This is a genomic window from Streptomyces sp. NPDC055955 (assembly GCF_042270245.1).
In the GTDB taxonomy this organism is placed as follows: Bacteria; Actinomycetota; Actinomycetes; order Streptomycetales; family Streptomycetaceae; genus Streptomyces.
This window is the reverse complement of record NZ_JBHJYS010000007.1, coordinates 178,244-235,426: the sequence shown is the minus strand read 5'-3', so window position 1 is coordinate 235,426 and position 57,183 is coordinate 178,244. Positions and strand designations below refer to the sequence as shown.

The window sequence follows — 57,183 nt, the reverse complement described above, 5'->3', positions numbered from 1 at the left end:
TCGTCCGTGGTCGCGGCGAGCAGTCCCGGGTCGAAGGGGTGCGCGCCGGGCACCGTGCACTCCGGGTCGGGGCAGGCGCAGCTGACGCCGTCACGGCGCCCCGCCCCTACGAGCCCCACGCCCGGGAGCACGGGCCACTGCCATGCGGTCGCGAAGGTCAGGGCCGCGCTGAACTGATCAGACTTCCCGTTGTTCCGCCTGGACAGGAGCCTGCGTCGCCTTCCGAGGATCTCGCGCATGAGCGCTCGTTCCTTTCCGTAGACCGAAGAGAACGCTGTGGGCCATCACACCATGTGCCGATCACTTCACTGAGCGTACGTACAGGGAGCGCCGCACCCCAGCCTTGAGCAGGGGGAACCCCTATTGTCCGAGCGCCGGCCGCGTACTTGAAAAGCCTGGCGTGGGGTGGCGGCGCCTGGCGTTTGCCGTCGCGCGTGTTACTCGCCGTCTCCGCCACGGGAGGATGGGGCACGGTCGTCGGTGGCTAAGACGCCCGGGTCCGTCGCCAGGTTCCGGGTCGATCCCAACTACCCCTGGCCTTCTCCGAGTACGTACCCAACACGACCGCTGTGACGCTCTGTCGAACAATGCCAGTCGACCGCAATATGCCTTTACCCGCGGCACTTTTTGGCCAAGTTCGATCAGAGATCACTCGTGCCGCACGGGCCTCCTGGACACCAGGAATCCCAGCAGGACAATGCTGGACATCCCCTCATCAGTGCGTGTAGATGTGGAGGCACTGCTGGCGGCGCAGAATCACATGGGGGTTTGCGATGCTATTGAGCAATACGCACCGGTCGAAAGGCCGGAGACCATGACAACCCCGCACCTTCCGAAAGTGGCTGGAATCGATTCAACGGTTCCCCCACCAGCACACACTGCCGCGCCCGCGTCACCCTCGCCCGCGCCCCCTTCCTCCCCCGAAGCCCCCGGAGCCCCCGGAGCGCTGATCCAGGACCGGCTCGCCGGCTGGGTCTCCGACCTCACCACGCTGCACGAACTCACCGAGCGCCTGGCCAGGACGGCCGTCATGGACGACGCCCTGCACGAGGTGCTCCGCGCCGGTGCCGCACTCGTCGGCGCGCGCCGCGGACTCGTCGTCCTGGAGCCCGCCGACGGCCTGGGCCCCGACACCACCGTGGGGCTCGGCCTCGCCCGCGCCGACCTCGGCCACATCGAGACGGTGCCGCGCGGCGCGACCTCGTACGGAAGGATCCTCGACCGCACGGACGGAACGGGCGAGCCCGAGGTGCACGCGGATCTGCTGTCCGAGGCCGGGCTCGACCCGCGTCACCGCGAGGTCGCCGCCCGGCTCGGCTACGCGGCGAGCTTCGCGCTGCCCCTCGCGACGGAGGCGGCGGGCCGGCTCGGCGCCGCGGTGTGGCTCTACGACGAGCCCGCCGAGCCCGTCGAACGCCAGCGCCATCTGGTCGGCCTGTACACGCGCTACGCCACCGAACACCTCGCGCGCCTGCTCGAACTGGAGCGGGCGCGCACCAAGTCCCGCACCATCACGGAGGAGTTGCTGCCGCCGCGGCTCCCGCGGGTCGCGGGCGTCCAGCTCGCCGCCCGGCACCGCACGGGCCCGCGAGGCGGCGGTGACTGGTACGACGCGCTGCCGCTGCCCGAGGGCGCGCTCGGCCTCGCCGTCGGCTCCGTCACCGGCTCCGGGGCGAGTGCCGTCGCCGCGATGGGCCGGCTCAGGGCCAGCCTGCGCGCGTACGCGGTGATGGAGGGCGAGGACCCCGTCGCCGTCCTGTCCGACCTGGAGCTGCTGCTCCGGCTGACCGAGCCCGCGCGCAGCGCCACCGCCCTCTTCGCGTACTGCGAGCCCGCCCTGCGCAAGATCGTCCTGGCCGGGGCCGGGCACAGCCCGCCGCTGGTGATCGGCGAGAGACGCACCGAGTTCGTGGAGACGTCGCTGTCCGCGCCGCTCGGCATGCTGGCCTGCTGGGAGGCGCCGAGCGTCGAGTTCAGCCCCGAGCCCGGCGAGACCGTGCTGCTGTACACGGACGGCCTGCTGCACCGCACCGGCGATCCGATGGACCGCGCCTTCGCCCGTCTGCACGCGGCGGCCGCCGGCGTCCCGCGCACCATCCGCGACGACCCCGGCGCGATCGCCGACCACGTCCTGCACACCGTCCTGCCGGACGGACTCGACGCCGCCGACAGCGACGAGGACGTCGTGCTGCTCGCCGCGCGCTTCGAGTAATTCCGGTGACCGGGGCGGTACGCCCCGTAGCCCCCGATGTAACAGGTCTTCCGGCCCTGGGCCCCCTTCCGCACGACCGTACGATGGAGGGGGTCCACCGTTGTACCCAGGCCGCACACTTGGCCGTTCCCAGGGCCGTATCTAGGAGGAAGACGTGTCGGAGGAGCTCACCCCGGAGAACCCGGAGATCTCTCAGACCGAGAGCGACGAGCCGATCAAGCAGCGCAAGAACGGCCTGTACCCGGGCGTGTCCGACGAGCTCGCCGCGAGCATGAAGTCCGGCTGGGCCGACACCGAGCTGCACGGCCTCGAGCCGATCGCGCAGGCGTCCGAGACGGCCGCCCGCCGTGCCGCCCTCTCCGCACGCTTCCCCGGTGAGCGCATCGTCGTCCCCGCGGGCAACCTCAAGACCCGCTCGAACGACACCGAGTACGCCTTCCGCGCCTCGACCGAGTACGCGTACCTGACCGGCAACCAGACGGAGGACGGCGTCCTCGTCCTCGAGCCGACGGCCACCGGGCACAACGCGACGATCTACCTGCTGCCGCGCTCCGACCGCGAGAACGGCGAGTTCTGGCTCGACGGCCAGGGCGAGCTGTGGGTCGGCCGCCGCCACTCCCTCGCCGAGGCCGAGCAGGTGTACGGCATCCCCGCCTCCGACGTGCGCGAGCTCGCCGGCGCGCTGGCCGAGGCCACCGGCCCGGTCCGCGTGGTGCGCGGCCACGACGCCGGTATCGAGGCCGCCCTCGTCGACAAGGTCACCCGCGAGCACGACGAAGAGCTGCGCGTCTTCCTCTCCGAGGCCCGCCTCGTGAAGGACGCCTTCGAGGTCGGCGAGCTGCAGAAGGCCGTCGACTCGACGGTCCGCGGCTTCGAGGACGTCGTGAAGGTCCTCGACAAGGCCGAGGCCACCAGCGAGCGCTACATCGAGGGCACGTTCTTCCTGCGCGCCCGCGTCGAGGGCAACGACATCGGCTACGGCTCGATCTGCGCCTCGGGCCCGCACGCCTGCACCCTGCACTGGGTCCGCAACGACGGACCGGTCCGCTCCGGCGACCTGCTCCTCCTGGACGCGGGCGTGGAGACGCACAGTCTCTACACCGCCGACATCACGCGCACGCTGCCGGTCAACGGCCGCTACACCGAGCTCCAGAAGAAGATCTACGACGCCGTGTACGAGGCCCAGGAGGCCGGTATCGCGGCCGTGAAGCCGGGTGCCAAGTACCGCGACTTCCACGACGCCGCGCAGCGCGTGCTCGCCGAGAAGCTCGTCGAGTGGGGCCTCGTCGAGGGCCCGGTCGAGCGTGTCCTGGAACTCGGCCTGCAGCGCCGCTGGACGCTGCACGGCACCGGTCACATGCTCGGCCTCGACGTCCACGACTGCGCGGTCGCGCGCACGGAGACGTACGTGGACGGCACGCTGGAGCCCGGCATGTGCCTGACCGTCGAGCCCGGTCTGTACTTCCAGGCCGACGACCTGACCGTGCCGGCCGAGTACCGCGGCATCGGTGTCCGGATCGAGGACGACATCCTCGTGACCGAGGACGGCAACCGGAACCTCTCCGCCGGTCTGCCGCGCCGTTCGGACGAGGTCGAGGCGTGGATGGCCCAGCTCAAGGGCTGAACCACGCGCGCGTAGAGACACGTAGAGACACGACCACGCGCGCGTGACGACGCGTGTGCGAAGTGGCCGGGCACGGCAGGACGGTGCCCGGCCGCTGTCGTGTCCGGGGGATGGTCAGGCGGAGACGAGGGGCACGTTCTCGCGCCACTTGAGCACCTTGTCGAAGCTGACCACCGCGCCGCCTCTGCCCGGTCTGTTGACGAAGTGGACATGGTCCGCGAGCTCCCGGATGAGACAGAGTCCGCGGCCGTGCTCGGCGTGCTCGGGAGCGGGCTTGAGCAGGGTGGTGCCGCGGCCTCGCAGCGCCGGGAAGCCGGGACCGGAGTCGGCGACCTCGATGCGGCAGGTCTCGCCCTCGAGATAGGCCGTGACCCGGTAGGCGCCCGCAGGATCGTCGGGGTCCGGATCGCCACCGTGCTCGACGGCGTTGGCACACGCCTCCGTGAGCGCGACGGACAGGTCGTACGAGATGTCGGGGTCCACGCCCGCTGTCTCCATGGTGTCGATCAGCAGGCGCCGGGCGAGCGGGACGCTCGCGGCCTCGCGGCGCAGGTGCAGAGACCACCAGATGCTCATGCTCCAGCCTCCAGGCCACGGCTCGACATACCGATACGTATTGCCGCAACGGTCCCTGTGCAATCGCGCACTTCGCGTGATACCGCCCATACGGCGGACGCGCGGACCGGTGACGGCGGTGTACGGAGTCGGCCGCAAGGGGGCGGGGCGGAAGATTCCGGACCTTGCGGACCTGCCGTATGAGGCGGGTAAGCCCAGTGCGATGATGAGCCCGCCATGTCTGCCCCCCACCAGCGCGAGGCGCGCACCGGAACGGATGTCCGGCTGCTGAGGGCCGCGGTGTTCACCGCGGTCTGCGTCGCGTTGTCCGCGGCCGGACATGTGCTCGCCTCGTGTGCCACCGTCCCCCTGTGGACGCTGGGCGTCGGGTTCCTCGCGGTGTTCGCCGTCGCGGCGCCGCTCGCCGGGCGCGAGCGCTCGCTGCCGGGCATCGCCGCCGCTCTCGCGGTCGGCCAGACCGGTCTGCACACCCTCTTCGGAGTGGGCCAGCACGGCACCATGACGATGGCGCAGACCGCTCAGGAACCCTCGGTCGTGGAGCGCGCGGCCCGGCTCATGTGCGGCACGGGCATGGCGGCGATCAGCCCCGCGCAGGCGCAGAAGATCCTCTCGGACGCCGGCGTCGAACCCGGTTCCGGAATGGCCATGCACCACCACGGCGCCACCGGAGCGGCCGCGTCCATGCCGCTGCTGCCGTCCCTGCCGATGCTGCTCGGGCACCTGCTCGCCGCGGTCGTCGCGGGCTGGCTGCTGCGTCACGGGGACCTCGCTCTCGGCCGGCTCGTCCGCCTCTCGGCGAACTCGGCGCATGGAGTCGCCCAGGGGGCGCTCGTCCGTTCCCTGCGCGCCGCTCTCGCTCTCGTACGCGCCCTCAGGGCGGGCCTGCCCGGGGCGTCCGAAGCGGCGCCCCACGTGGTGCCCGTCGAGCTCCTCGTGCCACGGCTCCCGCGCACGACGGCACTTCAGCACTCGGTGATCAGGCGCGGCCCGCCCACGGGAGACGCGTTCCGTCTCGCTGCCTGACACGACACACGTACTCCACGCGGGGCCCTGGTACGGGTTCCCGCACAGCGCGGAGAGGTGTCGTGCGGCACGCGCGCGTGCCCCTTCTCCGGTGCGCGCACTCCCGTTCGCCTGATCCCGCTGAATCCGAGTGGAGTGGTTTCTGCCATGAAGAAGATTTCTCGCGTCTCCGTAGTCGGTGCCGCCGCCGCGTCCGCCGTCCTGGTGCTCTCCGCCCCCGCCTTCGCACACGTGAGCGTGCAGCCCGAGGGTGTCGCCGCCAAGGGCGGATACGCCGTCGTGAACTTCAAGGTGCCGAACGAGCGCGACGACGCCGCGACCACCAAGGTCGAGGTCAACTTCCCGACCGACCACCCGCTGGCCTCGGTCATGCCCGAGCCCATCCCCGGCTGGACCGCCAAGGTCACCAAGTCCAAGCTCGACAAGCCGCTGGAGATGCACGGCGAGAAGATCGACCAGGCCGTCTCCCAGGTCACCTGGACCGCCGACGGCTCAGGCAAGGACAAGGGCATCCAGCCCGGCTTCTTCCAGAAGTTCCCGCTCTCCATCGGGCAGCTGCCCGAGGACACGGACGAGCTCGTCTTCAAGGCGATCCAGACGTACGACAACAAGGAAGTCGTGCGCTGGATCGAGCCGCAGGCCAAGGGCCAGGAGGAGCCGGAGAACCCGGCGCCCACCCTGGAGCTCTCGGCCGCGACCGAGGACCACCACGGCGGTGCCGCGGCCGACGACGGCGCCAAGTCGGGTGACGACAAGGCGGCCGCGGCCGCGGCCTCGTCCGACAGCGCCTCCGACGGCTCTTCCGGCAGCGACACCACCGCACGCGCCCTCGGCATCGCCGGCATCGTCGTCGGCGCCGCCGGCGTGGCCTTCGGCGTGCTCGCGGGACGCCGTCGTACCAACAGCTGAACAAGCCGCGGGTGTGCACCGGGGCCGGCGCAGGCGGCGGCCCTCCGCGGCCGCCGGCCGACCCCGGTGCACGCCGGCCCGCCTCACATCTGGGACATTTTTCTATGCGCTCTCCCCGTAAGACCCCGCACACAGCTCCTCGCCAGGCCCTCCGCAAGAAGACGCTGCTCGCCGCCGGGCTCATCGCCGCGGCGTCGCTCACCCTCTCCGCCTGCGGCAGTGGCGACGACGGCAACAAGCCCGTCGCCGAGGTCTCCGCCGAGACCGGCTCGAACAAGGCCGCGACCGTCCTCGACTCGCCCTTCAAGAAGCCGGACCTCGTCCTCACGGACACCCACGGCAAGAAGTTCGACCTGCGCGAGCAGACCAAGGGCAAGCCCACGCTGATCTACTTCGGCTACACCCACTGCCCCGACGTGTGCCCCCTGACGATGAGCAACATCGCCGTCGCCAAGAAGGCCCTGCCCAAGGCCGAGCAGGACAAGCTCCGGGTCGTCTTCGTCACCACCGACCCGGACCGCGACACCGCGCCCGTCCTCGGCAAGTGGCTCAAGGCGCAGGACCCCGACTTCATCGGCCTGACCGGCGACTTCGCCACCATCCAGGGCAGCGCCCGCACCCTCGGCATCTCCATCGAACCGACGCAGAAGGACAAGAACGGCAAGCTCGTGTCGATGCACGGCACGCAGGTCATCGCGTTCTCGCCGAAGACCGACGCCGGGTACGTCCTGTACGGCGAGGACGCCACCGTCGACGACTACACCAAGGACCTCCCCAAGATCATCAAGGGGGAGCAGCCGTGAGGTGTACACCGCTCGCCCTCGGCGCCACCGCGCTGGCGGCCGGACTCGCCCTCACGGCCTGCGGCTCCGGCGACTCGTCGGCCTCGGCGTCCTCCGGCAAGCCCGCGGTGAAGGTCGGCGGAGCGTTCATACCGGCGCCCGCGGGCGGCGACATGGCGGCCGGCTTCTTCGTCGTCCACAACAGCGGCGGCGCCGACACGCTCACCTCGGTGACCAGCGCCATCGCCCAGCAGGTCACCCTCCACAGCACCAAGGGCGGGGTGATGAAGGAACAGAAGTCCTTCCCCGTCCCGGCCGACGGCGAGCTCGACTTCGAACGCGGTGGCAACCACCTCATGTTCGAAAACCTGAAGCAGACGCCCAAGGAGGGCGACAAAGTGTCGGTGGAGCTGCACTTCGCCAAGTCCGGCACCGTCACGGTGACCTTCCCGGTGAAGGCCGCCACCTACAACCCGACGGCGAAGTCGGCGCACTCGTCGATGTCGTCGATGTCGTCGATGTCAACGCACGAGCCGCACACGTCGCACACGTCGCACTGAGGGGCTGACCGTTCGTGAAGACCATCGCTCCCCGCTTCCGGCACCTGTTGCTGCTGCTCCTCGCCGTCACCGGCGCCCTCCTCGCCGGCGCCGCGCCCGTCTCCGCGCACGCCGCGCTGACCGGGAGCGACCCGAAGCAGGGTGCGGTGGTCGAGCGGGCCCCCAGCCGGGTGTCCCTGACCTTCTCCGAGGAAGTCGCGATGTCCGACGGCTCCGTACGGGTCCTCGACCCGGCCGGCAAGCGCGTCGACACCGGCAGGACGACCGACCTCGGCGGCACGACCTACGGCGTCCCCCTCCACTCCGGGCTGCCCGACGGCACGTTCACCGTCGCCTACCAGGTCGTGTCGGCCGACAGCCACCCCGTCTCGGGAGCGTTCACCTTCTCCATCGGCGCCCCCTCCAAGACCACCGCGGCCCTGCCCGACCAGACCGCCGGCGGCGGCGTGGTCGGCGGGCTCTACGGCGTCGCGCGGTACCTCTCCTACGCGGGCTTCGTCCTCACCGTCGGCGGCGCGGCCTTCGTCCTCGCCTGCTGGCCGCGCGGAGCGGGTGTCCGCCCCGTGCAGCGGGTCGTGGTGGGCGGCTGGATCACCCTCACCGGCGCGACCCTCGCGATGCTCCTGATGCGCGGCTCCTACACGGGGTCCGGCGCGGTCGGTGACATCTTCGACCTCACCCTCCTCGGGCAGGTCCTGCAGACCAAGTCGGGCGCGGCCCTCGTGTCACGGCTCCTGCTGCTGGCCGCCGCGGCCCTCTTCATCGCCGTGCTCTTCGGCGCGTACGAGAAGCGGACCGACCCCAAGGAGAAGAAGGACCTCACCTTCGGGCTCGCGATCGGCGGCGCGGTCGTCGCCGCCGGTCTCGCCGCGACCTGGGCGATGGCCGAGCACGCCTCCACCGGCATCCAGGCCGGACTCGCCATGCCCGTCGACGTACTGCACCTGCTCTCGGTCGCGGCCTGGCTCGGCGGGCTCGCCACCCTGCTCGTCGCCCTGTACCGGGCGCCCTCGATCGAGGCCACGGCCGTCCGGCGGTTCTCCCGGGTGGCGTTCTGCGCGGTCTCCACGCTGGCCGCGACCGGGCTCTACCAGTCCTGGCGTCAGGTCGGTTCCTGGTCGGCGCTCACCGGCACCCGTTACGGGCAACTGCTGCTGCTCAAGATCGGGCTCGTCGCCGTCATGGTCGGCGTCGCCTGGATCTCGCGGAAGTGGACGGGACGCCTGTCGGAGGAGCTCGCCCCGGAGGCCGCCGCAACCACCGTGATCGAGGAACACACACGGTCGGAGGAGCCGGTGACGGTACCTACGGGTGGCGCGTCGAAGGGATCGTCGTCGGGGGACGCCGGGGGCGACGCGGGTTCCGGCTCCGCTGCCGATACGGGTTCCGTTGGCGCTGCGGGTTCCGGCTCCGCTGCCGATACGGGTTCCGGCTCCGGTGTCGACGACAAGCGGTCCGCCCAGCTCGCCCGGCAGCGCGCCGCGCTCGCCACCGCCCGTGACAAGCGCATACGGGACGCCGACCCGGGCCGCTCCGGACTGCGCCGCTCCGTACTCACCGAGGCCGGTGTAGCCGTCGTCCTGCTCGTCGTCACGACCGTGCTCACCTCCACGGAGCCGGGCCGCACCGAGGAGGAGGCCAAGGCCGTCACCGCGGCGGCCTCCCAGCGGTCGGGGCCGCTCTCCCTGAAGCTGCCGTTCGACACGGGCGGCCAGGACGGCAAGGGCACGGTCCTTCTGGACATGGATCCCGGACGCACCGGCAGCAATGGCATGCACGTCTACGTGGAGCGCCCCAACGGCAAGGCGTTCGACATCCCCGAGGTGAAGATCTCCTTCACTCTCGCCGCGAAGAAGATCGGCCCTCTGCCGGTCGTTCCCGACCACATCGCCACCGGACACTGGAGCGCGAGCGGCGTACAGATCCCCGTGGCGGGCGACTGGAAGATCGCGGTCACCGTACGCACGTCCGACATCGACCAAGTGACCGTCACCAAGAACGTGAAGATCGGCTGAACCACACCATGGCTGACTCCGAGAACCGGATCGACTCCGGCATCTCCCGACGGCGACTCCTCGGTACCGCGGGCGCGACGGGCCTCGCCCTGGGCGCCGTGGGCGGCGCCGCCGGGTACGCGACCGCGTCGTCGAACTCCCCCGAAGCCGCCGCGTCGCTGACCTCCCTCGGGGCGGACCGCGTGATGTTTCACGGGAAACATCAGCCCGGCATCACGACCCCGATGCAGTCCCGCGGGCACTTGATCGCCTTCGATCTCGCGCCGGGCGCCGGACGCAAGGAAGCGGCGGCCCTGATGCGCCGCTGGTCGGACACCGCCCGGCGGCTGATGGCCGGCGAGACGCTCGGCGACTCCGACACCGACGTCGCCCGCGATGCCGGCCCTTCCTCGCTGACGCTCACCTTCGGCTTCGGCCACAGCTTCTTCGCCCGTACGGGGCTGGAGAAGCAGCGCCCGACGGCTCTCGACCCGCTGCCCGACTTCTTCTCCGACCACCTCGACAAGGCCCGCAGCAACGGCGACCTGTGGGTACAGATCGGCGCGAACGACGCGCTGGTCGCGTTCCACGCCCTGCGCGCGGTCCAGCGGGACGCGGGGGAAGCGGCTCGGGTGCGCTGGCAGATGAACGGCTTCAACCGCTCACCCGGCGCCACCTCCCACCCCATGACCGCCCGCAACCTCATGGGCCAGATCGACGGAACGAACAACCCCAAGCCGGCCGACGCCGACTTCGACAAGCGGATCTTCGTGCCCGCTTCGGGCGACCCCGCCTGGATGGCCGGCGGCTCGTACGCCGTCGTACGACGCATCCGCATGCTGCTCGACGACTGGGAGAAGCTGTCGGGGAAGGCTCAGGACGACGTCATCGGGCGCAAGAAGTCCGATGGCGCTCCCCTGACCGGCGGCACCGAGACCACGGAGCCGGACCTGGAGAAGACCGGCGCCGACGGCAAGCTCGTCATCCCCGTCAACGCCCACGCGCGCATCACCCGGCCCGACCAGAACGGCGGCGCCGCGATGGTCCGCCGCCCGTTCTCGTACCACGACGGCATGGGCCACGACGGGGTGCCGGACGCCGGACTGCTCTTCATCTGCTGGCAGGCGGACCCCCTGCGCGGCTTCGTCCCGGTGCAGCGCAAGCTCGACCGGGGAGACGCCCTGTCGGACTTCATCCGTCACGAGTCGAGCGGGCTGTTCGCGGTGCCCGGCGGCGCAGGCGAGGGCGAGTACGTGGGGCAGGCGTTGCTGGAGGCCCATTAGGGTGACCAATATGTCAGCCAGCTACGCGTATCTCGGTCCCCAGGGCACCTTCACCGAGGTTGCTCTGCGCACGCTCCCGGAGACCGCCACCCGGGAACTCGTCCCGGTGGTGTCCGTGCCCGCTGCACTGGACGCCGTACGCAACGGCGAGGCCGAGGCCGCGTTCGTGCCGATCGAGAACTCGGTCGAGGGCGGCATCACGACGACGCTCGACGAACTGGTGGCCGGAGAGCCGCTGATGATCTACCGCGAGGTGCTGCTCTCCATCGCCTTCGCGCTGCTGGTCAGGCCCGGTACGCAGGTGTCGGACATCAAGACGGTGACGGCCCACCCGGCGGCCCAGCCGCAGGTCCGCAACTGGATGAAGGCGAATCTCGCCGACGACGTGACGTGGGAGTCCGCGGCGTCGAACGCGGACGGCGCGCGCCTGGTGCAGGAGGGCCGCTACGACGCGGCGTTCGCGGGCGAGTTCGCCGCCGAGCACTACGGCCTGGTGCCGCTGGTCACCGAGATCCACGACGCGGAGAACGCGCAGACGCGGTTCGTCCTCGTCGGCAAGCCGGCCCGCCCCGCGGCGCCCACCGGTGCGGACAAGACCTCCGTGGTCATCTGGCAGCGCGACGACCACCCGGGCGCGCTGCTCGAACTGCTCCAGGAGTTCGCGGTGCGCGGCGTCAACCTGATGCTGCTGCAGTCCCGGCCGACCGGTGAGGGCATCGGGAACTACTGCTTCGCCATCGACGCGGAGGGCCACATCTCGGACCGTCGCGTGGGCGAGGCGCTGATGGGGCTCAAGCGGGTCTGCCCGCAGGTGCGCTTCCTGGGCTCGTATCCGAGGGCCGGGGTCACCGTGGCGGACGTCCGGACCCCGCGGACAGGAACGTCCGACAGCGACTTCATGGCGGCGTCGGACTGGCTCGCGCGGTGCCAGGACGGCCGTTTCTGACCCCTCGGGTTTCCAGGCCACGGCGTCCTCGGCCCTACGGGTTCTGAGGGCTTTACGGCGTCTTCGGGCAACGGGATTTCGACGTTCTGAGAACCAGTCCTACCTGCAGATTTTCGCCATCCACAGAAGTTATCCACAGGTGCGCTTCTCGACCTGGGGACAAGTCGACACCATCTCGCTACATGGTCGACAAATCGCCCTACAGCCCTCAACTCCGTCCACAGGTGCGCAGGTCACCCCTCGTCCACTCTTTTCCTTTGATCAACTCTATAGAGCGAACCATTTCCACTCGAAAGTGCGTGTGAGACGGGTTTGAATCGGGAATCCTTAGCCGCGCATGCGGCTTTCGGAACGATCTCTTCCGGTGTCCACAGATCTTTCGCACACCCTGTGGATAACTTTCGGAGAGCCACATTCCTGTGGACAACCCCGTTCTCAAGTTCCGCTGCACACAAGGGGATTTGGTCAAGCGACCGTGCCGCGTCTGCCCCGTTTCGGGGAATGGGACCCTTTTCCTTGACTGACGTCCGCGGCGTCCGACCAGTCCCGAGAAGATCCATTTCGGCCACGCGCTTCACCGCGCCCGGCTCGCATTGCCGAATTCATATTCCGGCATATCGGTCATAAGGTAACGCACGGGATATCGGTTCGTGCGGTGGAACCGCGCACCGGTAGCCTTGAGGGGTGATTGACCTTCGCCTGCTCCGTGAGGACCCCGACCGTGTTCGCGCCTCCCAGCGCGCCCGTGGAGAGGACGTCGCACTCGTCGACGCCCTGCTCTCCGCCGACGAGCGGCGCAGGTCGTCCGGGCTCCGCTTCGACGAGCTCCGTTCCGAGCAGAAGTCGCTCGGCAAGCTGATCCCCAAGGCCTCCCCGGAAGAGAGGCAGGAGCTCCTCAAGAAGACCGGCGAGCTCTCCGCCGCCGTCAAGAACGCCGAGGCCGAGCAGCGCGAGGCCGAGGAGGAGACCCAGCGCCTCGCCCTCCTGCTGGGCAACATCGTGCACACGGACGTCCCGGTCGGCGGCGAGGAGGACTTCGTCGTCCTCGAGACCCACGGCACGATCCGTGACTTCGGCGCCGAGGGCTTCGAGCCCAAGGACCACCTGGAACTCGGCGAGGCGCTCGGCGCCATCGACGTCGAGCGCGGCGCCAAGGTGTCGGGCTCGCGCTTCTACTACCTGACGGGCGTCGGCGCGCTCCTCGAGCTCGCTCTGGTGAACGCGGCGATCGCGCAGGCCACCGAGGCCGGCTTCATCCCGATGCTGACGCCCGCCCTGGTGCGCCCGCGCGCCATGGAGGGCACGGGCTTCCTCGGCCAGGCCGCGGAGAACGTGTACCACCTGGAGAAGGACGACTACTACCTGGTCGGCACCTCCGAGGTCGCGCTCGCCGGGTACCACATGGACGAGATCCTCGACGCGGACAAGCTGCCGCTGCGTTACGCCGGATTCTCGCCGTGCTTCCGCCGCGAGGCCGGTACGTACGGCAAGGACACCCGGGGCATCTTCCGCGTGCACCAGTTCGACAAGGTCGAGATGTTCTCGTACGTCGCTCCCGAGGACGCCGAGGCCGAGCACAAGCGGCTTCTGGAGTGGGAGAAGCAGTGGCTGACCGGCCTCGAGCTGCCTTTCCAGGTCATCGATGTGGCGACGGGCGACCTCGGTTCCTCGGCGTCGCGCAAGTTCGACTGCGAGGCGTGGATCCCGACGCAGGGCAAGTACCGCGAGCTGACCTCGGCGTCGAACTGTGACGGCTTCCAGGCCCGCCGCCTGTCCATCCGGATGCGCGACGGCAAGAAGGTGCAGCCGCTGTCGACGCTGAACGGCACGCTGTGCGCGGTGCCGCGCACCATCGTGGCCATCCTGGAGAATCACCAGCAGGCCGACGGCTCCGTGAGGGTGCCCGAGGTACTGCGTCCGTACTTGGGGGGCCGAAAGATCCTGGAGCCGATCAACAAGTGAGCCACCCTGCTCCGCTCGTTCACCCGTTCCCGTACAAACTCGTCGCGACCGATCTCGACGGGACGCTCCTGCGGCCCGACGACACGGTTTCCGAGCGGACGCGTGAGGCGCTCACCGCGGTCACCGCGGCGGGCGCCGCCCACATCATCGTGACCGGGCGGGCCGTGCCCTGGACCCGCCACATCCTCGACGACCTCGGCTACGAGGGCCTCGCTGTGTGCGGGCAGGGCGCGCAGGTCTATCACGCGGGCGAGCACCGGCTGCTGACGTCGGTGACGCTCGACCGGCAGCTGGCCGGTCTCGCACTCTCCAAGATCGAGGCGGAGACCGGGCCGCTGGCCCTGGCCGCGAGCCGTGACGGCCTCGAGGGCGAGGTCATCGTGGGGCCCGGCTACCAGGTGCAGGACGGCCCCCTGCCGGTCATCCCGTTCACGGATGTCACCGAGCTCTGGAAAGCACCGCTGAACAAGGTGTACGTGCAGCACCCCGGCATGACCGACGACGAGCTGGCCGCCGTGGCGCTGGCCGTGGCCGGTGATCTGGTGGGCGTCACCATGGCGGGCGAGGGCATAGTCGAGCTGCTGCCGCTCGGTCTGTCCAAGGCGACCGGTCTCTCGCTCGCCGCGCGCCGGCTGGGCGCCAAGGCGGCCGACACGATCGCTTTCGGGGACATGCCCAACGACATCCCGATGTTCGGCTGGGCGGCGCACGGCGTGGCGATGGCCAACGCCCACCCGGAGCTCAAGGCCGTCGCGGACGAGGTCACGACGTCGAACGCGGACGACGGCATCGCGGTGGTCCTGGAACGCCTGCTGGGCTGACGGCCTGCCGTCGCCGCGGCCGTCGGCGGCTGCCGTTCCCCTGAGGGGCGCGGCATCGAAAAGTCTGGGTGGGCGGCCCGCGCACCCCGGAAGGTGCGCGCTCGAAGCGGCCGCCCCGGGCAGCCTCCCCGTGAGCCGGCTCCACGGAGTGAGTAACTACTCCGGAGCCTGCCGTGGGCTGCCCTGCCGGGAGCTCGACGGAATCTTGACCGACATCGTCTCGCTCCTCTCCCAGCAGGCGGGCGCCGTGCGCGGCGCGGTTGCAGAACCACTCTGCCTTTACCGGGAGTTGGGCGCCACCGAATAAAACCGGGACCGGCACGCGGCTAGCGTCTGCGCCACTTGCGGCGTCGGGCGCGGCTGAAGAACCAGCCCGCGGGGGGCTTGTCGGAACGCCACGGCTGGGGCTCGGGGGACTCGTTCCGCCAGCGGGCGGCGAGCATGCGGGCCCGTGCGGACGGCTCCGTGGTCCCTGCGGACCGTATGAAGTCCTCGTCGAAGGTCACGTCCTCCCACGTCTCGTCCCGCTCGTACTCCGGATCCGCCGCCATCTCCACTCCTCCTGGAACGGGTCCCCTTCCTGGAAAACGCTTCGCTCTCCCGGAAGGCCGCTCTCCTGGAAAACAGGTCACCCTCCCGACCAGTGTCCTGATGGGAGGGTGAAGCCGCTGTCAAGAACCGTCACTCCTCGCCGGCGAGCTTCAGCGTGCGCAGCTTCTGGCCCGCGTACCAGGTGGCGAGCACCGTGACTCCGGCGAGCAGGACGGTGGCGAGAGGCAGGCCGACGTCCGAGGTGATCAGGTCGCCGCCCGCCACCTTGTGGGCCACGGCGAGGGACCACTGCTGCACGCTGAGGGTGCGCGCACCGGCCACCAGCGAACCGAAGAGCGCCTCCCAGACCAGGGCGTAGACGAGACCGAAGACCACCGCGTGGCGCGTGATCGTGCCGAGGAGCAGGAAGAGCGCGGCGTACGCGATGGAGGCGACGAGAGCCGCGATTGTGTAGGCGACCGCGATCTGCTGCCCGTTCCCGTTCAGGATCAGGCCCGCGATGAGCGTGGGGACCGCGGAGAACACCATCGTCACGGCGATGGCGACGATCAGCTTGGTGAAGATGATCGTCGGGCGCTTGATCGGCTTCGCTAGGAGATAGACGACAGAGCCGTCGTCGATCTCGGGGCCGATCGCGCCCGTGCCCGCGATGACGCCGATGATCGGCACCATCGTGGCGAGCGCGAACCCGCCCAGGACGTCTGCGGCGATCTGGTCGTCCGCTCCGGTGAGGCCGCGCACGAGCGCGGAGATCGCGATGAGCAGGACGGGCAGGGCGCACAGGATGAGGGCCCTGCGGCGGCCGAGCAGGGCCCGGTAGGTGAGCCGGGCGACAGTGGGGTCGTACATCAGGGCCTCCTACGCCGCGACCAGATACGAGAACACGGACTCGAGGGACTCGTCGGACGGCGAGACCGTGAGCAGTCTGATGCCGTGGGCCTTGGCGACCTGGGGCAGCAGGGTGGTGAACCGGCCGAAGTCGACGGCCTGGACGCGCAACGCGCCCTCCTTGAGGTCGACTTCGATGCCCGCGGTGGACGGGTCCGCGATCAGGGCGGCCGCGAGGGCGCGGTCGTCGCTGGAGCGGATCAGATAGCGGTGCGGGCGGTCGGTCATCAGGCGGCGGATCTTGCGGAAGTCACCGCCGGCCGCGTGGCGCCCGGCGACGATCACCTCGATGTGGGAGGCGAGCTGCTCGACCTCTTCGAGGATGTGGGACGAGAAGAGGACCGTGCGGCCCTCGGCGCCCATGCGGCGCAGGAGGTCCATGAGCTGCATGCGCTGGCGCGGGTCCATGCCGTTGAACGGCTCGTCGAGCAGCAGCACGGACGGCTCGTGGACCAGGGCGGACGCCATCTTCACGCGCTGCCGCATGCCCTTGGAGTACGTCGAGATCTTGCGGTCCTGCGCGTACTCCATCTCGACCGTGGCGAGCGCCTTCTGTGCCTCGTGCGGGCCGAGACCCTGCAGCTCGGCGTTGGCGACGACGAATTCACGGCCGGTGAGGAAGTCGTACATCGCCTCGCGCTCGGGGACGATGCCGATGTGGCGGTAGACCTGTTCGTTGCGCCAGATCGGCTCCCCGTCGAGGGTGACCGTTCCGTTCGACGGGGCGAGGAAGCCGCCCATCATGTTGATGAGGGTGGACTTTCCCGCGCCGTTCGGGCCGAGGAGGCCGGTGACGCCGGGGGAGATCGTCATCGTGATGTCGTTGACCGCCACCACGTTGCCGAACCAGCGCGATACGTGGTCGATGTTGATCGTGGTCACAGTCCGACCTTCCGGTAGCGGCGCATCAGGAGGCCGTAGCAGCCCGCGATGAGTCCGAGCACGACGAGCAGATAGACGACGCCCTGGCCGGTCGAGGGGCCCTGCCCGCCGGGGAAGGCGGAGGTGGCACCGAGGAAGGCGGTCTGCACGCCGTCGATGAGGGTGACCGGCGAGAAGAGGCCGAGCCACGTGATCGCGCCGCCGTTGCCCTGCGAGTCGGCGATGGCCTGGACGGTGGAGACCGCTCCGTAGGAGATGGTCATGACGGCGATGACGGCGGCGATGCCGAAGCCGCGGCGGGGGGTGACCGCCGAGACGACGAGGCCGATTCCGGCGAAGAGCAGCGAGAGCAGAGCCACGGAGACCAGTCCCTGGGCGAATCCCTTGGTCTGTTCGGCGAAGTCGAGCTTGGCGAGCAGCGCGCCTGCGTAGAGCACGATCAGCGGGGCCGCCGTGAGGGCGAACAGGGCGGAGGTCATGGCCGCGAACTTCGCCAGGACGTAGTCACCGCGCTCGATGGGGCGTGAGAAGTACAGGGGGACCGTCTTGAAGCGCAGGTCGCGCGAGACGGACTGAGGTGCCTGGGAGGCGAGATAGAGACCGATGACGGCCTGCAGAAGGATCGCGTAGCGCGTGTAGTCGACCGGCAGGTCCTTCATCTTGGTGGTGACGGCCACCGCGACCATGATCAGCGCGGGGACGCACATCACGACGAAGAGCAGCATGGGCAGCACTTTGGACTTGGCCGACCGGCCGAGGCCGTAGGCGCCGCGCAGGCTCTGGGAGAAGAGCGAGCGGCGGGCGTAGGCGCGGCCGAGGCGCGGGCCGTCGTAATGGCGGTAGCCGATGTTGTGGATGCGGGTCTGCTCACCGGCGGGGGTGAGGGACTGCTCAACCGCCATGGGTGACCGCCTCCTTCCGCTCGTTGTCCGTCTCTGAGCGGAAGACTTCCGCGATGTGGTGCCTGCGCTGTTCCATCCGGATCAGCCCGAGGCCGAGCTCGGCGACGATGTCGCGCACGAGGTCGTAGGTGTCGTCGCTCTGGGTGGTGATCAGGACCGTGTGTCCGGCGCCGGGCAGCTCTCCGCCGGTCGCGGTCTCGATGCCGCGCAGGGCGAAGGCCTCGCGCAACGCGCGCGTGCCGTCCGGGTGTTCGTCGGAGTCGGTGACCTCGATCGCCAGAGTCGTCGTGGTCTGGGTGAAGTCCGTGGTGGAACTGGAGCGCAGGAGCTTTCCGCCGTCGACCACGACGACGTGGTCACAGGTGCGCTCGAGCTCGCCCAGGAGGTGCGAGGTGACGAGGACCGAGATGCCGAAGTCGGTGTGGACGCGACGGATCAGGTCGAGCATGTCGTCACGGCCGACCGGGTCGAGACCGTTCGTCGGTTCGTCGAGGAAGACGAGCTGCGGGTCGTGGACAAGAGCCTGCGCGAGCTTCACGCGCTGCTTCATGCCCGTCGAGTAGCCGCCGATGGGGCGGTAGCGCTCTTCGTAGAGGCCGACGTGGCGGAGGGTGTCGGCGGTGCGCTCGCGGGCCGCGGTGGGCGGCAGGCCCGACATACGCGCCATGTGGACGACGAACTCGGTGGCCGAGACGTCGGGCGGTAGGCAGTCGTGTTCCGGCATGTAGCCGACGCGTTCGCGGATGGCGGCGCCTTCGGTGGCCACGTCGAGGCCGAGCACGGCGGCGCGGCCCTCCGTGGCGGGGGACAGACCCAGCAGGATCTTGATCAGTGTGGACTTGCCGGCTCCATTGGCTCCGACGAGTCCCGTCACACCGGGCCCGATGTCCATGGAGAGCCGGTCAAGCGCGGTCACCCGGGGGAACCGCTTGCTCAGGCTTTCGGTCGCGATCACAGTCACACTTCGAAGGTAGTGGCGCAGACCACACGGATCGTCAGACCAGGGGCTTGTCCCCGTCTCAGACTCGAGTACTACGGGTCCCTAGGGGTTCCTCCCTGAGTCGCTCTCGTGGAGCTCCCGGAGATTTCCACCGGCGCCCGTGCACACCCCTTGACGCAGCCGTCAACCATTGTCACATTCATCAGTGTCAAGTTACGAGCACGTACGGCAACGGACGGGACACGGACGGACGGTGGCATGACCTCAGCAGTGGTACGTGAACTCTCCGCGGAACTGCGGGGGTTCAGAGAAGTCCAGTCCCTCGCGTACGAGTGTGCGGAGGCGGTCGCGGCGCAGCTCGAGCCGGGCGTGACGGAGCGCGAGGCCGCCCGGGTGCAGCGGGAGTGGCTGCGCGAGCGCGGGGTGCGCGACTGGTTCCATCTGCCGTTCGCCTGGTTCGGCGACCGCACGGCGTTCGCCGGCTTCCGGATCCCGCTCCAGTTCTTCCCGACGAACCGGAAGCTGGAGGCGGGGATGCCGTTCATCCTCGACATGGCCCCGGTCTACAAGGGCTGTACGGCGGACATCGGCTACTCGGGCTCGCTCGGCCTCAATCCCGTGCAGGACAAGCTGCTCGCCGACCTCGAGGCACATCGCGAACTGATCCTGCGCGAGGTCCGTGAGCGCCGTTCCCTGCGGGAGATCTACGAGGACGTGGACCGCCTCATGGTCCGTCAGGGCTATGCGAACCGACATCGCGCGTACCCGTTCGGAGTGATCGCGCACAAGGTGGACCGGGTCAAGGAGCGCCGGATCTCCCCGACGCTGTTCGGCTTCGGCACGCAGTCCCTGAAGGGGCTCGCGAGCGACGCGATCCATGGGCATCGGGACGGCTGGTCCCCGCTGTGGTCGCCGTACAAGTTCTCCGACCATCCGCCGCAGCCGGGACTGTGGGCGGTGGAGCCGCACCTCGGCTTTCGGGGTACGGGCGCGAAGTTCGAGGAGATCCTGGTCGTCACCGACTCCAAGGACCCCGAACAGAGCGCGTTCTGGCTGGACGACGATCTGCCGCATGTGCGGCGCTGGGCGGAGGGCATCTGATGGCGGAACTCAAGGGGCTGGCCGGGGCGCGGGAGCGCTGGGTGAGCACGGGCGGTATCGAGCTGTGCGTGGCCGAGCTGGGCGACCCGGCCCGGCCCACGGTGGTGCTCGTGCACGGCTACCCGGACTCGAAGGAGGTGTGGTCGGAGGTCGCCGAGCGGCTCGCCGACCGCTTCCATGTGGTCCTGTACGACGTGCGGGGCCACGGCAGGTCGACGGCGCCGACGCCGCTGCGCGGCGGGTTCACGCTGGAGAAGCTGACGGACGACTTCCTCGCGGTCGCCGACGCGGTCAGCCCGGACGCCCCCGTCCATCTGGTCGGCCACGACTGGGGCTCGGTGCAGTCCTGGGAGTTCGCCACGGTCCGGCGCACCGAAGGCAGGATCGCGTCCTTCACCTCCATGTCGGGCCCGTCGCTCGACCATTTCGGGCACTGGATCAAGAAGCGCATGGCGCGGCCGACGCCCCGCAGGGTGGGCCAGCTGCTCGGCCAGGGCGCCAAGTCCTGGTACGTGTACATGCTGCACACGCCCGTGCTGCCCGAGCTCGCCTGGCGCGGGCCGCTCGGCAAGCGCTGGCCGAAGATCCTCGAACGCATGGAGAAGGTGCCGGCGGGCGACTACCCGACGCCGTCCCTGCCTTCGGACGCCGCCCATGGCGCCTGGCTCTACCGGGACAACGTCCGGGCGCGGCTGAGCAGGCCACGGGCTGACGCGTACGCGCACGTGCCGGTGCAGCTCGTCCTGCCCCTCGGCGACATCTTCCTGTCCGAGCGGCTCTATGACGAGCTGGAGCTGTGGGCACCGGGATTGGTCCGGCGCACGCTGCCGGCCAAGCACTGGGTACCGCGCACCCGACCGGATCAACTGTCCGCGTGGATCAGCGAATTCGTCCTGGCGAACGAGGAGCGGGAGACGGGTGTGCCCGCAGAGCGTACGAAGGCCACGGGCAAGCACGCCGAGCGCTTCGGCGGCCAGCTCGTGCTGGTCACCGGAGCGGGCAGCGGCATCGGGCGGGCCACCGCCTTCGCGTTCGCCGAGGCCGGCGCGCGCGTGGTGGCCGTCGACCGGGACACGGAGAGCGCGGCCCGCACCGCCGAGATGGCCCAGCTCATAGGCGCCCCCCAGGCATGGGCCGAGACCGTGGACGTGAGTGACGAGCAGGCGATGGAGAAGCTCGCCGAGAAGGTTGCCGCCGAGTACGGCATCGTCGACGTGCTGGTGAACAACGCGGGCATCGGCCTGTCCGGGTCGTTCTTCGACACCACGCCGGAGGACTGGAAGAAGGTCCTCGACGTCAATCTGTGGGGCGTCATCCACGGCTGCCGCCTGTTCGGCAAGCAGATGGCCGAGCGCGGACAGGGCGGTCACATCGTGAACACGGCGTCCGCCGCGGCATTCCAGCCCTCCAAGGCGCTGCCCGCCTACAGCACGTCCAAGGCGGCCGTCCTCATGCTCAGCGAGTGCCTGCGCGCCGAGCTGGCGGGCCAGGGGATCGGTGTCTCCGCGATCTGTCCCGGCCTCGTGAACACGAACATCACGGCGACGGCCCGCTTCGCCGGGGTCGACGCCGAGGAGGAGAAGCGCCGCCAGAAGAAGTCCTCGCGCCTGTACGGCCTGCGCAACTACCCGCCGGAGAAGGTCGCCGACGCGATCCTGACCGCCGTCGTGCGCAATCAGGCGGTCGTCCCGGTCACACCGGAGGCCCGCGGCGCCCACCTCATGTCCCGCTTCACGCCCAAGGCCCTGCGCGCCGTCGCACGATTGGAGCCGCCGCTGTGAGCACCGAGGAGAGCCCCGATCGCACCGGACGCACGGAGCCCGCCGGGCACTACGCGATCACCCCGCGCCGCGTCGCCTTCGACTGGGAGACGACGCCGCTGCACTGGATACCGGACGAGCCCACGGCGACGCACGTCATCAACGTGCTGCACCTGCTGCTCCCGGCGGGGGAGCGGTGGTTCGTGAAGGTCTTCAAGGAGGGCCTTCCGCTCGTCGACGATCCCGAACTGCTGCGGGACGTCAAGGGGTTCATGGGTCAGGAGGCCACGCACAGCGTGCAGCACGCGTACGTGCTCGACCACCTGGCCGCTCAGCGACTCGACACCCAGGACTTCACGAAGTACGTCGACTTCCTCTTCGAGAAGCTCCTCGGCGAGCGGCCGCCGCTGGGCGCTCCGATCTCCACCCAGGAGTGGCTGCGCTTCCGCCTCTCCGTCATCGCGGCGATCGAGCAGTTCACCGCGGTCCTGGGGAACTGGGTGCTGCACGCCGAAGGGCTCGACGCGGCGGGCACGGACGAGGTCATGCTCGACCTGCTGCGCTGGCACGGCGCGGAGGAGGTCGAGCACCGCGCGGTCGCGTTCGACATGTACCAGCACTGCGGCGGCGAGGGCCTGCCCCGCTACGCCCGTCGGCTCGCGGGCATGGCCGTCACCGCTCCCGTGATGCTGTACCTGTGGGCCTGGGGCGCGGCGTATCTCATACGTCACGACCCGCAGCTCGCCGGACGGATGCGCTACTCGCCGGCGGAACACAACAGGGCGGTGCGCAAGGGACTGCTGCCCAGCTGGCGGGAGCTGGGTGCGGCGATACCCCGCTATCTGCGGCGGTCGTACCATCCCTCGCAGGAGGGGTCGCTGCGCAAGGCCGTCGAGTATCTGGCGCAGTCGCCCGCGGCGAGGACGGCGGCGGGTGCGATCGGCCGGACCGCTCTGTCCTAGGGACCTTCGTCCGGCCGCACGCGATCGACGTCCGGACACGGGTCGGCGCCGCCTTCCCACAGGCACGGCGGCCACAGGCACGGCAGAGGGATGTGAAGCGTGACGGAACAGGCTGTGGCCGAGTACCGGATCGAGGACCTGGCGCACCGCAGCGGCGCCACGGTCCGCACCATCCGCGCCTACCAGGACCGCGGGCTGCTCCCCCGCCCCGAGCGGCGCGGCAGGGCCAATGTGTACGGGGACACGCATCTGGCCCGGCTGCGGCAGATCGCCGACCTCCTCGACCGCGGGTACACCCTGGCCTCGATCAAGGAGCTGCTCGAGGCGTGGGACGCGGGGCGCGGGCTCGGTGGTGTGCTCGGCCTGGTCGCGGAAGTGGACGGGCCGTGGACCGACGAGAAGGCCGACCGGATCTCGCGCGCCGATCTCGCGGCACGGTTCGGAGGCAGCGAGGACGAGGCGGCCATCGCCGACGCGGTGGCGCTCGGGATCCTGGAGCAGATTCCTGGGCATGAGGACGAGTTCCTGGTGCCGAGCCCTCAAGAGCTGTCTGTGGCAGCCGAGTTGCACGCGTCCGGCGTTCCACTGCCCGCGATCTCGGCTCACCTGAGGGAGTTGAGGGGGCAGATCGAGCACATCGCCACCCGTTTCCTGGAGTTCACGACCGAGCATGTCTTCGCGCGCTACCTCGGCCCGTTGCCCCCGACGGACGCGGAAGCGGCCGAGGCGGCCTCGCTCGTACGCAGACTGCGGCCGCTCGCACAGCAGTCGGTCGACGCCGAACTGGCGCGTGCCATGAAGCTGTTCGCCACTCGGCACCTCCACCGCCACCTGTCGGAGGGCCCGGTCGTCTCCCATGCGGAGGAGGCTCATTCGGTCGCTCTTCCCGCCGACACGATCCGCGCTGTACAGAGCCTTGTTGGAGCCGAGAGCGCCGCCGCGTTCATCGCAGCGGCGACCGAACGGGAAGTACAAGCAAGAACATTGGACTCTCTCACCTCAAATCATCGCAATTCTCCTTCTGTTGACCAAATGCCGCCAACTACATGACGGTTGTCCACAGAATCGCCAAATCCCCTGTGGATAACCGGACTTGGCTGTGGATCAAACCTGCGAACAGAAAAATCACGTGCACGAGGAGTGAGACGCCCGCCACTCTGACGGGATGGATGAAAGACGTGTCGTCAAGGTGTCGAAGTACCTCTCGAAGCACCTGCGTCACCAACCGGAGCGGATCGGGCTGACCCTCGACGAGGGCGGCTGGGTCGAGATCGGGACGCTGCTCGCCGCGGCCGCCGCCCACGGCTTCCGCATCACGCGGGACGAGCTCGACCATGTCGTCGCCGCCAACGACAAGCGGCGCTTCGCGATCGAGGGCTCCCGGATCCGCGCCAGCCAGGGCCACACCGTGGACGTCGACCTCGGGCTGCCCCCGGCCACGCCGCCCGCGTACCTCTACCACGGCACCGTCGCGGCGAACCTGGACGCGATCCGTGCCGAGGGGCTGCGGCCCATGAGCCGGCACGACGTCCATCTCTCGCCCGACCGCGAGACCGCCACCCGCGTCGGCGCCCGCCGCGGCCGCCCCGTCGTGCTGTCCGTCGACGCGGGGGCGATGCACCGGGACGGCCACACGTTCCGCGTCAGCACCAACGGCGTCTGGCTCACAGAGGCCGTTCCACCCCGCTACCTGCGGTTTCGCGACTGAGACCGGCCGGACCTGCGCGCCGCGGTCCCTGCGTCGCCCTCACCCCGGCCCACGCCCGGCGCGCGCCGCTTAGGCTCTGAGGCATGAGCGATCAGCCCCGTCAGCCCACGCCCGCCCTGCGCCTGAGCACCGTGATCCTGCCCTACCGCCGCTGGCACGAGGGCAGCCGAGCCGCGTGGCAGCGCGCCGAGGAACTGGGTTTCCACACCGCGTACACCTACGACCACCTGGCCTGGCGGACCTTCCGCGACGGCCCGTGGTTCGGCGCCCTGCCGACCCTGACGGCCGCCGCGTCCGTCACGGAGCGGATGCGCCTCGGCACACTCGTCACCTCGCCGAACTTCCGGCACCCGGTCACCCTGGCCAAGGAACTGATCTCCCTCGACGACATCTCCGGTGGCCGGATCACCCTCGGCATCGGCGCGGGCGGCAACGGCTTCGACGCGACGACGCTCCTGAAGGCCGGCGAGGAGCCGTGGACCCCGCGCGAACGGGCCGACCACTTCGCCGAGTTCGTCCCGCTGCTCGACCGGCTGCTGAGCGAGGACTCGGTGACGTACGACGGCGAGTTCTACTCTGCCCAGGAGGCACGGAACATCCCGGGCTGCGTGCAGCGGCCCCGACTGCCCTTCGCGGTGGCCGCGACGGGACCGCGCGGACTGAAGCTGGCCGCCCGGCACGGGCAGGCATGGGTGACGACGGGCGACCCGAAACTGTTCGAGACGGGCACGCCAGAGGAGTCGATTCAAGCCATTCGCGGACAGGCCGCCAAGCTCGCCGACGCCTGCGCCGAGATCGGTCGGGACGCCGCCGAACTCGACAAGGTCCTCCTCACCGGGTTCACCCCGGACCGAAGCCGTCCGCTGGAGTCCGTGGACGCCTTCGTCGACTTCGCCGGCAAGCACGCCGCCCTGGGCATCACCGAGATCGTGATCCACTGGCCCATTCCCGACTCGGAGTTCGCAGCCGACCAGAAGGTCTTCGAAAGCATCGCCACCGAGGCCCTCGCCCAGCTCGGCTGAGTCCCCGCGGCAACCGGCGGAACCGGTGGGGCGCCTGCGCGAGGACCGTACTCATCTGCGCGCCCCACCGCACGCCCGTGCGCGCATATGCGGGACAATAGTGCGGTGACCTCACCGACTCCTCGGCCCTGGACCCCGGCCGCCAACGCCCCCGCGCCCCGGCTCGTCGCCACGGACCTGGACGGCACGCTGCTGCGCGACGACAAGTCCGTCTCGCCGCGGACGGTCGCCGCGCTCGCCGCCGCCGAACGGGCCGGCATCGAGGTCTTCTTCGTGACCGGCAGACCGGCCCGCTGGATGGACGTCGTCAGCGACCACGTGCACGGCCACGGCCTGGCGATCTGCGGTAACGGCGCGGCCGTGGTGGACCTGCACGGCGGCCCCGGCCGCCACCGGTTCGTGAAGGTCAGGGACCTCGCCTCCGGGATCGCCCTCGACGTCGTACGCATCCTGCGCGCCGCCGCGCCCGGCACGGCCTTCGCCGTCGAGCGGACCGGTGGCCTCCACCACGAGCCGACGTACCCGCCGCTGCACCTGGAGGCGGGGGAGAGCGTCGCGGCCGCCGAGAAGCTCCTCGCCGACGACTCGCCCTGCGCCGACCAGCCCGTACTCAAACTGCTCGCGTACCACGCCGACCTCGCGCCCGACGAGTTCCTCGCCCTCGCTCGCGCGGCCGTCGGCGATCGCGCGGCGATCACCCGGTCCAGCCCCAGCGCGCTCCTGGAGATCAGCGGCCCCGGCGTCTCCAAGGCCAGCACCCTCGAGCTGTGCTGCGCCGAGCGCGGCATCACGGCGGCCGAGGTCGTCGCCTTCGGGGACATGCCCAACGACATGGAGATGCTCCGCTGGGCCGGCACCTCGTTCGCGATGGGCAACGCACACCCGGACGTGCTCGCAGCCGCGTCGGGCCACACGGTGCCGAACAACGAGGACGGCGTGGCCGCGATCATCGAGCAGATCCTGGCGGCGCGTCAGCCCTCCGAGGACAGCGCACGGGGCGACGCCTAGAAGCAGCTCCCAGAAGGCGGGAAGAAACGGTCCTCCATCTGTGGGTCCGGGCCCGCGCAGGGGCCCGGCCCGCACAGGGTCCCGGCCCGCACGAGAATCCGACGCTGACCTCGTATCAGGTCCTCGGGCTCTCCTCGTAGAGCCGCGCGGCTCGGCCCTGGTCCCGGCCCCCTCGGCCCCCTCAGCCCGGTCGAATCCTTCGGACACCTGCGGGTGGGTCTCAGCGGACGCGATCAACGCGCACAGCTCGACCCGATGACCGTGACCGGACGGCCGGACGACCGGACTGCAAGGGGACGACCACGACGTTGGCGCATGTCTCGGATCGTGGCCCGGGGCTTACGGTTTACGGCTTACGGCTTACGGCAGCGGCCTGTTGAACTCGCCCACCCAGGGAGAAGCGGGTGCCCGTACAGCTCAGATCCGTACCCCGGACAAGACCTGGGGCGTTGCCTGGTCGCATCCTCAGTGAGGCGCCTGCCAGACCACGGTCGTGCCGCCCCCGTCCTCGCCGATGCCCGGCCCGTACCAGCTGTCGCCGCCCAGCGACTCGGCCCGCCGCTTGAGGTTCTTGAGGCCGCTGCGCCGGCCGCCCTCCGAGATGCCGACGCCGTCGTCGCAGACCGTCAGCCGGACGCCGCGCTGCCCGTCGGGGAGCGTGACGTTCGCGTCGACGACCACGTCGATGCGGGCGGCCTCCGCGTGCCGGAACGCGTTGGACAGGGCCTCTCGCAGGGCCGCGATGAGGTTCTTGCCGGTGAGTTCGCCGACCACGGTGTCGACGGCGCCGGCGAAGTGGTGCGTGGGCTTGAAGCCGAGCGGCACGGCCGCCATGTTGATCTCGCGCAGCACGCGTGTGCGCAGGCCCGAGGGTGCCTCGGCGGGCCCCTGCTGGAGCGCGAAGATGGCCGTGCGGATCTCCTGGATGGTGACGTCCAGTTCGTCGACGGCCTTGCCGATACCGACCTGCACCTCGGGCACGACGGACCTGCGCTGGGCGCTCTCCAGCATCATCCCGGTGGCGAACAGGCGCTGGATGACGAGGTCGTGGAGATCGCGGGCGATCCGGTCACGGTCCTCGTACACCGCGAGCCGCTCCCGGTCGCGCTGCGCCTCCGCCATCATCAGCGCGAGCGCTGCCTGGGAGGCGAACTGGGTGGCGAGGGTGCGCTCCGCGTCGGTGAAGGGCTGGGCGCCACGCGCGCGTGGCGTCACGAGTGTGCCGAGGACGCGGCCGTCGCTCCGGAGGGGCAGCATCATCGCGGGACCGTAGTCGCGCGCGAGATCGGTCAGTATGCGCTGATCGGTGGACGCGTCGTCGACGAACACCGCGGCCCCGCCCAGGAGTTCGGCGACGATCTCGCTTTCGGCCGGGATGATCACGCCGAGGGCCTGCGAGGGATCGTCCGCCGAGACGGCGACAATCTCCATGCCGCCCTCCTCGGCTGGCAGGAGGACGATGCCGGCCGCCGATCCCGACAGGTGTCTGGCCTGTTCGGCGACGACCTGGAGGGCTTCCTCGGCGTCACTGCCGGACAACAGAGCGGTCGTGACGGCCACTGACCCGTCGATCCACCGCTCGCGCTGCCTGGCGGCCTCGTACAGGCGCGCGTTGCCGATGGCGATGCCGGCCTCCGTGGCGAGGACGCGCACCATGTTCAGGTCGTAGTCGTTGAACTCGACCCCGCCGTGCTTCTCCGTCAGATAGAGGTTGCCGAAGATCTCCCCCTGTACGCGGATGGGGACGCCCAGAAAGGTTCGCATCGGCGGGTGGTGGGCCGGGAAGCCGCAGGAGCGCGGGTCGTCGGCCAGATTCGCGAGGCGTACCAGGCCCGGGTCGTGGATGAGCGCTCCGAGGAGCCCGCGATGGCCGTCGGGGAGCCGTCCGATGAGCTCCGCCGTCTCCGCGTCGACCCCGTGGAAGACGAAGTCCGAGAGCGCCTCGCCGTCCTCGGAGACGACGCCGATCGCCGCATAGCGGGCGTCGGCGAGTTCGGCGGCCGTCTCGCAGATGCGGTCGAGGGTGGAGTGCAGTTCCAGACCGGTGCCCACGGAGCGCATCGCTTCGAGCAACTGCGGCACCCGCGCGGTCAGCTCGGCGGACAGTCCCTGGAGCCCGCGCGTCGCCTGCGTCGCCGCCTCCAGGGCGTCGGAGGAGTCCCGCTCGCCGTCGGGCGGTGGGGTGGCGCCGGACACCGGTGCAGCTGACATGCCTCGAGACTAGTTAGTCCCATTTGTAGAGGAAAGTCGGCGTTACGGACCCCGGCCCCGGTCATCCGGTACGCGTGGTCGACCGCCCCACGCGGCAACCCGGTACGCGAGGCTGCCCGCTGCGCATGGCCATCCGGCACGCGTGGCTACCCAGTGCGCGTAGCCACCCGGTACACGTAGCCGACCCGGCGTGGCTACCCGGTTGTACGTGGCTACCCGGTGCACGTGGCTACCCGGTGCACGTGGCTACCCGGCCGCCAACAGCTCCGCCTCCCGCTCGCGTTCCCGCAGGGCGCGCAACGGCCCGTCGACCGCCATCAGATCCTCGTACCTGCCGCGCTGCACGACCCGTCCCGCGTCGAGGACGATCACCTCGTCCACAGCGTCGAGGCCGGCCATCCGGTGCGTGATCAACAGCGTCGTGCGCCCCTCGGTCGCAGACAGAAGGTCCGCCGTGAGCGCGTCCGCCGTCGGCAGGTCGAGGTGCTCGGCGGGCTCGTCGAGCACGAGGACAGGGAAGTCGGCGAGCAGGGCGCGGGCCAGGGCGAGCCGCTGCCGCTGGCCTCCGGACAGGCGCGCGCCGTGTTCGCCCACGAGAGTGCCGAGACCGTCGGGCAGCGAATCGGCCCATTCCAGGAGGCGCGCGGCGGCCAGGACTTCGCGCAGCTCGTCGTCGGTGGCGTCCTTCTTGGCAAGGAGCAGGTTCTCGCGCACCGAGCTGTCGAAGAGGTGCGCGTCCTGCGCGCACAGCCCGACGAGCCGCCGCACCGCGTCCCCTTCGAGCCCGTACGCGTCCTGCCCGGCCAGGGTGTACGCGCCCTCACCCGCGTCCAGGAACCGCAGCAGGACCTGGGCGAGCGTCGTCTTTCCGGATCCCGACGGGCCGACGACAGCGACCCTGCGGCCCCGCTCCAGCGTGAGATCGACCCCGTGGAGCGCGTCCCGACCCTGCCCGTCGTGGCGCGCGGCGAGGCCACGTACCAGCAGGGGGAAGGGGTCCTGCGGCGCCTGCGCGGGCGCTTCCGGCTCCCGTACGGGGTCCGGCGCGTCCAGGACCTCGTGGACCCGTTCGGCGCTCTTCTTGACCCGCTGGCGGTACTGCACGGCGAGCGGGAGTCCCATGACGGCCTCGAACGCGGCCAGCGGCGTGAGGACGACGACCGCGAGCTGGACTCCGTCGAGGCGGCCCTCGCGCACTCCCTGCACCCCGGCGAGCGCGGCACCGGCCACGGTGAGGCCGGTGATCAGCGCGGTGAGGCCGTCGCCCAGCGCGGTGGCGGTGGCGGCGCGGGACGCGATCCGCGTCAGCACGGAGTCGGCGGCCTTCGCCTGCGCGGTGCGCGCGGGAAGCGCTCCCGCGACGGTCAGTTCGGCGGTGCCGGTGAGGAGTTCGGCCACGCGGGTGGCGAGCGTCCCGCGCGCGGGGGCCAGGCGGCGCTCGGCGCGGCGGGCGACGGCTCCGGAGAGCAGCGGCACGCCGATTCCCGCGAGCAGCAGGCCTACGGCGAGCACGGCGCCGGCGGCGGGCAGCATCCAGGCGGTGAACGCGACGGAGGCGGCACCGACCACCGCGGCGGCCGACGCGGGCAGCAGCCAGCGCAGCCAGTAGTCCTGGAGGGCGTCCACATCGGAGACGAGCCGGGAGAGGAGATCTCCTCGGCGCGTCGCGCGCAGGCCCGCCGGGGCAAGCCGCTCCAGCCGTCGGTAGACGGCGACCCGGGTGTCCGCGAGCATCCGCAGCACGGCGTCGTGCGACACGACCCGCTCGCCGTACCGGAAGCAGGCGCGCCCGATCCCGAAGGCGCGGGTCGCCGTGACGGCGACCATCAGGTACATCACGGGCGGCTGCTGCGAGGCCCGCGAGATGAGCCACCCGGAGGTCGCCATGAGTCCGACGGCGCTGCCGAGGGCGAGCGCGCCGAGCAGCAGCGCGAGGGCGAGCCGCCCCCGCCGTGCCCGTGTGGCGCCTCGCACCCGCGAGAGCACACTGCCCCGGCTCTGTCGGGAGCGGGCCGCTTCGTGCTCGTCCTCTACGAAGACAGGCAGTTCGGCCGCCTGGGCCGTCGGCACAGGACGTGCCGCCGTCTCCCCCGGCGCCGCGGGGGAACGCGGTACGTCCAGACGCACCACCCGGTCGGCGACGGCCAGCAGCGCGGGACGGTGCACCACCAGAAGAACGGTCCGGCCGGCGGCGAGCCTGCGGACCGCCTCGACGATCCCCGCCTCGGTCTCGCCGTCCAGCGCGGCCGTCGGCTCGTCCAGCAGCACCACCGGCCGGTCGGCGAGGAACGCCCGCGCCAGGGCGAGCCGTTGCCGCTGTCCGGCCGAGAGCCCCGCCCCGTCCTCGCCGAGCAGGGTGTCCGCGCCGTCGGGCAGCGCACGGACGAAGTCCTGGGCCCCCGCCTCGCGCAAGGCGTCCTCGACCTCCGCGGGCGACGCGTCGGGCCGCGCGAGCCGCACGTTGTCCGCGATCGACCCGGCGTACAGCTGCGGCCGCTGAGGCACCCAGGCCACGCGCGCATGCCACGCCTCCCGGTCGAGACCGGCCAGATCGGCACCTCCGACGAGAACCCGCCCCGCCTGGGGACGGACAAATCCGAGCGCCGCACTCAGCAGCGTCGACTTGCCCGCGCCGCTCGGGCCGACGAGTGCCACCGTCTCCCCGGGGGCGACCTCGAAGTCGGCCTCCGAGACGGCGTCCGCGGACCGGCCGGGATAGCGGACGGTCACTCCGTCGAAGGCGATACCTGTGGCGGCGGGCACCGCGCCGGCGCCTGACGGCGGCACCGGGGTCTCCAGGACGGCGAAGATCTCCTCCGCCGCGGCGAGCCCCTCGGCCGCCGCGTGGTACTGCGCGCCGACCTGACGCAGCGGCAAGTAGGCCTCGGGCGCGAGGACGAGGATGACGAGTCCCACGTAGAGGTCCATGTCGCCGTGTACGAGCCGCATGCCGATGGTCACGGCCACCAGGGCGACCGACAGCGTAGAGAGGAGTTCGAGGGCGAACGACGACAGGAAGGCGATACGCAGGGTCCGCATCGTCGCCTGCCGGTACTCGCCGGTGATCCGGCGGATCGACTCGGCCTGTGCCTTGGCCCGACCGAACACCTTCAGTGTCGGAAGGCCGGCCACCACGTCCAGGAAGTGCCCCGAGAGCCGGGACAGGAGCCGCCACTGGCGGTCCATGTGGGACTGGGTGGCCCAACCGATGAGGATCATGAATACGGGGATCAGAGGAAGTGTGCAGACGATGATCGCCGCGGACACCCAGTCCTCGGTGACGATGCGCGCGAGCACCGCCACGGGCACCACCACCGCGAGGCCCAACTGCGGCAGATAGCGCGAGAAGTAATCGTCGAGCGCGTCGACACCCCGTGTCGCGAGCGCCACCAGGGATCCGGTCCGCTGCCCACCGAGCCACCCCGGGCCCAGCTGGGAGGCGCGCTCCAGGAGCCGTCCGCGCAGCTCCGACTTGACCGCCGCGCTGGCCCGGTGAGCGGCCAGCTCGGTCAGCCACGAGACCAGACCGCGCCCGGCCGCCACCAGCGCAAGCAGCAGGAGCGGTGTGCGCAGGGCGGAGACATCCAGGCCGTGCTCGAAAGCCCCCACCACCACTTCGGCGATGAGCATCGCCTGAGCGATGACCAGGCCCGCCCCGGCCACGCCGAGGACCACCACCGCGATCAGGAAGAGGCGAGTGGCCCTGGCGTACCGGAGCAGGCGCTGGTCGATCGGTTTCACGTGAAACACACCCTCGTCATCAGGGGTTCAGTGTGCGGCGTCGGCGATGTGTTGCGTGCCGATCCGCTTGCGAAACACCCAGTAGGTCCACGACTGGTAGAGCAGCACGATGGGCGTCGCCACCGCCGCGCACCAAGTCATGATCTTCAGGGTGTAGGGGCTCGATGAGGCGTTGGTGACCGTGAGGCTCCAGTCCGGATCGAGCGAAGACGGCATGACGTTCGGGAACAGCGTCAGGAAGAGCATCGCGACGGCTGCCGCGATCGTGATGCCGGACAGCGCGAACGACCAGCCCTCACGCCCCACCTTGATGGCGACGAGGGCGCCGACGAGGGCGGCCACCGTGACGATCATTGCGATCAGCGACGAGCCGTCGCCCTTGTCGGCCTGGGTCCAGATCAGGAAGGCGAGCGCGAAGGCGGCAGCCACCAGACCGAGTCCCAGCGCCGTCTTCCGTGCCCGCACCCGGATGTCGCCCACCGTCTTGAGCGAGGCGAACACCGCGCCGTGGAAGGTGAAGAGCGTCAGCGTCACCAGACCGCCGAGGATCGCGTACGGGTTGAGCAGGTCCCAGAAGCTGCCCACGAACTCCTTGTGCGCGTCGATCTTCACGCCGCGCACGATGTTCCCGAAGGCCACGCCCCACAGCACCGCCGGGATCAGCGAGGTCCAGAAGATCGCGTGCTCCCAGTTGGTCTGCCACTTCTCCTCGGGCCGCTTCGCCCGGTACTCGAAGGCGACTCCCCGCACGATCAGGCAGACCAGGATCATCAGCAGTGGCAGATAGAAGCCCGAGAAGAGCGTCGCGTACCAGTCCGGGAAGGCGGCGAAGGTCGCACCGCCGGCCGTGAGAAGCCACACCTCGTTGCCGTCCCAGACGGGTCCGATGGTGTTGATCAGGACGCGCCGCTCGGTGCGTCCACGGGCGAGAACCTTGGTGAGGACCCCGATCCCGAAGTCGAACCCCTCCAGGAAGAAGTAGCCGATCCACAGGACCGCTATGAGTACGAACCAGACGTCGTGAAGTTCCATGCCTCAGCAGCTCCTCAGTCTCAGTACGAGAAGGCCATGGGCCGGTCGGCATCGGAGGCGTCGCCGGAATCCGCTCCGGGTCCCGGGCCGCCGATCTTGGTGGGCGGGTTGAGGTCGGCCTCGGTGAGCTCGGGCGGACCCTGCTTGATGTACTTGACCATCAGCTTCACCTCGATGACGGCGAGCGCGGCGTAGACCAGCGCGAACACGATCAGGGAGGTGAGCACCTCGCCCTGCGAGACGCCGGGGGAGACCGCGTCCCGGGTCCTGAGCACGCCGTAGACCACCCATGGCTGGCGCCCGGTCTCGGTGAAGATCCAGCCCCAGGAGATGCCGATGATCGGGAAGATCAGCGTCCACTGGGACAGGCGCCACCACCAGATGCCCAGCTTCGGCATCAGCTCCTTGTTCTTGGTGAGCATCAGCTTCGGCACTTCGTCCTCGCCGGTGCGGTGCTCCGGCGCCAGCCAGAACCTGCGGCGAGTGAGCCACAGACCCGCCGTGCACAGGGCCATCGAGACACCGCCGAAGCCGATCATCCAGCGGTACGACCAGTAGGCGGTGGGGATGTTGGGGCGGTAGTCACCGGGCCCGAACTTCTTCTGCTCCGCCTTGTTGATGTCGTTGATCCCGGGGATCTCGGCGTTGAAGTCGTTCTTGGCGAGGAAGGACAGCACGCCGGGGACCTCGATGGCGACCGTGTTGTGGCCCTTGGAGACATCGCCGTACGCGAAGATCGAGAACGGCGCCGGCTTCTCCGTGTCCCACAGCGCCTCCGCGGCCGACATCTTCATCGGCTGCTGCTCGTACATCACCTTGCCGAGCGTGTCCGCGCTGACGACGGTGAGGAGCGTGCCGACCATGGCCGTCACCAGGCCGAGGCGCAGCGACATCCGCATGGTGCGGATGTGCTGCTTCTTGCGCAGGTGAAAGATCGCTATGCCGGTCATGAACGCGCCGCCGACCAGGATCGACGCGCTGATCACGTGCCAGAAGTTGACGAGCACCGTCTCCTGGAAGAGCACGGCGGCGAAGTCGGTCAGCTCGGCGCGCTTGGTGCCGTCCCGCTCCACGATCCGGTAGCCGACCGGATGCTGCATGAACGAGTTGGCGGCCATGATGAAGTACGCCGACAGGATCGTGCCGATGGACACCAGCCAGATCGTGGCGCAGTGCAGCTTCTTCGGGAGCTTGTCCCAGCCGAAGATCCACAGGCCGATGAAGGTCGACTCGAAGAAGAAGGCGATGAGCGCCTCGAAGGCGAGCGGAGCGCCGAAGATGTCGCCGACGAAGCGCGAGTAGTCCGACCAGTTCATGCCGAACTGGAACTCCTGCACGATGCCGGTCACGACACCCATGGCGATGTTGATCAGGAAGAGCTTGCCCCAGAACTTGGTCGCCCGGAGGTAGTGCTCCTTGCCCGTCCGCACCCAGGCCGTCTCGAGGATCGCCGTCAGGGCGGCGAGCGAGATGGTCAGGGGGACAAAAAGGAAGTGATAGACGGTCGTGATGCCGAACTGCCATCGCGCCAGAGTTTCCGGCGCCAGAGCCATCAACGTCGGGTCCACTGCGTCATCTCCTTAAGTCGCCGTGGTCCAGCGGCAATATGCCCCTTTAATCCCACTGCTCTCCGGATCAACCGGGCACGCTTGTGAAAGCGTTCACATTCACAAGCATTATGTACTACCGGCTCCGGACAGCAGAAGGGGGGTCCCCCCTTACTCCGGGGAACCCCCACCGCGTCACAGAGCGGCCGCAGCCGCCGGGCCTACAGCTCCTTGCGGAACGCCGCCGCCGTGTTCAGGAAGACGTCGTTGGCCTCGGCCTCCGCGATCGTCGCCCGCATGCCCTCGCCGGCGAACGGCCGCACGACCACACCGGCCTGCTCGCACGCCGCGGCGAAGTCCGCCGTGCGCTCCCCCAGCCGCAGCCACACGAAGTTCGCGTGCGACTCCGGCACCGTCCAGCCCTGCGCCCGCAGCGCCTCGACAACACGGTTGCGCTCACACACCAGCGAGCCGACCCGGCCGAGCAGCTCGTCCTCGGCCCGCAGCGAGGCGACCGCCGCATCCTGCGCGAGCTGGCTCACGCCGAACGGCACCGCCGTCTTGCGCAACGCGGCCGCCACCGGCTCGTGGGCGATGGCGAAACCGACCCGCAGGCCCGCGAGCCCGTACGCCTTGGAGAACGTCCGCAGCACGGCGACATTCGGACGGTCCCGGTAGATCTGGACCCCGTCCGGCACCTCGGCGTCACGGATGAACTCGCGGTACGCCTCGTCGAGCACGACCAGGACGTCGCTCGGGACCCGGTCGAGGAACCGCTCGAGCTCGGCCCGGCGCACCACCGTGCCGGTCGGGTTGTTCGGGTTGCACACGAAGATCAGGCGCGTGCGGTCGGTGATCGCGTCGGCCATCGCGTCGAGGTCGTGGACCTCGCCGGACGTCAGCGGCACCTCCACCGCCTTGGCGCCACTGATCTGCGTGATGATCGGATACGCCTCGAAGGAACGCCAGGCGTAGATGACCTCGTCGCCGGGACCGCTGGTCGCCTGGAGCAGCTGCTGCGCGACCCCGACCGAGCCGGTGCCCGTGGCCAGGTGCGTGACCGGCACCGCGAAGCGTTCCGCCAGCTCGTTCATCAGCCCGGTGCAGGCCATGTCCGGGTAGCGGTTGAAGGATCCGGCCGCCGCGACGGCGCTCTCCATCACGCCGGGAAGAGGCGGATAGGGGTTCTCGTTGGAGGACAGCTTGTACGCCACCGGCCCCCCGGCCGCGGCAGCCTTGCCCGGCTTGTAGGTGGGAATACCCTCCAGCTCGGCACGCAGCTTGGGGCTCGTCTCGCTCACCGCAGTCCTCCTCGCGACCACCATTTCAATACTGCTCACCTTAAGAGGATTCGCGGCAGACCCCAATGGCCCGGGGCCCCCGACATCCCAGGTGGTCCTCCGACACCACCCCTGACGACGATCGCGGACCTCCCGAAGGCGTACGAAGGAGGGGGAGCGCTCCCTCTCACGACGCACGCCGGTAGCTCGCGCCGTGGCGCGCATCCCCCGTGAAGGTGAGTTGAGACCTACTCGCAACATCGCCGACTTGGCAGGCCCATGCGCGCCGACAAGTGACGTCCCAGCGCCGAAACCCTCAACTTCCTTGATTTCCAAGGTCATTGACTTTGTCCGGCCATGCAGAAACGTGCCTGTCAACGCGTGCATATGCACTCACGCCACCCCGCCGAATGAGCCCTACTATCGGCTCGCCATGACAGCAGCAGGGAAGCACCAGGTGAGCAGGGCGGAGACCAGCCGCCGGGGCACCCGGCAGGTGCGGGCGGGCATCAGAGACGTTGCCGCCGCCGCCGGGGTCTCCATCACGACTGTCTCCGATGCGCTCAACGGTAAGGGCCGGCTCCCGGACGCCACCCGACGCCATGTCCGCGAGGTCGCCGACCGGTTGGGCTATCGCCCCTCCGCGGCGGCCCGAACGCTCCGCACCGGAAAGTCGGGCCTCATCGGCCTGACCGTCACGACCTACGGAGATGAACCTTTCACCTTCACCGAATTCGCGTACTTCGCGGAAATGGCGAGAGCCGCCACCTCGGCGGCGCTCGCCCGCGGGTACGCCTTAGTCATCCTGCCCGCCACCTCACGCCACGACGTGTGGTCGAACGTCGCTCTCGACGGCACCGTCGTCATCGACCCGTCCGACCATGACCCGGTGGTCACAGAGCTGGTCCGCCAGGGCCTGCCCGTCGTCTCCGACGGACGCCCCGCCGGCACGCTCCCCGTCACCGCCTGGGTCGACAACGACCACGAGGCCGCCGTGCTCGGCATCCTCGACCATCTCGCCGCCGCGGGGGCCCGCCGCATCGGACTCCTCACCGGCACGACCACGGACACGTACACCCATCTGTCCACCTCCGCGTACCTGCACTGGTGCGAGCGGATCGGACAGGAACCCGTGTACGAGTCCTATCCCGCACACGATCCGTGCGCGGGGGCTGTCGCCGCCGACCGGCTCCTGGCCCGCCCCGACCGGCCCGACGCCGTGTACGGACTCTTCGACCCCAACGGCACGGACCTGCTCGCCGCCGCCCGCCGCTACGGCCTGCGCGTCCCCGAGGACCTGCTGCTCGTCTGCTGCAGCGAATCCGCCGTCTACGCCACCACGGAACCACCCATCACGACCCTCTCGCTCAAGCCACGGCGGATCGGCACCGCGGTCGTCCAGCTCCTGATCGACGCCATCGAGGGGGTTGAATCGGAGCAGACGGTGGAGCAGGTGATACCGACGGAACTCATCGTCCGGACCTCGTCCCAGCGCCGTCCACCCCGCACGACGGTCAGCCCGCCCCGCTCCCCGGGACAGGGCTGAACGACGGCTTCCGGGTGGTCCCCCCGAAGACCACCCGGAAAAGCCCGTACCAATTCGGGAGAAAAGCACGGTGAACAGCCGCCCGGATCGGATTCACCACCCCTGGTGCATCACACAGCGCGAGCTGCATTCCTATGATGGGCGCACGACACCGCGGGCCGCTGCGACCAGGCAGTCCGATCGGGTGCAGAGGCGGCGCAATGGTGGTGGAGGGGTCGATGACTCAGGGGGCCGGTCAGGGACCCGAGGTGCGCACGGCGACGCTGCGCGACTTCCGCGTTCCCGCGTACGTCCATGACGTACCGGCGAACGTCCAGGAGCCCGGCCACGACCCCGCTCCACCCGCCCCGGCCGTGCCCCCGCGGACGGAGCCGGATCTCGCGTACCAGGAGCCGTCGCTCTCGCAGCCCTCCTACGCGGAGCCGACGCCTCAGGACCCCGCGTTCGACCAGCCCGACGGGTACACGCCCACCCAGCGCGACCTGCCGGTCATCAACCGCGGTGACACGGTCCAGGTGCAGATCGACACCGAGCCCGCGCCCCGTCCCGCCGACGGCCTAGGCCCGCTGTATGTCGTCGGCGACGTGCACGGCTACCTCGACGAACTGATCGCGGCCCTGCACGAGCAAGGCCTCATCGACGCCGAGGGCAGCTGGTCGGCGGGCACCGCCCGGCTCTGGTTCCTCGGTGACTTCACCGACCGCGGGCCCGACGGCATCGGCGTCATCGACCTCGTGATGCGACTGTCCGCGGAGGCCGCGGCCGCCGGCGGCTACTGCAAGGCCCTCATGGGCAACCACGAGCTGCTCCTGCTCGGCGCCAAACGCTTCGGCGACACTCCGGTCAACTCGGGCGCGGGTACCGCCACTTTCCAGGCGGCCTGGTTGCTCAACGGCGGTCAGAAGGCGGACATGGACCGTCTCCAGGACGTCCATCTGCAGTGGATGTCCCGGCTCGACGCCATCGAGCTGGAGGACGACCACCTCCTGATGCACTCCGACACGACCGCGTACCTCGACTACGGCGACTCGATCGAGGCGGTCAACGACACGGTCCGCGAGACCCTCACCCGTAACGACGCGGACGAGTGCTGGGACCTCTTCCGCAAGTTCACCAAGCGCTTCGCGTTCCGCGACGAATCCGGACCCGGAGCCGTGCGCGAGCTCCTCGACGCGTACGGCGGCGCGCGCGTCGTCCACGGCCACAGCCCCATCCCGTATCTCCTCGGCGAGGTCGGCACCGAGGACGCGGCGGACGGATCCGAGGACAGCCGCCCGCAGATCGAGGGCCCGCATGTGTACGCGGGCGGTCTCGCGATCGCGATGGACGGCGGAGTGACCATGGCCGGAAAGCTGCTGGTCCAGCAACTCCCCATGGATAGCTAGGCGTTCCCCGGGCAGGCGCACCGAACGGGGCCTCGGTCCGGCCACCGGGCCGAATTCGGGAAACCCCCTGTCACCGCGTGCCGTCACCGCTCTACCATCGGCTTATCCGTAGCAGGCTCCCCTCCGTTTCTGCCCGACGGCTCGTAACCATGCGAGCCCCCAAGCCCTACGGAGCATCGGGGGATGCACATGAACAGCGCTCCGCACCTGCTGAACGAGGACCGCCCCGAGTTCGAGCGGATCCTCGATGAAGCGCTGCGTACCGCACCGGACCGCCCTGATCTCGCCGCAGTGGGCCAGCGGCTCAACCCCGAACAACTACGCACCATGGCGCTCAACGCCACCGCGCTGATCACGGCCGCCGCAGCGACCGAGTACCAGAACTACGTGAAGGTCCGCGCCGACCTGCGCGCCTCGCCCCGGCCCGTGCGTCCGCTGCGTGAAGAAGGAAGCGCGGCGGAGTCCGGCGGCGGAGCGATCGGCCTGGCCGCCACGGTGGGCGAGGTGGCGGAGACCACCGGCGCCGGCGTCATAGCCGTCGTCGCGGTGCTCGCCCCCGTGCTCGCCGGGACGGCTGCCGCGATCTTCCTGCTCGTCGGCTACATCCTGAAGATGCTCGATCCGGAACCGGCGTTCGCCCAGACCTTGTTGACGGCCGGCTGGGTGTTCGGCGCGCTCACGGCCGCGGGCATTCTTGTCGCCGGCGTGGGCCTGCTGCTCACCGCTCTGCGCAACGGCGCGACGTCCTTGCCAGCCGGCGCGCACAGCGAGTCGAACGAGGAGCTGGACCGGGCAAGGGAAGCGTGGTGCCTGGTGCTCCTGGAGCGCGGCATCCTGCCGTTTCTCCGGGAGGCCCTCGCGGAACCACCACCGGCCCCCGCCAACCGCGGGGGCGTTCCCGGAACCGCGGGCCGCATGCCGCATCTCGGGTACAACAGGCCCGGGTTCAGCAGCCCGGGCGCCGACAGCGGCTCCCCTGCGGCCCCGCGTCCGACCTACTCGAGCCCGGACTTCACGAGCCCGGACTTCGGAGGCCCGGACCACCAGCCGGACTAGGGTCTTTCGTCCGGATCGGGCGAGCCCAGCCCGATCCGGACGAGAGGCCCCAGGGCCTGCCGTAGCTCGGACCCGGGACACTCTGTCCACCGGCCGCGAAGGGCGACCGGTGGACAGCGCGCGGCGCCTGCGGGCGGCGCGGGCGAGGTCAGTCCGCGATCGGCAGATAGACCCGGTTGCCCGCGGCGGCGAACTCCCTGGACTTCTCCGCCATGCCCTCCTCGATCTCGCTCTTCGTCCCGCCGTGCTGGCGGCGGATGTCCTGCGAGATCTTCATCGAGCAGAACTTCGGCCCGCACATCGAGCAGAAGTGGGCCGTCTTCGCGGGTTCGGCCGGGAGCGTCTCGTCATGGAACTCCCTTGCCGTGTCCGGGTCGAGGGCGAGGTTGAACTGGTCCTCCCAGCGGAACTCGAAGCGCGCGTCGGAGAGGGCGTCGTCCCACTCCTGGGCACCCGGGTGCCCCTTGGCGAGGTCCGCCGCGTGGGCCGCGATCTTGTAGGTGATGACGCCGGTCTTCACGTCGTCACGGTTGGGCAGGCCCAGGTGCTCCTTGGGCGTGACGTAGCAGAGCATCGCCGTCCCCCACCACGCGATCATCGCGGCTCCGATGCCGGAGGTGATGTGGTCGTACGCAGGGGCGATGTCGGTCGTCAGCGGGCCGAGTGTGTAGAAAGGCGCCTCCTCGCACACCTCCTGCTGAAGGTCGATGTTCTCCTTGATCTTGTGCATCGGGACGTGCCCGGGGCCCTCGATCATCGTCTGCACGTTGAAGCTCTTCGCGATCGTGTTGAGCTCCCCGAGCGTCTTCAGCTCGGCGAACTGTGCCTCGTCGTTGGCATCCGCGATCGAACCCGGCCGCAGGCCGTCGCCCAGCGAATAGGTGACGTCGTACGCCGCGAGGATCTCGCAGAGCTCCGCGAAGTTCTCGTAGAGGAAGCTCTCCTTGTGGTGCGCCAGGCACCAGGCGGCCATGATCGAACCGCCGCGCGAGACGATGCCCGTCTTGCGATTGGCGGTGAGCGGGACGTACGGCAGCCGCACGCCCGCGTGGACCGTCATGTAGTCCACGCCCTGCTCGGCCTGCTCGATGACCGTGTCCTTGTAGATCTCCCAGGTCAGTTCCTCGGCGCGGCCGTCGACCTTCTCCAGCGCCTGGTAGAGCGGGACCGTGCCGATCGGGACGGGGGAGTTGCGCAGGACCCATTCGCGCGTGGTGTGGATGTTGCGACCGGTGGAGAGGTCCATGACGGTGTCGGCGCCCCAGCGGGTCGCCCATGTCATCTTCTCCACCTCTTCCTCGATGGACGAGGTGACCGCGGAGTTGCCGATGTTGGCGTTGACCTTCACCAGGAACCGCTTGCCGATGATCATCGGCTCGATCTCCGGGTGGTTGACGTTGGCCGGCAGGACCGCGCGGCCCGCGGCGATCTCCTCGCGGACGACCTCCGGCTCCACGTTCTCCCGGATGGCCACGTACTCCATCTCGGGCGTGACCTCCCCGCGCCTGGCGTACGCGAGTTGGGTCACCGCCTGGCCGTCACGCCCGCGGCGAGGCTGGCGGGGGCGGCCGGGGAAGACCGCGTCGAGGTTGCGCAGACCGCCGCGCGGCGAGGTGTGCTTGATGCCGTCGTCCTCGGGGCGGACCGGGCGGCCCGCATACTCCTCGGTGTCGCCACGGCTGATGATCCAGTTCTCCCTCAGCGGCGCGAGGCCCCTGCGGACATCGGTGTCGACACTCGGATCGGTGTACGGCCCGGACGTGTCGTAGAGCGTGACCGCCGTGCCGTTGGTGAGGTGCACCTGGCGGACCGGCACCTGGAGGTCAGGGCGTGAGCCCGTGACGTACCCCTTGTGCCAGCCGATGGACTTCCCGGCCTCGCCCGTCTCTGCGGACAGGTTGGAGGCAGGCGTGCGTGCGTCCGATGTGGTCATGAGACCTACTCCCTACGCCGGCATTACCCGGTAACAGGTTCGGCGGTCGACGCAGCGGCTTCCGTCGGGCGATGTTTCATGTGAAACATCGCCGAAGCGGAGGTCAGCGCCCTCTCAGCCCGGTGCTCCGAGCTCCCGCGTGTGCAAAGGTGCCCCCACGCTAGCGCCATTTCTGGCGCGCTGAACAGAGGGCCCCTGCCGTTCTTGCGATGATCGGGCGGTGACCAGCACGCAGCAGTCTCCGTCCTCACCGCCGCATCCGCCGCACGCCCAGGGGGGCGGAGGGCACGGCCACTCCCACAGTCACGGCCCTGCCGCGCCCGTTTCCCAGCATCTGCGCAAGGTCATCGCCGCCGTGCTCATCCCGTTCTCCGTGGCGGTCGTCGTCGGCCTGGTGGTGCTCTGGCCCGGCGGCGCCCCCTCCCATGCCCGTACGGGCGTCGGCTTCGACCGGCAGACCCAACAGGGCACCGTCATACGGGTCGACAAGGTCGACTGCCGGTCCGTAAACGCCTCCGGCGACACCCCCACCGGCGATACGTCGACCGCCGAGGGTCGGTCCGCCGAGCAGCAGGCGAAGGGCACGTGCGAGAAGGCGACAGTCCGTGTCGACGGCGGCAAGGACACCGGGCATACGTTCACGGAGATCGTGCAGCCGGACTCGCCGCGGCAGTTGCACGAGAACCAGAAGGTGATCGTGGCCTACGCGCCCGACGCACCCAAAGAACTTCAGTACTCCGTCACCGATGTGAACCGCAGGCTCCCGATGACGCTCCTCGCCGGGATCTTCGCGCTGGCCGTGGTCGTCGTGGGACGACTGCGGGGGGTCATGGCACTCGTCGCGCTGGCCGTCAGCTTCCTGGTGTTGACCTTCTTCATCCTGCCCGCGATCCTCCAGGGCTCAAATCCACTGGTGGTGGCGGTGGTCGGGGCGAGCGCCATCATGCTGATCGCTCTCTACATGTGTCACGGTCCGACGGCCCGAACGTCGGTCGCGGTGCTCGGCACGCTGGTCTCTCTGCTCCTGATCGGCCTGCTCGGTTCGCTGTTCATCGGCTGGGCCGCGCTGACCGGCAACACCGACGACAACACAGGCCTGATCCACGGTCTCTACCCGTCCATCGACATGAGCGGTCTGCTGCTCGCCGGCGTCATCATCGGTTCGCTCGGCGTGCTCGACGATGTGACGGTCACACAGACGTCGGCGGTGTGGGAGCTGCATCAGGCCGACCCGACGATGGGCCGGCGCGGCCTGTACCGCGCGGGCATCCGGATCGGCCGCGACCACATCGCGTCCGTGGTCAACACACTGGTCCTGGCGTACGCGGGCGCGGCGCTGCCGCTGTTGCTGCTCTTCTCGATCGCGCAGAGCGGTGTGGGCACCGTGGCCAACAGTGAACTGGTGGCCGAGGAGATCGTCCGGACTCTGGTGGGCTCGATCGGGCTGGTCGCCTCGGTGCCGGTGACGACCGCGCTCGCGGCTCTGGTGGTCTCCGCCGACCGACCCGGATCCTCGTCCGCTGCCACGGCCGGTCCGGCACGCGGAGGAAGGGGCCGGCGTCGGAAGCGCTGAACCCCTGCGAGGGCAGCCCCGGGGCGCCGGTCTGCTGAAGCGTTACATCAGTTGATCGTGCCGGACTTCTGGAGCCCGTCAGCCCGCGCTCTGCTCCTCGGCGAGGATCCGGTCGAGTGCCTCGTCGAGATGCGTCTCGAAGTCGGCGAGCGCCCGCTCCTGGCCGAGCGGGACCAGCTTGTCGGTGCGGTCGAGGAACGCGACGAGGGGGGCGACGCCCGCCTTGAACAGTGCCTGGTCCCCGCCCACTTGGAGCCGGATGTGCACCTCGCCCGGCATGTCGCCGGGGCTGCCGGCCAGTTCCACCGGCTCGATGCGCACATCGCCGTCGCCACAGGGGCCGGCCACGCCGTCCACCAGGAGCTCTCTGCCGAACGCCCACGTCACCGGGGCGTCTCCGGGGAGGTGGAAGGTCAGCCGCACGGCGTAGGGATCAGCGGCGGCGTACCGCAGCTCCACCGGGATGCGGAACGAGAGTTCCTCGGAGACGAGGAAGCTCATCATGACCTCTGCTTGTACTGCCTGTACCGACTCGCGCATCGCCTACCCCGTCAATTTGCCGTCGATCGGCCGGGAACAGCCTTCCCGACGCTCTTCGCATCTTGCTTAACGTACATGCGGGATCACAAGGAGTGAGTTTTCAGATGCTGATAGAGAAGGCGAGTGTCCCCACGAGTTTCCCGACTTCGTTCTGCAGCTGACGGGCCGCGGGCAGCAGACGACCGGCCTGATGGGACGGGAGGGAGACCGCCATCGTCGCCGCGGTGGAGCCCACGGTGATGGGAAACGCGGCGCAGACTGTGCCCAACGCGTACTCCTGACGCTCCACGACCGGCTGCATCCGCCCCTGTCCGTTCAGCCGTCGCAGCAGCGCGCGGTCGTCACGCACCGTGTACGGGGTGATCGAATGGGCGGGATAGCGGTCGAGGTGATCGCGTCGGCTCTCGTCGTCGAGCTGGGCGAGGAGGCACTGGCCGATCGCGTGGGCGTGCCCCGTCTCACGGAAGTCGGCCCATTCGGCGACCGCGGGATTCCCGGGCGTGTCGGCGACGGCCACAACTTCGATCTCGCCCTCGCGGTAAACCGAGAAGTACACCGGGACGCCGATGGCGTCGCGCCAGTGCTGCAGGGCTTCGGTGATCATGCCGCGACGATTCTGCTGCGCTCCGCTGCTGCTCAGCCTCTCGGCCGCCGCCCCCAGGACGAACAGACCGGTCTCCTTGCGGAGATAGCCCTCGTGGGCGAGCGTGCGCAGCAGGTGGTACGCCGTGGGAAGCGCGAGGCCGGCCTCCCGGGCCAGCTGCTTGGCCGGCGCTCCCTCTTCGTGCGACGCGACGGCCTCGAGAAGGCGCATCGCGCGCTGGACGGAACCGATGAGGGTCGGAGGGGCGCCGGCCGGGCCCTCGGGGTGGGCCTCGGCCCGGGCGTCGTCGTAGGTGTGCGTGCGACATCCGTGTGGTGGGGCCACCGCATGTGGAGACTTGGCGTCGGCAGACATGGTGTCGGCGGACAGCGGGGCGGCGGAAAGCGGTTCAGCCGTGGCCAAGGTTCACTCCCGAAGCGCGTGGGGTCCCCCCGCTTCTCGGGAATCACGGGGGTGCGGCCGTCGAGTTCCGGACTCTAGCCCTGGCCACCACTTCGAGAGGGCCGCGCGGGGAAACTTCCCCCGCGCGAGCGAACCGATGCCTCGGGCTACCAGTCGCTGCGCGAGGACGAGCCCGTGATGAACTTCCGCACGACGTAGATGAGTCCACCGACCAAGGCCACGAAGAGCAGCACCTTGAAAAGCAGACCGATCACGAAGCCCACGACGCTGGCTATCAACCCGCCGAAGACGACCAGGGCGATGACCGGCACCGCGACCCACTTAACCCACCACGGCATGCCCGCGAAGATCTCTCGCACTGCCATCGCCCTTACCTCTCTCCCGAGCCGTACCGCTTCGATACGGCTTCTGCATTCGATGCTGGCACGCCGAGGCGCTCCGTGGGGACTACGGACCCCTTGTCGTCCCCTGAGCGACCCCCTAGGGAACCCCGAGATCCGCCGTCAGCTCTCGGGCGGAGAGAACACCACCAGAACCCGCAGGTCCTCGCTGATGTGATGGAACTTGTGGGCGACCCCCGCCGGCACGTACACGACACTGCCACGCGCCACCTGGGTCGTCTCCATGCCGACGGTGATCGAGCCGCGGCCGCTGACGACGAGATAGACCTCGTCCTGCTGATGAGGCTGCTGCGGGTCCTGGTCCCCCGCGTCGAGGGCGTAGAGCCCGGCCGACATGTTCCGCTCACGCAGGAATTGCAGATACGCGCCGTCGTTCGCGGCACGTTCCGCTTCCAGTTCGTCCAGCCGGAATGCCTTCATCCCTCTTGTCCGCCCCTTGCCCGTGAGTGGCCTCGCAGGCCCACTCTCATGATCCGGTCTCGTCTGCCACGATCAGACACATGAAGAATTTCGTAGTCAAGACGATCGCCAACGCCGGGGCTCTTGCCGTCGCGGTGTGGCTGCTCGACAAAATCACGCTGACGGGTGACAGCACCGGCAAGAAGGTCGGCACGCTGATCATCGTGGCGCTGATCTTCGGCCTGGTGAACTTCCTGGTCAAGCCCATAGTGAAGGTCCTCACCTTCCCGCTCTTCATCCTGACCCTGGGCCTGATCACGCTCGTGGTCAACGCGCTGATGCTGCTGCTGACCTCGTGGCTGGCCGAGCAGTTCGACCTGAGCTTCCACGTCGAAGGGTTCTGGACCGCCGTCCTCGGTGGCCTGATCATCTCGGTTGTCTCCTGGGCGCTGAACGTCGTCCTGCCCGACGACAAGGACTGAGCCCGGACCATGCCCTTCCGCGTGTGCTTCATCTGCACCGGCAACATCTGCCGCTCACCCATGGCCGAGTCGGTCTTCCGCTCACGCCTCCACGAGGCCGGTCTCGACGGCCTCGTGGAGGTGGACAGCGCGGGCACCGACGGCTGGCACGAGGGGGACGGTGCCGACCACCGCACCGTCTCCGTGCTGTCGGCCGGCGGCTACGAAAGCCGCCACAGGGCCCGGCAGTTCAGCACCTCTTGGTTCTCCCGGCTCGATCTGGTGATCGCCTTGGACGCCGGGCATCTGCGCACCCTGCGTCGCCTGGCACCGACCCCGGAGGACTCCGAGAAAGTCCGCCTGCTGCGCTCGTACGACCCTTCGGCAGGGACAGACCTGGACGTACCGGACCCTTACTACGGCGCCATCGATGACTTCGAGGAGTGCCTGAGAATGGTGGAGGCAGCGAGCGACGGTCTGCTCGACGCGGTACGCGCAGCACTGGAAGGACGGGCGGCATGACGCAATCGGCGCAGATCGGGGACGGCACGAGGGCAGTGAGGGCAGGTCTGCCCGAGGCCTTGAAGAACGAACCGACGCTGCCAGGGCCTGTCTTCGCCGCACACTTCCACCTGCCGGGTGATGTCTCGGGGCCCTACACATACGGCCGCGACGACAACCCGACGTGGACCCACCTGGAGCGGGCCATCGGCGAGCTCGAGGCGCCCGGCCAGGAGGACGTCGACACCCTTGTCTTCGCCTCCGGGATGGCTGCCATCTCGGCCGTGCTGTTCTCGCAGCTCAAGGCCGGCGACGTGGTCGTTCTGCCGAGCGACGGCTACCAGGTGTTCCCGCTCGTCCGCGAGCAGCTCACGGCATTCGGCATCGAGGTCCGCACCGCCCCCACCGGCGGCGACGCCCAGCTCGATGTCCTGGACGGCGCGAAGCTCCTGTGGATCGAGACGCCGTCGAACCCCGGCCTCGACGTGTGCGACGTGCGGCGGCTGGCCGAGGCGGCACACGCGCGTGGCGCCCTGGTAGCGGTCGACAACACGCTCGCCACGCCGCTCGGCCAGCGCCCCCTGGAGCTCGGCGCCGACTTCTCCGTGGCCAGCGGCACCAAGCAGCTCACCGGCCACGGCGACATCCTGCTCGGCTACGTGACCTGCCGCGACGCCGAGCTGACCGCCTCGGTGCGGGGCTGGCGCAAGATCGTCGGTGCGATCCCCGGCCCGATGGAGGCCTGGCTCGCCCATCGCTCGCTCGCCACGCTCCAGTTGAGGGCGGAGCGGCAGAACGCCAACGCGCTCGCACTCGCGCTCGCCCTGCGCGACCGCGACGACATCGAGGGCCTGCGCTACCCGGGGCTTCCCGACGACCCCTCGCACAAGATCGCCGCGCAGCAGATGCGGCGCTTCGGGTGCGTGGTGTCCTTCGTGCTGCCCACGCGCGAGCGTGCCGAGCGGTTCATGGAGGCCCTGACACTCGTGGACGACGCGACGAGCTTCGGCGGCGTGCGGTCCACCGCCGAGCGCCGTCGCCGGTGGGGCGGGGACGACGTCTCGGAGGGCTTCATCCGCTTCTCCGCCGGCGCCGAGGACCCGGACGACCTGGTGGCCGATGTGCTGCGCGCGCTCGACGAGGCGGCCGCCTAGGGCCCCGCGCGGGCCACTTCGCGCCTGCCGTGACCTCGGCCCAGTAACCGACTACGCGCAGCGGACGGCCCGAGCCTCCCCCCTCGTGGCTCGGACCGCCCCCGGTTCCTGCGCGCCAAGAACCGCGCGCATAAGGCTAGTTGACTCTGTGTCAGTGTCCAATCACCGTAGCGACAGAGACCTATCGACAAATTTATAGTTGGGTGCCGACCCGGGGGCCGAGAACGGAGGACACCGCCATGGATCTCGCCCTGCTGCGTACGTTCGTGACCGTGCACCGGGCGGGCTCTTTCACGCGGGCCGCCGCGCTGCTCGGCCTTTCGCAGCCCGCGGTGACATCCCAGATCCGCACCCTGGAGCGGCAGTTGGGCCGCCCCCTGTTCCTCCGCCAGGCGCGTGGCGTGACCCCCACCTCCATCGGTGACGAACTCGCCCACAAGGCCGCACCGCACCTCGACGCACTCGTGGAGATCACCGAGACCGGCATCGACGAAGAGTCGCCGGTGCGCACGCTGCACCTCGCGGGACCTCCGGAGTTCACCGCCGAGCGCGCGCTGCCCGCCCTCACCGCACTCACCCGTGACGACGGCCAGAGCTTCGCCCTGCGCGCCTCCTTCGGCAACGCCGAGGAAGTCCTGGAGGGTCTTGGCGCCGGACATCATGATCTGGCCATCACGACGGCTCGCCCGCGCGGCGCCCTGCTCACCGCGACTCCGCTCTGCGACGAGGAGCACGTGCTCCTGGCCTCACCCCGGTGGGCCGCCCGCATAGGGCCCGGCACCCTGCGCCGCAACGGCGCGGCCGCACTGGAGGACCTGCCGCTGGTCGAGGCGCACGAGTCGTTGCCGTTCGTCGCCCGCTACTGGGCCGCTGTCTTCGACTCACGCCCGGCCACCTCGGGCACCGTCATCGTGCCGGATCTGCGCGCGGTACTCGCCTGCACCATCGCCGGTGCCGGACTGTCGGTGCTCCCGCGCTACCTCTGCGCGCCGGCTCTCGAGCGTGGCGAGGTCGTAGCCCTGCTTGACCCCCCGGTACCCCCGCTGCGGACGTACTTCCTCGTCGTGCGTACGGGCACGCTGGCCATGCCGCACATCGCGAGGTCGCACGAGTGGCTGCTGCGCGCCGCCGTCGATTGGTGCTGATCAGTTCGTGGTGGCCAGTTCGTCGAGATCAGTTCGTGGTGATCAGTCGATGACGATCAATCCCTGGTGATCAATCCCTGGTGATCAATCCTTGGTGATCAATCCTTGGTGATCAACTAGCGCTGACTCGATGGACGCTGCCCTGAGGCCAGGTCGGTACGGAATGTTTCACGTGGAACCTGTGGGGCCACATTTCTCCCATGACCGTCCGACCCGTGGTCAAGCGCACCGCACGCGCCGTGCTGCTCGACGGCAACGACCTGATCCTGATCAAGCGGACCAAGCCCGGCATGGATCCGTACTGGCTGACCCCCGGCGGCGGGGTCGAACCCGAGGACGAGACCGTCGTCGACGCCCTGCACCGCGAGGTGCACGAGGAGCTCGGCGCCAAGATCCTCGATGTGGTGCCCTGCTTCGTGGACACTGTCGAGCACATCGGCGAGGACGGCGGCGCCACCGGAGTGAAGGTCCAGCACTTCTTCGTCTGTCGCCTCGAGTCCATGGACCTCAGCCAGCGGCACGGCCCCGAGATCGAGGAGCCGTGCGGCGAGTACGAGATCGTGCGGGTGCCGTTCACCCGCGTCGGTATCGCATCGGTCCATCTCGTCCCGCTGTCCCTGCGGCACTATCTCGACGGCAACATCGAGGGTGTACGGGCGATGCACGCGCCTGACCTGGGCTGACAGGGCGAGGCCGGCCTGGTTCAGGCCCGGCCTCAGTTTCCGGTCGCGACGAGGTCCTCCACGGAATCGTGGCGGATCCGATCCACCGGGATCCCGATGTCCCGCAGGGCGTCCACCCCGTTGCGGATCATGCCGGGCGGACCCGACAGGTAGGCGTCGTACTCGTTCCAGGGACCGTACTCGCGCACCGCGTCGGGCAGTTGCAGATGGGCCTGCTGATCGACGATCGGGCGGACCGCCAGCCAGGGGTGGGTCTGCTGGAGCCGCAGCATCGTGTCGATGTCGTACAGGTCGTGGTCGGTGCGAGCCCCGTAGAACACCTCGACCGGGCGCCGCTGGCCGTGCTCCGCTACGTCCTCGACGAGGGCCTTGATGGGCGCGATGCCGGTGCCTCCGCCGAGACAGAGCAGCCCGCTGTCGGAGCTGTGGTCCACCGTCATCGAACCGGAGGGCGGGCCGAGGCGGATCACGTCGCCCGGGCGGGCGCGGTGCACGAGCGCATTGGATACCCACCCAGCCGGGACGGCCTTCACGTGGAACGAGAGCAGCCCGTCGGAGCGTGGCGCCGAGGCGAAGGAGTAGTGCCGCCAGATCCGCGGCCACCACGGCGTCTCCACGCTCGTGTACTGCCCGGCGAGGAACGGGTAGGGCTGGTCGGGCCGGACCGTGACCACAGCGATGTCCGAGGTCCTCAGATCGTGCGAGACCACCTCGCCGTACCACCACGCGGGCGCGCGCAGCTCGTCGGCCGCCGCCGCGTCGATCATGACCTGGGAGATCGTCGTGTACGTGCGCACCCAGGCCGCCTCCGTCTCCTGGTCCCACGTAGTCGTCGCGTACCGGGTCAGCGCGCCGATCAGGCACTCGCCGACCGCGGGGTAGTGCTCCGGCTGCGTGCCGTACTTACGGTGCCCGCGGCCCAGGTTCTTCAGGTACGGGACGAGGACACTCTTGTTGTCGGCGTGCTCGGCCGCCGTGAGCAACGCCTTGAGGAGCCGGTCGCGCTGGGTGTCCATCGAGGCGGGGAACAGGGGCCGTAGTTCGGGGTGGCGCACGAAGAGCAGCGCGTAGAAATACGAGGTGACCTTGTCGGCGTCGGGACCGACTTCCTCCAGCGTGCGGCGGATGAGCCGCGCGTCGGGGGAGGCCTCGGGCGCGGGAGCGGGGCGGGGCGTGGTCTCTGCCCTGGGCGCAGTCGGCGCCTGTGCCGGGGTCGCGGAGTGCGACGGGCGCGCGGGGCTCTGCGCCTGGCCGTGCTGGGCTGCGTGGGGGCGCGCGGTCGCGTGCGGGCCGGGCTGTTGCGCAGGCGTGCCTGCGGCTGACGCGTACTGAGGGGCTGGGGCGGCCTCCGTGACCGGGGCGGCGCTCTGCGCAGGCACCGTCTCCTCGCGGGCGTCCGATATTTGCTCGGGCCTGCCCACGGGCCGTATCGGCGTGACCTTGCGCCCCTCTGACGGCGTCTCCTGGTCCCTGCTCACGCCGGCGGGCGGCGCCTTGCGCGGCGTGAACCAACCGCCCCCGTCGCCGGAACCGGAGTCGGCCGACGTAGTGGTCGGAGCGTCCATGCTGTGCCTCGCCTCGAACATCTTTCGGTCGGTCTGCGTACTTCCGCGATCGGAAGTCGCTCTTTCCCCGTTCTGCCGCGACAGAATGCGGCGGCCCAAGTGAACCCGCATTCCGGTCCGCTACGGACAAGTAAGGGAGGAATGTGACATTGCCCGCAGTTCCTCCCCGCAGCGTGCCACCCGGCGTGCCCCCGCAAGCCGCATAGCGGAAATAACAGGTCTTCGATCTCTCCGTCCCGTTAGGCTGTCTTGGCCTGCGTGCATGGCCCGGGATGCGCTGCGCACGCCCGCCGTGAACCGGAGTCGACCCTACCGGCACCTGTCAAACACACAAGTCCCCCTTGCCCAGCAAGGAATTCGACAGGTGATATGCCGCTGCAATCCCCAATTAGCGGGCGTGCCGCACCAATTCGTACGCGTCCCACAGATCCCGGCCGGCATACGAGTGGGTCGCCAGAGCCGTGACGTGCTGATTCGCATTGATCGCGACCGATACCGGCACGGCGCCGAACAGCTCCACATCGGAGTACGAGTCGCCATAGGCAAGGCAGTCGGCTCGGGACACACCGAACTGTTCGCAGAGCCGGTCCGCGATCTTCACCTTCGCCGCGGCGCTGAGAACGCCCGCGGGGTCGACGGGCTCGGTGAAGGGCACCGCGGGAAAGCGTGAACCGTACGCCGCATGGGCGCCCCACCCTGTCAGCCGCTCCACGAAGAACGACGGCGAGAGCGAGACCACCGCGCAGTACTCGCCGCGCACCCTTATCTCCGCCCAGGTCTCCCGGATCCCCGTCAGCCAGGGCGCACCCTCGAACGCGGCCGTCACGTGCTCGGGTGTGAGGCCCTCCCACAGGGCGTGCACCCGCCGCGCGTACTCCGGCGGACCGATGCGCCGAGCTTCGATCTCACGGTCCAGGGCCACGGTCTCGGCCTCAAGACCCAGTTGACGGGAGATTTCCACGGGCGCCGACGTGCCGTGCAGCAGCGTTCCGTCCAAATCGAAGAGATGCAGTCTCGCCATGTACGCCGAGGCTAGTACCCGGGGTTACTCCCTCTGTCGGACGCCCTCGCAGGGCCACTCCCGGCACGGTGTTTCACGTGAAACTACGCCGACCCGCCCGCCGGGCCATCCTCGTCGCCCATGTGACGTCCTCCGCTTGCTGGCTGGGGCTCACGCTCGGCCTGCTCGCGCTCGCCTTCACGGCGATCACCACGGGTTCCGACTCGATGGTCGAGGCCGCCTGCCGCGCGATGAAGGTCTTCACGGACTGGCTGGTGATCCCGCTCGCTCTGCTCACCCTCCTGAGCGGCCTGCTGCTGTCACTGGGCACCCCGTGGGGCCTCGCCCGGCACCGCTGGGTCTACGCCAAGTTCTGGCTCACACTCGCCACCACCGCCGCTTCGGTCTTCGCGCTGCGTCCCGGCGTCAACACCGCGGTCGCGACGGTGGCAACAGGTGCTCCGCTGCCCCGTCCGAGCGATCTGGTGGCCGGCCCCCTCGTCTCCCTCACCGCCTATCTCTTCATGACGGTGATCTCGGTGCTCAAGCCATGGGGACTGACGCGACGTGGCCGAAAGCAGCGGCTTGCTACCCGCAAAGTGGTGGACGTGGACCGGCTGAGTCGGACAGCCTGACCTGCGTGTCGACACCTCCCCTCTCCGCTCTGCCCATCCGCCGGCTGACCCCGCGTGACCTCACGGCGTGCGCCGACCTCTCCGAGGATCGCGGCTGGCCCCGCGAGGAACACAAGTGGGGCCTGCTCCTCGCGGCCGGCGCCGGCTACGGCATCGACGACCCCGACGGGGGCCTGGTGAGCGCCTGCGTGGTGACCGACTACGGCCCACCGAACCGGCCCACGCTGAGCGCCATCGGCATGGTTCTCGTCGCCGAACGCCACGCCCGCCGCGGCATCGGCCGCCGTCTCATGCAGCACGTGGTCGAGCAGGCGGACACCACCCCGCTCACCCTGCACGCGACCCCGTACGGCCGCCCGCTCTACGAGGGGCTGGGCTTCAAGGTCACCGGGCGCGCGGAGATGGTGCGGGGACGCTTCACTCCCGGCGGACCGACACCGTCCGTGGCCACGCGCGCCGCAACTGCAGAGGATCTGTCGGCCATCCTTCGCCTGGACGCGGAGGTCTTCGGGCCGGACCGCACCCACGTCCTGACCCGCTTGCCGGCCTTTGGCGACCAGTTCCGCGTGGCCGAGGACGGAGGCGAACTCATCGGCTTCGCAGCCGCCTGGCCCAACATGGACACCCACGTCATCGGCCCGCTGATCGCCCGCGACACCGAGACGGCGAAGGCGCTCGTCACCTCCCTCGCCGCCGGTACGGATCGCCCCCTGCGCACGGACATCGACGTACGCCACGAGGAACTGCTGGCGTGGATCAAGGAACGAGGAGTGGAGTCCCAGGCCTTCAACGACGTGATGACCTACGGAGCCCCCGACCTCCCCGGCGACTGGACGCGCCGTTTCGCGCCCCTGACGGTCGCCGCGGGTTGACCGGGACCGGGCCGCGAAACCCGGAGCGCGCGAAGAAGTCCGCCCCCGGACCCCGTGGATTCACGGTGTCCGGGGGCGGACTTTTGCGTGGGAGGGCGCGTCAGCGGGTCACGCTCACGCCTGGTGGAACATCAGACGAGTTCTGCCACGGCCGCCGCGGCGAACCCGTGGTCCTGCTCAGGTGCACCGCCACCGACACCGATGGCACCGATGAGGCGGCCGTCGCGGTGGACGGGGATGCCACCCGCGATGAAGAGCAACGGACGGTCCAGGGCGGTGGGCAGGCTGTGGAAGGGGCCGTCGGGCTTGACCAGGTCGACGAGGTCCGCGGTCGGGGCGTTCAGCTGGAGGGCGGTGTATGCCTTGCGGGTACTGGTCTCACCGGAGATCAGGACGGCCCGGTCGTCGCGCCGGAAGGCGAGCAGGTGTCCGCCGGCGTCGAGGACGGTGACGCTGACGGTCACCCCGGCGGACTCGGCCGCACGACCGGCGGCGGCCACGAGGACCTCCGCGTCCTGGATGGTCAGCGGCGTGACGGCGGTGGTGGTGCTCATGAGGGGTCTCTCCTTGCGGGGTGTGCGGTGAATCAAATGCAGGGACGACGCCGGCCCTGCGGGATGAGGTGAAGTGCTGCGGGACGCTCAGCTGTGCGCGGGTTCCGCGGTGCGGGTTCCTTCGGGCGCCGCACTTGCGACGACCGGGTTCGAGACCTTGGACCGGTGCTCCAGGCCCGCGGACACGACGGCCAGGACGAGCGCGGCGGCTGCGAGCACGGCTCCGACCCAGTTGGGGGCCGTGTAACCGAGGCCGGCCGCGATGACGATGCCGCCGAGCCAGGCCGAGAGAGCATTGCCGAGGTTGAAGGCGCCGATGTTGACCGCGGAGGCCAGCGTGGGGGCGCCGTGAGCGTGGTCGAGGACCCGCTTTTGCAGCGGCGGCACCGTGGCGAAACCGAGGGCGCCGATCAGCGCGATGGAGATCGCCGCCAAGACCTTGTTGTGGGCGGTCAGCGTGAACAGAGCCAGGACGACGGCCAGCCCGCTCAGGGCGACGTACAGCATCGGCATCAGCTTGCGGTCGGCGAACTTGCCGCCGATCAGGTTGCCCGCGACCATGCCGAGGCCGAACAGGACGAGAAGCCAGGTCACCGACGTGTCGGCGTAGCCGGCGACGTTCGTCATCATCGGTGCGATGTAGGTGATGGCGGCGAAGACTCCGCCGAAGCCGAGCACCGTCATGGCCATCGCCAGCAGGACCTGCACGTTCTTGAAGGCCGCGAGTTCGTGCCGCAGATGGACGCCTTCGGCCTTGGGCATGTCCGGGACGAGCTTGGCGATGCCGAGCAGTCCGACGACTCCGAGCGCCGCGACGACCACGAAGGTGACCCGCCAGCCGATGCTCTGGCCGATGAGTGTGCCCAGGGGTACGCCGACGACGTTGGCGACGGTCAGGCCGGTGAACATCATGGCGATGGCTCCGGCCTTCTTCTCGGGAGCGACCAGCTCGGCCGCGACGACCGCGCCGATTCCGAAGAAAGCACCGTGGGCGAGTGAGGCGACCACACGGCCGATCACCATGACGAGGAAGACGGGTGCCACCGCGGAGAGCACGTTGCCCACGATGAACAGACCCATCAGGAGCAGCAGCATCCGCTTGCGTGAGATGCGGGTGCCCAGAATCGTCATGAGGGGGGCGCCGAACATGACGCCGAGGGCGTAGCCGGTGACCAGGAATCCGGCCGTGGGGATGGAGACGCCGAAGTCGCCCGCGACCTCGGGGAGCAGCCCCATGATCACGAATTCCGTGGTTCCGATCCCGAAGGCCCCGATCGCGAGAGCCAGAAGCGCGAGAGGCATAGGGTTCACCTTCCCAGACTGTTGCAGATGCGCTTTGCGTGCGTTCACAATACTTGCAGACGCGCACTACTTGCAAACGCTGACAATTTCACGAGTGGACTATCCTGGGTTCAGCCGCTTCGGGACGGAGGAACTAGAGCCATGACCGCCACAGACCCCGCACTCACCGCCCTGGCCCAGGGCTGGTGCGCTCTCTCCCTGCTCCACGGGAGGATCGAGACCCACATCGAGCGCGCTCTGCAGGCCAAGCACGACCTGAGCGTGCGGGAGTACTCGCTGCTCGATGTGCTCAGCCGCCAGCACGACGGCGAAGGCGGTCACCTGCAGATGAAGCAGGTCGCGGACGCCGTCGTCCTCAGCCAGAGCGCCACCACGCGCCTGGTGACGCGCCTTGAAGACCGCGGTCTCCTCGCCCGCTACCTCTGCCCCACCGACCGGCGCGGCATCTACACGGACGTGAGCGAGGCGGGTCTGGCTCTGCTCTCCGATGCGCGGCCCACCAATGACACCGCCCTGCGTGAGGCACTCGACGAAGCGGCGAAGAACCCCGAACTCGCCCCGCTCGTCCGCGCGGTGGAAGCCGTGCGCGTCCCGGCCTGAGGCATCACCTCGGCTGCACCGTCGACTCACAACCCAGTCCGGCCTCGGCGACGCCATGGCCGCATAGGCTGCGGCCATGGGAGATCTTGAGATACGGCCTGCCGTGGTCGCCGACGTTCCGGCCATCGTGGCGATGCTGGCGGACGATCCTCTGGGCGCCGGCCGCGAATCACCGGACGACCTCACGCCATATCTGGAGGCGCACGCGCGCATCGCCGGGGACCCCCACCAGCACCTGGTCGTCGCCGTGCGCGAGGGGCGCACGGTCGGCACCCTTCAGCTCACCGTCATCCCTGGACTGTCACGGAAGGGTTCCACGCGCTCGATCATCGAGGGCGTACGCATCCACGCGGACGAGCGTGGCAGCGGGCTCGGCACGCTGCTCATCGAGTGGGCCGTGGACGAATCCCGCCGTCAGAAATGCCAGTTGGTGCAGCTGACGTCCGACGCCACCCGTACCGACGCCCACCGCTTCTACGAGCGACTGGGTTTCGAGGCCTCACATGTGGGCTTCAAGCTCCAGCTCTGACAACGCCGAGGGGCCGGGTGGTCGTCTGTTTCACGTGAAAAATTAGGTCCCCCCGGCCCGTGTACCGGAAGGACGGGGTGGGGGCCGGGCCGGGGGGGATAGAGTTGCCGGGATC

52 protein-coding genes and 1 riboswitch (1 of these 53 running past the window's edge) are annotated in these 57,183 nt (G+C 69.7%); of the genes, 31 read left to right on the top strand and 21 right to left on the bottom strand.

What is annotated here, in order from left to right; all coding sequences use genetic code 11:
* Positions 1-239, bottom strand: partial view of a bifunctional DNA primase/polymerase gene (locus ACFC96_RS16825; protein WP_266562429.1) — the beginning only. It extends 457 nt beyond the left edge of the window; only the first 239 of its 696 coding nucleotides appear in the window; the start codon lies at positions 237-239; the stop codon falls past the left edge of the window.
* 458 nt (positions 240-697) lie between these two features.
* Here ACFC96_RS16825 and ACFC96_RS16820 point away from each other — a divergent pair, with 458 nt between their 5' ends.
* Together ACFC96_RS16820 and ACFC96_RS16815 are read left to right on the top strand one after the other, a co-directional pair.
* Complete coding sequence (locus ACFC96_RS16820) at positions 698-2,212, top strand: PP2C family protein-serine/threonine phosphatase (RefSeq protein WP_376612871.1); 1,515 nt, start codon at positions 698-700, stop codon at positions 2,210-2,212.
* A gap of 154 nt (positions 2,213-2,366) precedes the next feature.
* Positions 2,367-3,836: an aminopeptidase P family protein gene (locus ACFC96_RS16815; protein ID WP_376255242.1), complete on the top strand. Its 1,470-nt coding sequence runs from the start codon at positions 2,367-2,369 to the stop codon at positions 3,834-3,836.
* Positions 3,837-3,950: 114 nt separating this feature from the next.
* Here ACFC96_RS16815 and ACFC96_RS16810 read toward each other — a convergent pair whose 3' ends face one another.
* Positions 3,951-4,412 (bottom strand): ATP-binding protein, encoded by a 462-nt coding sequence (locus tag ACFC96_RS16810; protein ID WP_376255244.1) that lies wholly within the window; start codon positions 4,410-4,412, stop codon positions 3,951-3,953.
* A gap of 216 nt (positions 4,413-4,628) precedes the next feature.
* Between ACFC96_RS16810 and ACFC96_RS16805 the strand changes: the two genes are divergently transcribed.
* The 9 genes from ACFC96_RS16805 to ACFC96_RS16765 all read left to right on the top strand — a co-directional run bounded on the left by ACFC96_RS16805 (position 4,629) and on the right by ACFC96_RS16765 (position 14,692).
* Positions 4,629-5,435: a hypothetical protein gene (locus tag ACFC96_RS16805; protein WP_376612869.1), complete on the top strand. Its 807-nt coding sequence runs from the start codon at positions 4,629-4,631 to the stop codon at positions 5,433-5,435.
* A gap of 147 nt (positions 5,436-5,582) precedes the next feature.
* The gene (locus ACFC96_RS16800; protein ID WP_376612867.1) at positions 5,583-6,344 is read left to right on the top strand and encodes a YcnI family protein; all 762 of its coding nucleotides are present in this window, start codon (positions 5,583-5,585) and stop codon (positions 6,342-6,344) included.
* 104 nt (positions 6,345-6,448) lie between these two features.
* Positions 6,449-7,147: an SCO family protein gene (locus ACFC96_RS16795; RefSeq protein ID WP_376255250.1), complete on the top strand. Its 699-nt coding sequence runs from the start codon at positions 6,449-6,451 to the stop codon at positions 7,145-7,147.
* Entirely contained in the window at positions 7,144-7,686 is a 543-nt protein-coding gene (locus tag ACFC96_RS16790; RefSeq protein WP_376612866.1) for a copper chaperone PCu(A)C, read from the top strand. The genes ACFC96_RS16795 and ACFC96_RS16790 overlap by 4 nt, the downstream gene beginning before the upstream one ends.
* 14 nt (positions 7,687-7,700) lie before the next feature.
* A complete protein-coding gene (locus ACFC96_RS16785; RefSeq protein ID WP_376612864.1) occupies positions 7,701-9,701 on the top strand; it encodes a copper resistance CopC/CopD family protein in 2,001 nt (666 codons plus the stop codon).
* Between the two features lie 8 nt (positions 9,702-9,709).
* Entirely contained in the window at positions 9,710-10,963 is a 1,254-nt protein-coding gene (gene efeB, locus ACFC96_RS16780; RefSeq protein ID WP_376612862.1) for an iron uptake transporter deferrochelatase/peroxidase subunit, read from the top strand.
* Between the two features lie 10 nt (positions 10,964-10,973).
* Positions 10,974-11,909, top strand: a complete 936-nt coding sequence (gene pheA, locus ACFC96_RS16775; RefSeq protein WP_376255258.1) for a prephenate dehydratase — start codon at positions 10,974-10,976, stop codon at positions 11,907-11,909.
* Positions 11,910-12,593: 684 nt separating this feature from the next.
* Entirely contained in the window at positions 12,594-13,871 is a 1,278-nt protein-coding gene (gene serS, locus ACFC96_RS16770) for a serine--tRNA ligase (protein ID WP_376255260.1), read from the top strand.
* Positions 13,868-14,692 (top strand): HAD family hydrolase, encoded by an 825-nt coding sequence (locus ACFC96_RS16765; protein WP_376255262.1) that lies wholly within the window; start codon positions 13,868-13,870, stop codon positions 14,690-14,692. Before serS ends, ACFC96_RS16765 begins: the two co-directional genes overlap by 4 nt.
* Before the next feature lie 326 nt (positions 14,693-15,018).
* On the opposite strand, the gene ACFC96_RS16760 is transcribed toward ACFC96_RS16765, so the two are convergent.
* From ACFC96_RS16760 to ACFC96_RS16740, 5 genes are all read right to left on the bottom strand, one after another.
* Entirely contained in the window at positions 15,019-15,243 is a 225-nt protein-coding gene (locus ACFC96_RS16760) for a hypothetical protein (protein ID WP_376255263.1), read from the bottom strand.
* Positions 15,244-15,373: 130 nt separating this feature from the next.
* Positions 15,374-16,093, bottom strand: coding sequence for an ABC transporter permease (locus tag ACFC96_RS16755; protein ID WP_100597167.1), 720 nt, complete (start codon positions 16,091-16,093; stop codon positions 15,374-15,376).
* A gap of 9 nt (positions 16,094-16,102) precedes the next feature.
* Positions 16,103-17,014, bottom strand: coding sequence for an ABC transporter ATP-binding protein (locus ACFC96_RS16750; RefSeq protein WP_376612860.1), 912 nt, complete (start codon positions 17,012-17,014; stop codon positions 16,103-16,105).
* Complete coding sequence (locus ACFC96_RS16745; RefSeq protein ID WP_376255267.1) at positions 17,011-17,916, bottom strand: ABC transporter permease; 906 nt, start codon at positions 17,914-17,916, stop codon at positions 17,011-17,013. Before ACFC96_RS16745 ends, ACFC96_RS16750 begins: the two co-directional genes overlap by 4 nt.
* Entirely contained in the window at positions 17,906-18,871 is a 966-nt protein-coding gene (locus ACFC96_RS16740) for an ABC transporter ATP-binding protein (protein ID WP_100597170.1), read from the bottom strand. The genes ACFC96_RS16745 and ACFC96_RS16740 overlap by 11 nt, the downstream gene beginning before the upstream one ends.
* 243 nt (positions 18,872-19,114) lie before the next feature.
* On the opposite strand from ACFC96_RS16740, the gene ACFC96_RS16735 reads away from it, so the two are divergent.
* From ACFC96_RS16735 to ACFC96_RS16705, 7 genes are all read left to right on the top strand, one after another.
* On the top strand, positions 19,115-19,957 hold the full coding sequence (locus ACFC96_RS16735) for a M24 family metallopeptidase (protein ID WP_376612858.1): 843 nt from the start codon (positions 19,115-19,117) through the stop codon (positions 19,955-19,957).
* Positions 19,957-21,738: an SDR family oxidoreductase gene (locus ACFC96_RS16730; RefSeq protein WP_376612856.1), complete on the top strand. Its 1,782-nt coding sequence runs from the start codon at positions 19,957-19,959 to the stop codon at positions 21,736-21,738. The genes ACFC96_RS16735 and ACFC96_RS16730 overlap by 1 nt, the downstream gene beginning before the upstream one ends.
* Positions 21,735-22,679 (top strand): metal-dependent hydrolase, encoded by a 945-nt coding sequence (locus ACFC96_RS16725; protein ID WP_376612854.1) that lies wholly within the window; start codon positions 21,735-21,737, stop codon positions 22,677-22,679. The genes ACFC96_RS16730 and ACFC96_RS16725 overlap by 4 nt, the downstream gene beginning before the upstream one ends.
* A 99-nt stretch (positions 22,680-22,778) precedes the next feature.
* Positions 22,779-23,729: a MerR family transcriptional regulator gene (locus tag ACFC96_RS16720; protein ID WP_376612852.1), complete on the top strand. Its 951-nt coding sequence runs from the start codon at positions 22,779-22,781 to the stop codon at positions 23,727-23,729.
* A gap of 115 nt (positions 23,730-23,844) precedes the next feature.
* Positions 23,845-24,387 carry an RNA 2'-phosphotransferase gene (locus ACFC96_RS16715; protein WP_376612850.1) on the top strand — a complete coding sequence of 181 codons (543 nt, stop codon included), beginning with the start codon at positions 23,845-23,847 and terminating at the stop codon, positions 24,385-24,387.
* 83 nt (positions 24,388-24,470) lie between these two features.
* A complete protein-coding gene (locus tag ACFC96_RS16710) occupies positions 24,471-25,409 on the top strand; it encodes an LLM class flavin-dependent oxidoreductase (protein ID WP_376255278.1) in 939 nt (312 codons plus the stop codon).
* Between the two features lie 87 nt (positions 25,410-25,496).
* On the top strand, positions 25,497-26,417 hold the full coding sequence (locus ACFC96_RS16705) for an HAD hydrolase family protein (RefSeq protein ID WP_376255280.1): 921 nt from the start codon (positions 25,497-25,499) through the stop codon (positions 26,415-26,417).
* 465 nt (positions 26,418-26,882) lie between these two features.
* Here the strand turns inward: ACFC96_RS16705 and ACFC96_RS16700 are convergent, their stop codons facing one another.
* From ACFC96_RS16700 to hisC, 5 genes are all read right to left on the bottom strand, one after another.
* The gene (locus ACFC96_RS16700) at positions 26,883-28,628 is read right to left on the bottom strand and encodes a GAF domain-containing sensor histidine kinase (protein ID WP_376612848.1); all 1,746 of its coding nucleotides are present in this window, start codon (positions 28,626-28,628) and stop codon (positions 26,883-26,885) included.
* 246 nt (positions 28,629-28,874) lie between these two features.
* Positions 28,875-32,369, bottom strand: a complete 3,495-nt coding sequence (gene cydD, locus ACFC96_RS16695; RefSeq protein ID WP_376612846.1) for a thiol reductant ABC exporter subunit CydD — start codon at positions 32,367-32,369, stop codon at positions 28,875-28,877.
* Positions 32,370-32,396: 27 nt separating this feature from the next.
* Positions 32,397-33,401, bottom strand: a complete 1,005-nt coding sequence (gene cydB / locus ACFC96_RS16690; protein WP_376612844.1) for a cytochrome d ubiquinol oxidase subunit II — start codon at positions 33,399-33,401, stop codon at positions 32,397-32,399.
* 20 nt (positions 33,402-33,421) lie between these two features.
* On the bottom strand, positions 33,422-34,954 hold the full coding sequence (locus tag ACFC96_RS16685; protein WP_372562943.1) for a cytochrome ubiquinol oxidase subunit I: 1,533 nt from the start codon (positions 34,952-34,954) through the stop codon (positions 33,422-33,424).
* 215 nt (positions 34,955-35,169) lie between these two features.
* Positions 35,170-36,249, bottom strand: coding sequence for a histidinol-phosphate transaminase (gene hisC, locus ACFC96_RS16680; protein ID WP_376612842.1), 1,080 nt, complete (start codon positions 36,247-36,249; stop codon positions 35,170-35,172).
* A gap of 412 nt (positions 36,250-36,661) precedes the next feature.
* Here hisC and ACFC96_RS16675 point away from each other — a divergent pair, with 412 nt between their 5' ends.
* From ACFC96_RS16675 to ACFC96_RS16665, 3 genes are all read left to right on the top strand, one after another.
* On the top strand, positions 36,662-37,774 hold the full coding sequence (locus ACFC96_RS16675; RefSeq protein ID WP_376255290.1) for a LacI family DNA-binding transcriptional regulator: 1,113 nt from the start codon (positions 36,662-36,664) through the stop codon (positions 37,772-37,774).
* A gap of 203 nt (positions 37,775-37,977) precedes the next feature.
* On the top strand, positions 37,978-39,159 hold the full coding sequence (locus tag ACFC96_RS16670; protein WP_376255978.1) for a metallophosphoesterase family protein: 1,182 nt from the start codon (positions 37,978-37,980) through the stop codon (positions 39,157-39,159).
* A gap of 183 nt (positions 39,160-39,342) precedes the next feature.
* Positions 39,343-40,215, top strand: a complete 873-nt coding sequence (locus tag ACFC96_RS16665; RefSeq protein ID WP_376255292.1) for a hypothetical protein — start codon at positions 39,343-39,345, stop codon at positions 40,213-40,215.
* 148 nt (positions 40,216-40,363) lie between these two features.
* On the opposite strand, the gene thiC is transcribed toward ACFC96_RS16665, so the two are convergent.
* Positions 40,364-42,148 (bottom strand): phosphomethylpyrimidine synthase ThiC, encoded by a 1,785-nt coding sequence (gene thiC, locus ACFC96_RS16660; RefSeq protein WP_376255294.1) that lies wholly within the window; start codon positions 42,146-42,148, stop codon positions 40,364-40,366.
* Positions 42,141-42,297: riboswitch (TPP riboswitch) on the bottom strand. Its footprint overlaps the gene before it by 8 nt.
* Positions 42,298-42,368: 71 nt before the next feature.
* On the opposite strand from thiC, the gene ACFC96_RS16655 reads away from it, so the two are divergent.
* Entirely contained in the window at positions 42,369-43,721 is a 1,353-nt protein-coding gene (locus ACFC96_RS16655; protein WP_376612841.1) for a YibE/F family protein, read from the top strand.
* 78 nt (positions 43,722-43,799) lie between these two features.
* Here ACFC96_RS16655 and ACFC96_RS16650 read toward each other — a convergent pair whose 3' ends face one another.
* The 4 genes from ACFC96_RS16650 to ACFC96_RS16635 all read right to left on the bottom strand — a co-directional run bounded on the left by ACFC96_RS16650 (position 43,800) and on the right by ACFC96_RS16635 (position 46,088).
* The gene (locus ACFC96_RS16650; protein ID WP_116512115.1) at positions 43,800-44,261 is read right to left on the bottom strand and encodes an SsgA family sporulation/cell division regulator; all 462 of its coding nucleotides are present in this window, start codon (positions 44,259-44,261) and stop codon (positions 43,800-43,802) included.
* 100 nt (positions 44,262-44,361) lie between these two features.
* Entirely contained in the window at positions 44,362-45,075 is a 714-nt protein-coding gene (locus tag ACFC96_RS16645; RefSeq protein WP_376613016.1) for an IclR family transcriptional regulator, read from the bottom strand.
* Between the two features lie 338 nt (positions 45,076-45,413).
* Positions 45,414-45,626, bottom strand: a complete 213-nt coding sequence (locus ACFC96_RS16640) for a DUF5326 family protein (protein ID WP_266676481.1) — start codon at positions 45,624-45,626, stop codon at positions 45,414-45,416.
* Positions 45,627-45,770: 144 nt separating this feature from the next.
* The gene (locus tag ACFC96_RS16635) at positions 45,771-46,088 is read right to left on the bottom strand and encodes a cupin domain-containing protein (RefSeq protein ID WP_376255297.1); all 318 of its coding nucleotides are present in this window, start codon (positions 46,086-46,088) and stop codon (positions 45,771-45,773) included.
* Between the two features lie 80 nt (positions 46,089-46,168).
* Between ACFC96_RS16635 and ACFC96_RS16630 the strand changes: the two genes are divergently transcribed.
* The 5 genes from ACFC96_RS16630 to ACFC96_RS16610 all read left to right on the top strand — a co-directional run bounded on the left by ACFC96_RS16630 (position 46,169) and on the right by ACFC96_RS16610 (position 50,011).
* Positions 46,169-46,549, top strand: a complete 381-nt coding sequence (locus ACFC96_RS16630) for a phage holin family protein (protein WP_376255299.1) — start codon at positions 46,169-46,171, stop codon at positions 46,547-46,549.
* A gap of 9 nt (positions 46,550-46,558) precedes the next feature.
* Complete coding sequence (locus ACFC96_RS16625) at positions 46,559-47,050, top strand: low molecular weight protein-tyrosine-phosphatase (RefSeq protein ID WP_376612839.1); 492 nt, start codon at positions 46,559-46,561, stop codon at positions 47,048-47,050.
* A complete protein-coding gene (locus tag ACFC96_RS16620) occupies positions 47,047-48,183 on the top strand; it encodes a cystathionine gamma-lyase (RefSeq protein WP_376255303.1) in 1,137 nt (378 codons plus the stop codon). The genes ACFC96_RS16625 and ACFC96_RS16620 overlap by 4 nt, the downstream gene beginning before the upstream one ends.
* A 239-nt stretch (positions 48,184-48,422) precedes the next feature.
* Positions 48,423-49,328: a LysR family transcriptional regulator gene (locus ACFC96_RS16615; protein ID WP_227296002.1), complete on the top strand. Its 906-nt coding sequence runs from the start codon at positions 48,423-48,425 to the stop codon at positions 49,326-49,328.
* Positions 49,329-49,528: 200 nt separating this feature from the next.
* The gene (locus ACFC96_RS16610; RefSeq protein WP_116512109.1) at positions 49,529-50,011 is read left to right on the top strand and encodes an NUDIX domain-containing protein; all 483 of its coding nucleotides are present in this window, start codon (positions 49,529-49,531) and stop codon (positions 50,009-50,011) included.
* 32 nt (positions 50,012-50,043) lie between these two features.
* Here ACFC96_RS16610 and ACFC96_RS16605 read toward each other — a convergent pair whose 3' ends face one another.
* Both ACFC96_RS16605 and ACFC96_RS16600 read right to left on the bottom strand, forming a co-directional pair.
* Entirely contained in the window at positions 50,044-51,576 is a 1,533-nt protein-coding gene (locus tag ACFC96_RS16605) for a globin domain-containing protein (RefSeq protein WP_376255305.1), read from the bottom strand.
* Between the two features lie 388 nt (positions 51,577-51,964).
* Positions 51,965-52,597: an HAD family hydrolase gene (locus ACFC96_RS16600; protein WP_376612837.1), complete on the bottom strand. Its 633-nt coding sequence runs from the start codon at positions 52,595-52,597 to the stop codon at positions 51,965-51,967.
* 77 nt (positions 52,598-52,674) lie between these two features.
* Here ACFC96_RS16600 and ACFC96_RS16595 point away from each other — a divergent pair, with 77 nt between their 5' ends.
* Both ACFC96_RS16595 and ACFC96_RS16590 read left to right on the top strand, forming a co-directional pair.
* Positions 52,675-53,211: a DUF2269 family protein gene (locus ACFC96_RS16595; protein ID WP_376612835.1), complete on the top strand. Its 537-nt coding sequence runs from the start codon at positions 52,675-52,677 to the stop codon at positions 53,209-53,211.
* Between the two features lie 5 nt (positions 53,212-53,216).
* Entirely contained in the window at positions 53,217-54,083 is an 867-nt protein-coding gene (locus ACFC96_RS16590) for a GNAT family N-acetyltransferase (protein WP_376255311.1), read from the top strand.
* A 131-nt stretch (positions 54,084-54,214) separates the two neighbouring features.
* On the opposite strand, the gene ACFC96_RS16585 is transcribed toward ACFC96_RS16590, so the two are convergent.
* Complete coding sequence (locus ACFC96_RS16585; protein ID WP_376255313.1) at positions 54,215-54,637, bottom strand: heme-binding protein; 423 nt, start codon at positions 54,635-54,637, stop codon at positions 54,215-54,217.
* Positions 54,638-54,724: 87 nt separating this feature from the next.
* The gene (locus tag ACFC96_RS16580) at positions 54,725-55,939 is read right to left on the bottom strand and encodes an MFS transporter (protein WP_376255315.1); all 1,215 of its coding nucleotides are present in this window, start codon (positions 55,937-55,939) and stop codon (positions 54,725-54,727) included.
* Positions 55,940-56,080: 141 nt separating this feature from the next.
* On the opposite strand from ACFC96_RS16580, the gene ACFC96_RS16575 reads away from it, so the two are divergent.
* Both ACFC96_RS16575 and ACFC96_RS16570 read left to right on the top strand, forming a co-directional pair.
* Positions 56,081-56,539, top strand: a complete 459-nt coding sequence (locus ACFC96_RS16575) for a MarR family winged helix-turn-helix transcriptional regulator (protein WP_376255317.1) — start codon at positions 56,081-56,083, stop codon at positions 56,537-56,539.
* A 76-nt stretch (positions 56,540-56,615) separates the two neighbouring features.
* Complete coding sequence (locus ACFC96_RS16570; protein ID WP_376612833.1) at positions 56,616-57,068, top strand: GNAT family N-acetyltransferase; 453 nt, start codon at positions 56,616-56,618, stop codon at positions 57,066-57,068.
* Positions 57,069-57,183 lie beyond the last annotated feature (115 nt).

Excerpts from the sequence above, each read along its gene's own strand:
- ACFC96_RS16605 (WP_376255305.1), bottom strand. The coding sequence starts at position 51,576 with ATGGACGCTCCGACCACTACGTCGGCCGACTCCGGTTCCGGCGACGGG.
- pheA (WP_376255258.1), top strand. The coding sequence starts at position 10,974 with ATGTCAGCCAGCTACGCGTATCTCGGTCCCCAGGGCACCTTCACCGAG.
- ACFC96_RS16615 (WP_227296002.1), top strand. The coding sequence starts at position 48,423 with ATGGATCTCGCCCTGCTGCGTACGTTCGTGACCGTGCACCGGGCGGGC.
- ACFC96_RS16745 (WP_376255267.1), bottom strand. The coding sequence starts at position 17,916 with ATGGCGGTTGAGCAGTCCCTCACCCCCGCCGGTGAGCAGACCCGCATC.
- efeB (WP_376612862.1), top strand. The coding sequence starts at position 9,710 with ATGGCTGACTCCGAGAACCGGATCGACTCCGGCATCTCCCGACGGCGA.
- ACFC96_RS16700 (WP_376612848.1), bottom strand. The coding sequence starts at position 28,628 with ATGTCAGCTGCACCGGTGTCCGGCGCCACCCCACCGCCCGACGGCGAG.
- ACFC96_RS16710 (WP_376255278.1), top strand. The coding sequence starts at position 24,471 with ATGAGCGATCAGCCCCGTCAGCCCACGCCCGCCCTGCGCCTGAGCACC.
- ACFC96_RS16665 (WP_376255292.1), top strand. The coding sequence starts at position 39,343 with ATGCACATGAACAGCGCTCCGCACCTGCTGAACGAGGACCGCCCCGAG.
- ACFC96_RS16800 (WP_376612867.1), top strand. The coding sequence starts at position 5,583 with ATGAAGAAGATTTCTCGCGTCTCCGTAGTCGGTGCCGCCGCCGCGTCC.
- ACFC96_RS16625 (WP_376612839.1), top strand. The coding sequence starts at position 46,559 with ATGCCCTTCCGCGTGTGCTTCATCTGCACCGGCAACATCTGCCGCTCA.
- ACFC96_RS16760 (WP_376255263.1), bottom strand. The coding sequence starts at position 15,243 with ATGGCGGCGGATCCGGAGTACGAGCGGGACGAGACGTGGGAGGACGTG.
- ACFC96_RS16635 (WP_376255297.1), bottom strand. The coding sequence starts at position 46,088 with ATGAAGGCATTCCGGCTGGACGAACTGGAAGCGGAACGTGCCGCGAAC.
- ACFC96_RS16570 (WP_376612833.1), top strand. The coding sequence starts at position 56,616 with ATGGGAGATCTTGAGATACGGCCTGCCGTGGTCGCCGACGTTCCGGCC.
- ACFC96_RS16810 (WP_376255244.1), bottom strand. The coding sequence starts at position 4,412 with ATGAGCATCTGGTGGTCTCTGCACCTGCGCCGCGAGGCCGCGAGCGTC.
- ACFC96_RS16685 (WP_372562943.1), bottom strand. The coding sequence starts at position 34,954 with ATGGCTCTGGCGCCGGAAACTCTGGCGCGATGGCAGTTCGGCATCACG.
- ACFC96_RS16735 (WP_376612858.1), top strand. The coding sequence starts at position 19,115 with ATGACCTCAGCAGTGGTACGTGAACTCTCCGCGGAACTGCGGGGGTTC.
- ACFC96_RS16645 (WP_376613016.1), bottom strand. The coding sequence starts at position 45,075 with ATGCGCCTTCTCGAGGCCGTCGCGTCGCACGAAGAGGGAGCGCCGGCC.
- ACFC96_RS16600 (WP_376612837.1), bottom strand. The coding sequence starts at position 52,597 with ATGGCGAGACTGCATCTCTTCGATTTGGACGGAACGCTGCTGCACGGC.
- thiC (WP_376255294.1), bottom strand. The coding sequence starts at position 42,148 with ATGACCACATCGGACGCACGCACGCCTGCCTCCAACCTGTCCGCAGAG.
- ACFC96_RS16730 (WP_376612856.1), top strand. The coding sequence starts at position 19,957 with ATGGCGGAACTCAAGGGGCTGGCCGGGGCGCGGGAGCGCTGGGTGAGC.
- ACFC96_RS16795 (WP_376255250.1), top strand. The coding sequence starts at position 6,449 with ATGCGCTCTCCCCGTAAGACCCCGCACACAGCTCCTCGCCAGGCCCTC.
- ACFC96_RS16610 (WP_116512109.1), top strand. The coding sequence starts at position 49,529 with ATGACCGTCCGACCCGTGGTCAAGCGCACCGCACGCGCCGTGCTGCTC.
- ACFC96_RS16805 (WP_376612869.1), top strand. The coding sequence starts at position 4,629 with ATGTCTGCCCCCCACCAGCGCGAGGCGCGCACCGGAACGGATGTCCGG.
- ACFC96_RS16580 (WP_376255315.1), bottom strand. The coding sequence starts at position 55,939 with ATGCCTCTCGCGCTTCTGGCTCTCGCGATCGGGGCCTTCGGGATCGGA.
- ACFC96_RS16675 (WP_376255290.1), top strand. The coding sequence starts at position 36,662 with ATGACAGCAGCAGGGAAGCACCAGGTGAGCAGGGCGGAGACCAGCCGC.
- ACFC96_RS16820 (WP_376612871.1), top strand. The coding sequence starts at position 698 with ATGCTGGACATCCCCTCATCAGTGCGTGTAGATGTGGAGGCACTGCTG.
- ACFC96_RS16575 (WP_376255317.1), top strand. The coding sequence starts at position 56,081 with ATGACCGCCACAGACCCCGCACTCACCGCCCTGGCCCAGGGCTGGTGC.
- ACFC96_RS16705 (WP_376255280.1), top strand. The coding sequence starts at position 25,497 with ATGCGGGACAATAGTGCGGTGACCTCACCGACTCCTCGGCCCTGGACC.
- ACFC96_RS16755 (WP_100597167.1), bottom strand. The coding sequence starts at position 16,093 with ATGTACGACCCCACTGTCGCCCGGCTCACCTACCGGGCCCTGCTCGGC.
- cydB (WP_376612844.1), bottom strand. The coding sequence starts at position 33,401 with ATGGAACTTCACGACGTCTGGTTCGTACTCATAGCGGTCCTGTGGATC.
- ACFC96_RS16620 (WP_376255303.1), top strand. The coding sequence starts at position 47,047 with ATGACGCAATCGGCGCAGATCGGGGACGGCACGAGGGCAGTGAGGGCA.
- ACFC96_RS16650 (WP_116512115.1), bottom strand. The coding sequence starts at position 44,261 with ATGCGCGAGTCGGTACAGGCAGTACAAGCAGAGGTCATGATGAGCTTC.
- ACFC96_RS16585 (WP_376255313.1), bottom strand. The coding sequence starts at position 54,637 with ATGAGCACCACCACCGCCGTCACGCCGCTGACCATCCAGGACGCGGAG.
- ACFC96_RS16630 (WP_376255299.1), top strand. The coding sequence starts at position 46,169 with ATGAAGAATTTCGTAGTCAAGACGATCGCCAACGCCGGGGCTCTTGCC.
- ACFC96_RS16715 (WP_376612850.1), top strand. The coding sequence starts at position 23,845 with ATGGATGAAAGACGTGTCGTCAAGGTGTCGAAGTACCTCTCGAAGCAC.